The following is a 55,994-nucleotide window of genomic DNA, read 5'->3' on the forward strand; positions in this document are numbered from 1 at the left end:
GCGCTGCGCGCGACCGCCCCTCCCCTGGCGTTTCAGGCCGTCAGACCCTGCGCGAGCGACGGATCGAGACGATCGTCATGCCGACGCCGGCGAGGACCGCGAGGGCGCCGAGTCCGAGCGCCCCGAGCTGCACCGCACCACCCGTGATGGCGAGGGTGTCGCCCGTGGCCGCGGCCGTCGGGGTCGGCGTCACCGACGGGGTCGGGTCTTCGGGGTCGTCGGTCGGGTCTTCCGGCGTCAGGAGGGTCATGGCCGGGTTGGCGCACTCCGCCGTCGCCTCGGGGTAGTCGACCGTCGTGGAGTACGTCGGGTTGACATCGAAGCGCACGGTCACGTGGTCGCGCGTCCAGGCGAAGTTGCCCGCCGTTTCCACGTACTGGCCGTCGACGAGGTCCCATCCGGGCCACATCTTCGGAGTGCCGTCGGAGGCGCCCGGCCAGAGCAGCTTGCCGCTCAATGCCTGACCCGTGATGACGTAGTCGTCGCCGCCCTTCGTGTTGACGAAGGTGATGGTGACGGGCGTCTGGCTCGACGGGACGAAGCCCTCGGGCAGGTCGACATCGTAGGAGAGGAAGGGGACGTCGCCGACGCACACCGAGCGGATGTCGCCGGGCACGAGCGGGCACGTGCCGATCTCCTGCTGCGTGAGCGTGCGGGTCTGGTGCTCGGTCTTCACCTCGGGCTCGCCGGGTTCGCCGTCGACGTAGACGGTCGTCGTGACGGTGCGGGTCTGCTCGACCGACGTGTCGCCACACGCCCACGTGCCGTCGGCCCAGGGCGCGGTGATGACCTCGGTCGTCGTGGTGGGCTGCTCGGGCTCGTCGCACGTGGCCAGCTCGCCCTCGGTCAGCGCGCGGGTGCTCGGCGCGTCGACAGAGGCGGGCTCACCCGCGACCCACTTCTTGGCCGCGGCATCCCACACGTACTCGATCGTCGTGGTCGTCGTGATGATCGTCGCCTCGGACGCCTCGCAGTCGAGCGTCGTCTTGGTGGTCGTCGTCACGTCGTCCGGCGGCTGGTTGCAGCGCTCGGTGAGCTGGGCCAGGTTCGGCACGTTCGGCCACACGGTCTGCACGTCTGCGGGGAACACGGTTCCGGGGGCGGGCGTCGCCGTCCACGTCGTGGTGCCGTTCTCGCCGGCCGACGACGTCCAGGTCACGCCGGCGCCCTGCGTCAGCACGCCGGCCGCGTCGCACGACGGCAGCGTCCAGGTGAGGGCGGGCGTGACGCTCTGCGGCTGGGGCTCGTCAGGCGTCGTGCCGCTGCAGACGAAGTAGTGCGAGATGACGGCCTGCTTGCCGCCGTTGTTGAGTGGCGACGCGTACGCGACTCCCGCCTCGGGGTGCACGACCACGTTGTTCCAGAGGTTGCCGGCCTTGACGACGAGGAGCTCCCAGTGGTCACCGGGCAGCAGCGTGGAGTCGAACGGCTTGAGGGTCACGGTCAGGCCGTCGGCGCTCACCGTGGCGTAGGGCGAGCTGGTGACGCCGTCGACCTTGACGCAGTCGGCCTGGTGAGCCGAGTACAGGTTCTCCCAGTAGGACTCCTGGTTCGACTGCGGCACCCACTGGACGAGCTTGCCCACATCGCCCTTCAGCGCGGTCGCCGATGCCCCCGCTGTGACGAGCGGTGCGACGACGAGAGCTGCGGCAGCCGCCAGGCTCGCAAGGGTCGTGAATATTCGCTTGCGCACAGGCACAGCGTCCCCAAACTCGGCGCTCTGCGCCGTCTCCCAAGGGCGCGCGGAAGCGCTCCGTGCTCGTCGTCGGCGCTCTGAGGCACGCCGGGATGCACGGCGCCGCAGCCGGCACCACAGTGTGCGGGCGAACCCGCACGAAACCCCAAGACCCGCCGTTCGGATAGTCAGCGGGCTGCGGGCTTTCAGACCCGCGACCGCAACCCTAATCGCAACCGCCGGCGCAACGCCAATCGCCCCGAACCCGCGTGTCGCGGGTGCGGGGCGAGGTGGCGAGGGAGGCGGGAGAGCGGGACCCGGAAGGTCCCGCTCTCCCGACGGTCACTCGTTCAGCTGGCCGCGGCGACGGCGGATCGCCAGCAGCGTCAGCAGTCCGCCGAACACCGTCAGGATGCCGAAGAGCGCGAGTCCTGTGACCGCCGTGGCACCCGTCACCGGCAGGGTGCCGAGCGTCACCGTCGCGTCATCTTCGTCATGGCCGGGGTCATCCGGATCGCCGAACGTGTAGTAGTCCACCACGCCGAGGTTCTGGATGACGTTGCCCGTGAACGACGGGCTCACAGTGGCCGCCAGCGTCAGCGTCGGCGCACTCGACGGCGAGCTGTTCGCACCGACCGGCTGGAGCGGGCCGAACAGCGTGCAGTTCAGCGTTCCGCCGTAGCCTGCCGAGTTCTGTCCGGTCACGGCGCACGTGTCTGTCCAGTTCGGGAACACCGAGGCGTCACCCTTTCCGGGCCAGGTCACCGAGGTGATCTTGACCGAGGCCGGGATGACGTCCGTCACCACGACACCGTCGGCTGCGGAGTCGTCGCTCACGTTGGCCACTGCCAGCGTGTAGGTGAAGGACTGCCCGGGCATCGTGTTCTGGACACTGGCCGTCTTCTCGATCTGCACGTTGCTGTGCCGCGCCTGGAAGCACTCGGGCGTCGCCGGCGGGTAGGAGATGTCGAACGTGAGCTCCGGGTTCACCGAGATCGTCACGGTCGTGTTGGCAGGCTGGGTGAGGTCGCCCTGGAACCGCCAGGCGGCATCGGCCTCGCTCAGGTCGGCGATGAGGCCGTTGTAGACGAACAGCGACTGCTGCTCCGCCGTCATGGGCGTCGTCGTGCCAGGCATGAAGTACTGGACCGGGTTGGATCCAGGCACGATGTCCGACAGCTCGATCGGCCGCCATCCCGGGTAGTCGACTGCCACGCCGGCGGGCGTGAACTCGGCACCCGGCCATGGCTCGAGTCCGGTCCACACCTGCCCGACCGGCCCGAGATCCGCCTCGTTGAGCACGACGACCGAGGGGACGCTCGTCGGGCTCGGCGGGTTGGGCTGCCACGTGAGCGTGCCGCCCTCGCCCGCCAGCAGCGCCGACTTGGACACGACCCAGCCGAGCACCGCGACGTCGCTCTGGCACGTCGTGAAGACGGTCGCCGTGATGTCGCGCGTCGGGATCTCGTGGGTGGCGCAGTCGTTGTCGGGGTTGCCGTCGAAGTCGGCAGTCACACACACCGTGTTGACGATCGAGTCGAGCGGCGGCGTGGGCTCCGGCGCCTCCTGACCCGGCGGGACCTCCGCGCTGGAGTCGGCAGGTGCCGGCAGGAACTGCGCCTGCACCGTGAAGGTCGCCGACTCACCCGCGCCGAGCAGCGGGATCGTCAGGTGGATCACGTTGGCCAGAAGATCCGACTCATCGGTGAAGGCGGGCCCGCCCGGGTTGACCGTGATCGTGCCGAAGAGCGCCACGCGCGAGTAGTACGGCTCCACGCTCAGCGAGTCATCGAGCACGTCGACGTTGGTCGCCGGGCCGTCGCCGTGGTTGGTCACGGTGATCTCGTACTGGAAGATGTCGAACGGCTCGACCGAGGTCTCATCGTCCGGCAGCACGGAGGTCTTCTCCACGCCGACGTCGTCGAAGTGGACGACCTCGCACGCGTCGTCGGACGCCGTGTATGCACCCGCGGTCACGGTGCCCGTGTTGGGCACGACGATCCCGGTGTCCTCGCTGTCGAGGCACTCGGCGGGCGGCACCGGCCCCGGCGCGGTCACTCTCACGACGGCCGAGATCGTGTAGACGTGCTGCGTGACGTTGTCGTCATCGGGGTCGAACCCGGCCGTCACGATCGTCCACGTGCCGTTGCCGTCGAACGTCGCGTTGTCCGGTGCGGGCGTGTTCGCACCCGCCTCGGCCGTCCAGTCGCCCTGCAGCTCGACGTTCGCAGGCAGGGTCGGCACGTCGGTCAGTACGTAGCCCACGGTCGGCCGCGGGTCGGCACTGGTGGACGGGTACGAGACGACGATCTGGTAGCTCACCGTCCAGTCACCCGTGTCGGGGTCCTGCGCCGGAGCGGCGCCCGGAGTCTTCTCGATCGTCGGGAAGACAGGCTCGGCACAGGCCTGAACCGGTGTCTGCGTGCCGCCCGAGTTGAGCACCGCGGTGTTCAGGAAGCCGCCGGCCTGACCCGGCGTCTGCGAGCACAGGAACGTCTGACCGGCGATCGCCGCCTCGTTCACCGTGGCGTCGGCCGTCACCGTGTAGGTGTGCGTCGATCCCGCCGTGATCGTCTTGGCGAGCGCGATCGGCGTCGGGTCCGTCACCGGGTCGAAGACGCCGCTGGCACCCTCACCCGACCACGACGCCGAGTTGACGGTGATGTCTCCGCCGAACTTGAGCGTGTCGATCAGGCTGTACCGCGCGTTGAGCCCGTCCGGGTTGGCCGGGTCACCGGCCGCCGCGAGGGTGACGACGAGGTCGTACGTGATCGTCCAGTCGCCCGTAGCCGGATCCTGGTCGACTCCCGTCACGGTCTTCGTGATCGTCGGGTAGACCCGGTCGACGACGGGGATGCAGTCCGAGTCGTCGATCGGGATGGCACCCACGAGCAGCGTCGCCGTGTTGAAGAAGCCCTTGCCCGGCTGATCCGTGCAGGCCCCGTCAGCCGGAACGAAGGTGTCCGTCACCTCGACGAGCCACGAGACGCTGTACACGTGCGTCGCGGCGGCCGGGAGTGCGGCATCCGTCACGAAGTCGGTCCCCGACGTGATCGGGAGGATCGGCTGGCCGCCGATGTCGGTGCGCTGCGCCGTTCCCGAGATCACGTTGATCCCCGACGCGAACGCAGGCGTGTCCGACAGCGAGTAGAACGTGTCGAAGCCGCCCGAGGTGACCGTCACGTTGTACGTCACCGTCCACCGCGTGGGGTCGACCGCGTCCTGCGTCGCCGCCACGCCCTGCTTCGCGATTGTCGGCAGAGCCGGCTCGGAGCAGTCGTCGGCGGGGATCTGGATGCCGTTGACCGTCACCGTCGCGATGTTGAGGAAGCCTCCCGCGCCCGGCGTCTCACCGCCGATGCAGGTGAGCGTGTCACCGTCCCAGCCGGCCTGGTCGATCGTCGCGTGCGCCGTCACGGTGTACGTCTCGACCCCGGCGGGGTCGACGTGCGGCGCCAGCAGCCGATCGGTGGCGAGCGTCGCCGCACCGGCAGTGAAGGTTCCACTTCCGCTGGGCCCGGTCCACGATGCGTCGTCGACCGTGATGTCACCGCCGAACTGCAGCGTGTCGACGAGGCTGTAGACCGCGGCGAGTGTGGTCGACGAGTTCGTCACGACCACGTCGTACGTGATCTCCCACGTTCCGTCTGCGAGCTGGTTCGTGTCGGTCACGGTCTTCGCGATCGTCACGGCCGGCCGGTCGATGTCGTCACAGGCGGACGAGTCGACCGTCGTGATGCCATTGGTCACGCTCGCGGTGTTCCACACACCGCCGCCGTCGGCGGGCGACGCGCCGCACGTGAGCGCCGAGTCCGGCACGGATGCCGCGACCACGACGTTGCGCGTGATGGTGTAGACGTGTGCCGCTCCGGCGGGCAGGGTGCCCGTCGCGAGCTGACCCGTACCGGCCCACGCGGCGTTGCGGACGAACGTGCCCTGGCCACCGGTCGTCGGGTCGGACGCCGCCCACGCACCACCGGTCACGCCGGCGGGCAGCGCCGCGGCGTTGTCCGTCAACGTGTAAGCCAGCGGGATCGTGGTCGGGTTGCTGACCGTGACGCGGTAGCTGAGCGTCCACTCACCCGTGATGAGGTTCTGCACGGCGGCCTGAGCCTGCTTCACGACCGTCGGCGAGCCGGGGACGGCGCATCCGGTGTCGCTGTCTGTGCCGCCGGGGAAGGTGACCGTCGCGCTGTTGAAGAAGCCGCCGCCGTTCGTCGGCGAGCAGACGAGGGCGCTCGGGGGCACCGGCGTCGTGTTGGTCGTCGCCGTCACCTCATACGTGTAGGTGTCTGTGCCGCCGCCCTCGATCGGAACGTCGGTGACGTCGGGGTTGCCCTGCCAGCCCTGCGTGACCACCGTGAAGCTCGAGTCGAACTGCGGCGTGTCGGAGAGCGTGTAGGTCGTCGCGAGCGTCGGGCTCGTGTTCGTCACGACCACCTGGTAGGTGATGTGCCACGTGCCGTCCGCCAGCTGCTCGACCACGCCGTCGGCCTTGGCGACCGTGACGGGGATGAGGATGTCGTTGTTGTTGAGCGTGCAGGTGACGTTCTCGCCGACTGCCAGCGTCAGGGTCGGGCTTGCCGGAGTGGTGCCCGCGTGTCCCGTGCACGAGAGGGCGTCGAGCGCGTAGGCCGCGGGTCCGCCGGTCTCGGCGATCGTGTACACGACGCCTGCCTTCACCGGCTGCGACGTCACGGCCGGGGTGGCCGTGACTCCGCTGAGGTTCGGGCCGTCCGGGGTCGTCGCGGTGAGCGTCCAGTCGGTCGGCTGCGCGGTCCCGCCGTTGTCCAGCGTGACCGTCTTGACGAGCGTCAGGACGGGCGCGATGTCGTCGTTGACGAACCGGTACACCGGGTTGTCGAGCGCGGCGACGGTCACTGGGTATTGGCCGCCGACGGACGCGACGTCGACCCACGCGCCGTTCACGAACTGCTGCAGCTTGGAGAATTGGTAACCCGGAACGGTGGACTCTGTCAGCGTGTAGACGTGACCCGGGCGAACGTTGAATGTGCTCGCGGGAACCGCCGTCTCAGAGCCCGGAACGGTGGACGGCACGAGCCCGGCGACCGGCGGCGCTGCTGCCGGCGTCGCCGTGAGGGTCCAGTCGGAGGCCACGGCCGATCCGCCGTTGTCGTTCACGACGTTCTTCAGCAGGGTGAGCTGAGCGGTCTGGTTGACGAAGGTGCACGCCACCCGGTAGCCGAGCGGAACGTTCACGCCACCGTTGATGCCGTCTGAGAAGCCGCTGCCCGGCCACGGTGCGCCGTTCGCATCGACACGGATACAGGTCGCGGAGCCGGTCGACAGCGGGTTGGACTGAAGGTTCGTCCGCTGGTCGGTCTGGGCGTAGGTCGGGTCGCCACCGGTCTCGAAGAGCTGGTAGCGGGCGTTGGGGGTGACCTGGTGAGTCACTCCGCTGGCACCCGGGGCGAACCCAATCGGAGCCGGGACGTCAGTGCTCTGAGCGTTGAGCGTCCAGAGGGCCGGAGCAGCGTTTCCGCCCTGAACCTGCTTGACCAGGGTGAGGGTGCTGTTGCAGACGACTGTGTTGGTGATGGTCGCAGTGTTGCTGACCTGCGTCAGTTGCATCTGATAGCCCGCACCGAGGGGGATGTTCGAAGGAGTGCCGTTCAGATCGGTGACCACGGCCTGGTTCGTACACATCGTCGGGTCGACCAGCGTGACCTGCTCCGAGAGCGTCGTGCTGTCGCCCACGGCGTATCCCGTGCGGGTGACGCCCCAGCCCTGGTCGCTGGCGGCCGCGCCGTCAGGCCCGGTCAGCTGCAGGTTGGCGTTCAGATCGCTCGGCTGTGCACCGTTCGCGTACGTCACGCCATTGACGATCCACGTCTTGTTGACGGTGATGTCGGCTTCGGGTGCCGCAGCACGGTTGAAGACGGTGCAGTTGACCGCTTGCGTGCTCGGCACATCCACGGTGAATCCGTCGGTCGGATTCCCGGTCGGTATCACCGGCGTATTCGTATTGAGGTTTGTACAGACCGCGTTCTGACCGTTGACCGGCTGCAAGGTGAACCCAGGCTGCTGCGCCTCGACGACGGACACCGATGCGCTCGTCGTGCCGCCGGGGAACACGAGCGGATAGGTCACGGTACCGGTGCCGTCGGCGATCGTCGTGCGCACGCTGTTCGGCGTCGTGACGCCTGCCGTGTTGATCGTGCCGGTGAACTGCCAGCCGGCGCCTGCGGCAACCGAGCCGGTCGTCGTGCCGACCGGTGCCGTGTTCGGCACGATCTGCTTCGTGACGGTCAGCGTGCCCTGGCAGTTGCCGAGCGCGAGGTTGCGCAGGGTCGTGCCGACGCTCGCGTAGTCGTTGGTCTGGTAGTAGTCCGAGCCCAGCGTCGGTCCGGAGATCGCCCGCAGGTTCAGGCCGTTCGTGGCACCGGTGGCGCCGTCGCCCACGCCGAAGGCGATGATGCGGGTCGGGGCGGATCCGCCGGGGCCCGCCTTGAGTGCGTTGGCCGAGAAGATGCCGTTCTCGGTCTCACGGAAGCGGTTGTTGCTGCCGTCACCCTGCGCGGGCTGGTTGTACGACGTCGGGTTGCCGTCGGTGATGACGACGGCGATGTCGAAGTTGTTGATGGCGGTGTTGGCCGCGGCGGCGGTGGCGAAGCCCCGGTCCCAGTTGGTCGAGCCGCCGGCCGTCCACGGCGCGTAGAGGGCTTTGAACGCCGCGTTCTGCGCGGGGGTCGACACCGAGGTGAGGCTCGGGAAGTTGGCCGTCGCGCCGCTGGCCGGGCTCAGCGTCGAGAACGAGAAGAGCGCCATGCGCGAGGGCGTGCCCTGCAGCGAGCTGACGAACGTGTCCGCCGCCGTCTTGAGTGCGGCGAGCGAGCCGGACACGGATCCGGAGAGGTCGAGGATCAGCGCGATGTCGACGCCGCACGACGGGGCGACCGTCGGGTTGTTGCGCGACTGCTGCCAGATGCCGCCCGATGCGGTCGGCGCGGTGCCCGACGAGAGCATGAAGTCGTTGGCGTTCTGCGACGAGTAGGTCGTGCCCGCGCGCAGCTGGGTGCCGGTGCGGAACGTGTACTGCGTCGATGTGCCGGCGCCGGCCGAGCCGCCCGTGCGCAGGAACGGGTTGGTGTAGTAGCCGGCCGGAGCGGGCGCACCGGTCGGGGCGACCACCCAGTAGCGCTGATCGCGGTTGGTGCCGGCAGGGCCCGCCTGCGTGTTCGGCACGATGAAGGAGCAGTCGCCCTGGGCGTCAGACGTGCAGAGCGCCCAACCGGGATCGGTGCCGGTCGCGCCGTCGGGTCGGGTGCCGCTCGGAGCGGTCGCCGAACCGGTGTTCAGCACGAGGATGCGTCCGGCCAGCGGGGTCACGCCCGTGATGCCGGTGCGGTCGGAGCCCACCTTGACGGTGATCACTGCCGTCGTCGGGCCGGGATCGGGAACGAGGAGCGGACCGACGTCAGGGGCCGTGGCATCCTGCGTGTCCGGGGAGATGCTCGGCGAGTCGGTCGGAGCCAGTCCGGCGTCGGGTGCCGCAGGAGTGGCAGGGTCGGTCGGCGTCGACGTGTCAGCCGGCGGATCGGTCGGCGTCGACGAGTCGGCCGGCGGATCGGTCGGCGTCGACGAGTCGGCCGGCGGATCGGTCGGCGTCGACGAGTCGGCCGGCGGATCGGTCGGCGTCGACGAGTCGGCCGGCGGATCGGTCGGCGTCGACGAGTCGGCCGGCGGATCGGTCGGCGTCGACGAGTCGGCCGGCGGATCGGTCGGCGTCGACGAGTCGGCCGGCGGATCGGTCGGCGTCGACGAGTCGGCCGGCGGATCGGTCGGCGTCGACGAGTCGGCCGGCGGATCGGTCGGCGTCGTGTCGTCGGCAGGGGGCGTCGTCGCGGTCGTGTCCGTCGGGCTCGGTGTGGGCACGGTGTCGGCGAGCGCCGGCGTCGTCACCCCCGAGACCATGAGAGCAGCCGCGATCGCCGTCGCGATCGCTCCGGCGTACCAGCGGTGCCGCAACACCAGCCGATCCCTCCGCCGCTGTTCCCGAATGCTCTTGCGCGAGCCCCCGCGCTTCGAACCACGACCGCCGATCGACACTGACATGCGCTACACCCGTCGCTTGACCGGGGCTTCCCCGAAACGCGAAGCCCCCCACGCGAAGACGCGATAATGCCAGACCGAATAAGCCCCCCAGGGCGCCTCGGTCGCGGCACACCCCTTCCCGGCCGAACCTAGACCGGTGCGATAGTCACCGTCAACCCCCTCCTGAGCGTTTCCTGAGAGGCGGGATGCTGGACACGACGAAGGGCCCGGGGCGTACCCCGGACCCTCTGCGTGCGTGGCTAATCGTTGCCGACGGCGCCGTCGGCCTTGTCCCGCAGGTCGTCGACGGTGGCGTCGAACTGGTCCGGCGAGATCTTCTTCGCGAGGTCTGCCGCGCTGTCGAACACCTGGTCGCTGACCTGCTCGGCCTGTTCCGACTTCAGGAAGCCGTCGACCTGTTCCTTGTTGTCCTCGTAGAGCTTCTTGCCCTGGTTCACGATGTCTTCGATGCCCATGCGGACTCCCTCCGGGTGGATGCGGCGCCAGGCCGCCATCGCCATCCTTCCGGCTCGTTCCGGGTTTGGGTACCCGTCACCTCACGCGGAGGCCTCACTCACTCGGACTTCGCGGGGAACAGCGCGTCGCAGGTCGGTGAGATCGTGACCGGCGTATCGGTGACCGTCGGCGAATAGCGGACGGCCAAGGGCCCGAGCTGCCCCTCGGGAAGCGTAGAGGTGAACGCGACAGTCTTGGTCTGCCCCATCGGGATCGTGACCGTGATGCTCTTCGCGTCGCGCCCCGCCTCGTTGCCCGTACGGGTCCACTTCTTGATGTCGCCGTTCTCCGGGTCGCTCGTGATCGCGCCGCCCACGGGCGCGTACGAGATAGCGTCGAGGACCATCGTCGTCCGCGGAAGCTTCAGGCTCTTGTTCCGCCAGGCGAGCGTGTACCCGCTCAGCTTGGACGACGGCACGGCGTTGTTCATGGTGAGCGTGGTGGTGACGGTGCGCGCTGCCGCATCGCAGGTCACGTCGACACTCGTCGAGAGGTAGTACTCGAGCTTGCTGTAAGACGCGTCGTTGAGGTAGATGCCGACCTGCGTCGCCTTGGCGTTGTCGGCGATCAGGGCACCGTCGACGCCCTGCTCGACAGCCATCGCCTGCTCCTCGGGGCGGGTGAACCACGCATAGACGCGCTGCTCCCCGATGGCCTTCTCGAATGCCTTGATCATCGCCATGGGGTCCCAGCCGCCGCTCGAGACCTTGTCGAACACGCGAGCGGAGACGTCGCCGAAGTAGTCGTCGGCGGCGTCACCGTCGATCCCGAACTTCTCATACGTCTCGCTCAGCAGTACCTTCACCGCGTTCGCGGAGCTGATCCTGCTGCCGTCCTGAAGCTTCACCGGACCCGTCACGGCGAGCATGTACGAAAGGACCACGGGATCGATCGAGATGACTCCGTCGACGTCGCCGCCCATTGATTGCTGCCAAAGGGCGCGGTACATCTGCGCCGCCGTCGGGAAGTCCGCGAGTCGCGGATAGTTCATCGTGTTGTCGGTCAGATCGTCTTCATAGAGCGCTCTCGTGGAGTCGGGCAGCTGCTGATCGACGCGACCCTCGATCCCGTCTTCGGTGAACTTCGCGGACTCCTCGTCCGACAGCATCTTGAGATGGCCGTCGTCCAGCTCGATGACCGCCGAGGTCGCCCCATTGCCGCCGGTCGCCCGGATCTCGGCGTTGTTCTGGAAGACCACGATGTATCGACGAGGACCTTCGCTGCCTGCGAGATGGAGCGCGGTCGGAAGATACTTGTCGACCGCGGCGAGCGCCGGCTCCGCCTGATCCATGACGTCGAGAAGCTGTGCGATCGCGTCGCTCACGACCGGCAGCAGCTGCGCGCGATCGATGTCCGCGACATGGGACTGGGCTGCGGCGAAGGCGGTCGAGATCTGCGGAAGAACGTCGAGAGCGCCCTTCAGCGGCTCCAGGTTTATCCCGCCACCCTCGACGCTCAGCTGGTCGAGGTTCACGGTGCTCAAGAGCTGGATCGCCGGCGGCATCGCGTCGTGCGCCAGCACGTAAACGGCCTCGGTCGCGTCCTTCACCGCAGCGACGTTGTGGCCGACGATCGGAATCGCAGATGCCATGTCCCACAGCGGATTCTGAACCGTCGCGTTTGCGCGCGCGGCAAGAGCGAGCACGTGATCACTCGTCGACTCCAACGCCGCCGCATCGCCCGACTTCACGAACTTCGTCAGCCCTGAGAGCTGCGCCTTCGCGGCGAGGAGATCGTCACGGACGTCGAAGGCCTGCTTCGCGAAGACACCGGCGACGGCGGCGAGAGCGGCAAGAGCCGCGAACGTGCCGAACAAGACCCACGGCCAGCGGCGACGGGTCGCCGCCTGGGCGTGATTTCCGGCGCGCCCATGCCTATGGCGACCGTGGCGAGGTGTTCGGGGCATCAGTGGATGCTACCGGGATGGCGCTGTGTTCCCGCCGAGAGGCGCATCAGCTGCTCGTCGCGCCTGGCATCACGACCGCCCGGATGGTCCGGAAGAGGATCTGGACGTCCTGAAGGAATGACCAGTTCTCCACATAGTAGAGGTCGAGGCGGATCGCGTCCTCCCAGGGGAGCGACGAGCGGCCGCTCACCTGCCACAGGCCGCTCATCCCGGGTTTGACGAGCAGTCGCCGATGGGCGGCGTCGTCGTACAGTGCGACCTCCTCCGACCTCTGCGGACGAGGACCGACGAGGCTCATCTCACCGCGCAGCACGTTGAACAACTGGGGCAGCTCGTCTATGGAGTGCTTGCGAAGGAATCGGCCGACACCAGTGATCCGCGGGTCGTCTGTGACCTTGAAGAGGGGTCGGTCGGTCGTGCCCTGCAGGTCCAGCAGACTGGCGAGCTGATCGTCGGCGTCGGCGATCATCGATCGGAACTTGATCATCCCGAATTCTCGCCCCCCTCGCCCGACTCGCAGCTGCCGATAGAGGATCGAACCCTTGCCGTCGGCTCTGATCGCCATGACGGTGGCGATCATGAGCGGCGAGAAGAGCAGGATGAACACGATGGAGCCGACGATGTCGAACGCACGCTTGATGACCCGCTTGTAGCCCTCGAGCGTGGGGTATTCCACGTGGATCAGCGGGAGACCGGCGACCGGGGTCGAATGGATTCTGGGGCCGGCGACATCCGTGAGGGCGGGAGCGACGACCCACTGGATGTCCCGTTCGGCCAACTCCCATCCGAGTACCCGCATCGACGTCGGATCCAGGTCATCGGCACCCGCAAGGATCACGGTGTCGGCCTGAACATGACCGATGGCGTCGACCGCGTGCGCATAGTCGCCCAGGACCTTCACATTCCCCGCGATGCGCGCGTCCGTCGCGTGCTGCGTGATCGCGCCGATCACGACATAGCCGGTGCCTTCCGTGCGGCGGATGACTCGAATGATGTGGTCGACCTTGGCACGGTCGCCGATCACGACAGCCCGTTCGAGGAAGGCGCCCTTGCGCTGATTGCGCCGCAGCCATTGGCGCCAGAGCCAGCGAGTGAAGATCAGCAGGCACAGCCCCACGGGAGCAGCGGTGAGGAAGAGCAGGCGGGACAGGTCTGCGCGCAGGAAGAAGCCGAGCAGTGCGACCGCGGCGAATGCGGCCAAGGTGCCGTTCGTGACGCGGCGATATTCCGAAGCCCCGTTGCCCACGGTGTGCTCGTCGCGCGAGTCGACCACTTCGAGTGAGACGAGCCAGCCGACGGCGATCACGCCGAGGACGAGCACGTAGCTGAGCCTCGGACCGTTGGGCCAGCTGACGACGGTGGTGCCGAATGCGGCGAGAGCGAGCGTGAACACCCCGAGCGTGACCACGATCACTGCGGCATCCGTATAGAACAGTCGGCGGGCGTACCGGCGGCGCCACCGGGAATCACGGTAGGGCCGCGCGCTGCGTACCTCGGCACGCCGTGCGCTCGGGCGGTCAGCCGCCGGAGCGGGCTCCGACGCAGACGTGACCGGCTCGAGATCGGGACGACGGTCCTGTGACTCGTCGTGCTCTCTCGCGTGGCCCATAACGCTCAATAGGTTACGACTCGCCCGGGGCACGCCCTGTAACGTCTGGGGACAAGAGAAGAGGAGCCATGCCCAAAGTCGTCTACTGGAATCCGAGGGCCGGCCTCGGCAGGGGGCGGATATCGACTCGGATCCATCTCGGCCCCAGGGTGGACAATTTCGGGGATCGGCTCTCCCCCCTCATCGTGGATCGCCTGCATCAGACACTCGGTCTCGGTGAGGCATTGTCCGGTCGAGATCGTCTCCTCGCCGTGGGTTCGATCCTGCACCTCGCACGCGACGGCGACGTCGTGTGGGGCACCGGTGTCAACGGGAAGATGCTTCAGAGCGTCTACCCCCGTCTGGACGTCCGCGCCGTGCGAGGGCCGCGCACCGCCGAGAGGCTGCACCGGGCAGGAGTCGAGGTGCCGGAGGTCTACGGCGATCCCGCCCTGCTGCTCCCGGACCTCTGGACCGACGAGCAGCTCGGCATCGAGCGCCGCTCGGGCGGGACCGTGCTCGTCCCGAATCTCCATGATCGGTCGCGCTTCCCCCAGAGCGCGATCAACCCCCGGGGCGACGTCCTCACATGCGTTCGCGAGATAGCGTCGGCCCGCCTTGTGATCGCGAGCTCCTTGCACGGCGTCATCGTCGCCGATGCCTACGGCGTTCCCGCTGTGCTGGTCGCCTCCTCGACGGAGCCGAGCTTCAAATACGAGGACTACTATCTCGGCACCGGACGTCCCGCCCCGACGCCCGCGGCCACGTGGCGGGATGCGATGGATGCCGTCCCCTCGGCGCCCATCACGGCCTGGTCATCTGGACCCCTTGTCAAGGCGTTCCCCGCCGACCTCTGGAGACCGAGTTCTCACGCCCCGCTGGACAGTCGGTAAGTGTCTCTGCGCATCCTCTTCGTCAGCCATTCGAACCCGTACGGCCCGTTCCGGGTGGGAAGTCATCATCTCGCGGGCGAATTCGCCGATCGGGGACACGAGGTCGTGCACCTGTCCACGCCGCTGTCGATCGCGCACGTGCTCACCGGGCGAATCCCCGTCGAGAGGGTGCGCGCCGCGCCGGTGGACCGGATCGGGCAGGACGGTGTCCGGTATCTCGTCCCGCGCAGCCTTCTGCCCGCCGGCGTCGGGCGGTTCCGGGTGCAGCACACCACGAGACGCCTCCGGCTCCCGCGATTCGACGTCGTCCTGATCGATCAGCCGTTGCTGTGGTCGCGCTCGCTGCGACGAGTCGGCGCGCGCATCGTCTACAGGCCGACCGACGAGTACCCGGAGGGGCTGAAGGCACGACTGCAGAAGGACGTCCTGCGCCACGCTGACGGTGTGGTCGCGACCTCGGGAGAGGTGCTGCGACGATTGGGCCCACTCGACATCCCGTCCGTGATTCTGGAGAACGGCGTCGATGTCCGTCGCTTCGCACCAGAACGCGTCGCGGCGCGCGCCCAGGTGTGCGTGTACGTCGGAGCCCTGGATTCACGATTCGACTGGGATCAGCTGAACGCCTGGGCCACGGAGTTCGGCGCCTGGCGATTCCTGGTGGCGGGGCCCGCCACGGAGGCACCCACCCGTCTGCCTCGGAACGTCGAGATGCTCGGGCCCGTGCGGTACGAAGAGCTTCCCCTGCTCCTCTCCGGCGCGCGCGTCGGTCTGCTCCCCCTCTCCGCACACTCGCTCAACGCCGGGCGCAGCCCGATGAAGCTGTGGGAGTACCTTGCGAGCGGACTCGCGGTGGTCTCTCGGGAGACTCCCGTGCTCCGGCCGATTCCGGAGATGGGCGTGTTCACCTACACCGATGCGACGGCAGCTTCATCAGCGTTGCGGGCGGCGATGCGCGTCGAGATCCCGAACGACGCGGGCGCAGATCGCGCGCGCGAACATTCCTGGACCGTGAAGGGCGAAGCCCTGCTCGAGTTCATCGCCTCGCTCCCGGCGGATCAACGCCCTGCCGGTTCTCGCCGGACGCGACGCGGCTGACTCACGGCGCGCTCGTAGGCGTCGACGAGGAGGTCCCCGATCGCCGTCCACTCGCGGCGCGACAGGTCAGGCCCGTCCGGGTCTCGATCAGCCGATCGCGAGAGTCGGACCAGCTCGAGCAGGGTGGGTGCGTCCAGCGGTCCCGCGTAGGTATGGACCCAGCCGGGCCCGAACTCGTCGACGAGGAGTTCGGTCGTCGGCGACGACGGCACGACGACAGGACGGCCGAGCGACAGCGCCAGAAGAGCCGCTCCCGAGTTGTGCATGGCCAGGTACGGGAGCACGACGACCTCGGCCGAAGCGATCGCGTCGGCGAGCTCTTGGTCGCTCACGAAGCGCAGGTCCACGTGGATCCGCGAGTCGAACGCGGCGAGCTCCCCGACCCGCGCCCCGGTGGCGTCATCGTCCGGTCGACCGAGGATGTGCAGACTGAGCTCGGCGTCGTCAGCCTCGATGAACGCGTGGAGGAGCTCCGGTGTCCCCTTGTAGCCACGGATCCGACCGAAGTTCAGCAACCGGCCGGCGACGGGAACGGCCGACGCGACGGGCGTGTACCAATCCCGGTAGTGGCCATGCGGCACGAGCACGGTGCGACTCGGGTCGGGCGTCGGCGTCTTCTCGTTGAGGATGATCCAGAGCGTCGTCAGCCGCTCGAGCCGCTCCAGCAGGAGGCGCTCCACCCACGACCCGTCCTCGTGGGGCTGCACGTTGTGCACGGTGCGGACGACGGGCTTGCGCTGGAGACGGATCCTGACGAGGAAGAGCGCGAACAGGGCATTCTTGACGATGCGCTCGAACACTCGAGCGTGCCTCAGCGAGTTCTCCGGCCAGTGGACATGCAACACGTCGAAGCGTTCCGTGAAGATCCTCGCCCACCGGAAGTACGACGTGCGCACCCGATCATGGGGCAGGGAGAGCACGAGCAGCGAGCTGTAGGGATTGTCGATCGGTCGGTCGCCGTGACGTTGCGGATCGGCGAGAAGCTGGAGCACACGGATCGGCCGCGCCTGCCCGTCACTCTTCTTCGTCACGGTCGTCCAAGGCGAGTTCGACGTCGTCCGCTGCGGACTCGGCGTGGCGACGCATCGCTTCCGCGATGGCCGAATCGATCTCGTCCAGCTTCTCGGAGGAGACCTGCTCGGCGATCATCCGCTGCCGCCATCCGACGGACCGAAGATCAGGTGTCACCCTGTGGACCTGCCAGTCACCCTCCATCCCAGCTCCCAGCAGGTGATCGCGGAACTCCATGTCGACGCGCTTGGCCCGAGGTGACGCCTCGAGCGTGATGAGCGCGCACGGGATGCCGTAGCTGTGACAGATCACGGTGACCCCGACGCTGCTGGTGATCACACCGTCGTACCCCGACAGCGTGTTGATCGCGGCCACGATCTGGTCCGGCTTCGCCCCCGCGATCGGGAACTCATCCACGTCTTCGGGCAGTTGGAACGGAATCCCCGCGTCGGAGTGATTCCGTACGAACACGAGTCGACCATTCGTCGCGCCGAGTCCGATCCGGTGCACACGACCGGCCAGCAAGCGAGGATCGCCGAAGCTGTCGACGGCCGGACCGCCGCCGCGCGCCACGACCCGTGCGGTGAGGGGCCCTCTGAGCGAGACGAAGTAGGCTCCCGGATCGACCCGCGCCTCCAGCTTCGAGACGCCCGTGCCCGCCACGATGGAGGTCGGACGTGCGAAAGCGGCGAGCGAACCGCCGAGCACGAGATGCGGCGGCGGATCGGCTGATCCGGCCAACGGCACGAACTGCACGGCGCGCCGAGTCGTCGCGTGGATGAGATACGGGTTGAGCCACTCGTCGAATGAGCCCGGCATGGGCTTGGGCCACCAGAACATCGGGATCGGACCGGCATCCCGCGCGGAGGCGGACCACGGGGTCGAGTAGCTGAGGAAGGCGTCCGCCCCGCCCATGGCGTTCCGCTCACGCTCCGTGAGCTCGCCGCTCGAGAGGAGCCGGACCGCAGCATTGTGATACGCGGCGCTCTGCCCGCGCTGCGCCTCGATGAGCAGTCGGTCGACCAGGGCGCTTCGTCGTGCCGACTCCTTCTCCGATGGCTTCGGCACGTCGACGGCGCCGCCATCGGTGTCGCCGCCGACCGCATCGGTCGCGCCCGCGGCCGAATCCGCGTTCGATCTGGCAGCGTGGCGCTCGCGGTCGCGCTCGAACCTCAGCGAGTCCCGCGCGAACCGCATCAGCGTCGGTGCCAGGCCGGACACCCGTCCGAAGTAGATGCGCAATGCCATCGCCATCACGATCGCAGTGGCGATCGCAAGGCCGCCGCTGAAGGTGCGCCACGCGACCAGCGCCAGGGCGACACCGCTCGCGGCCGAGGCCGCGCTCGCCGCGAACTCGGCGGAGAACACCCTCTCCCTGATGGGCGCCTCCACGCTCTTCTCGGTGCTCTCCATCAGGTCGCGCTGCACCCGGATCTGCCGCCGATAGAGAACCGACACCTGGAGAAGGACGAGGAGGGTCAGGATCGCGCTCACGGCCCCCACAACGAGGTCGAGGAACACGAGCAGCGCGAGCACGGCCACGATCTGCACCAGGTCGGCGATCACCGTCGAGACGCCGAATGCCTGCGCCCACTGCCAGGAGGCGGCTCCGACACCGGTTCTCTCCTGCAGATCGGCGAACGCACCGCGGAAGAGCCGCACTCGCCAGAACTTCGTCACGTGATGCAGGCCGCGTGTGACCGCGAAGCCGGCGAAGAACAATGCCAGCAGTCCGACGACGACGGCAGTCTGGCCCGCCAGTTCCCCGGTGCCCTCGACGAGGAGGCTCGAGAAGATCTGGAAGACGAGGAGCTCTCCGACCGGGACGAGGGCCATCAGCACCATGAGCGCGATCAGCTGCGAACGGCTCCGCCAATGCGGGAACTGGTGCGTGAAGGCCGCGAAGACGTCCCCGAACATCTCACGCTGCGGTGTCGTGCCAGTCGGCGACGGCCGACCGCAGAGCCGAGTCGACTTCGTCGAGCTTGGCCTCCGAAACGAACTCCCGCGCAAGCCGCGAGCGGAAATCGATCGAAGACATGTCCAAAGCTACGGCCGTCGGCTCCCACATCTCCTCTGTGGAGGCTCCGAGCGAATAGTCGCGGTACTTCATCCCCGATCCGGCGACAGACTCCTCGAATCCGCGGAAGCCCACGAGCGTCACAGGGATCCCGTAGCTGTGGCAGGCGATCATCACGTGCATCGCGCTGGTGACCACCCCGTCGTATTCGTGCATCTTCGCCAGGAGTGCGGCGAGATCATCGGGGCTGGAGCGGAGCACGCTGGCCTCGTCCATGTCCTCGGGCAGGCGGACGGGAAGGCTGGCGTGTGCGAAATGCCGCACGAGGAGCATCCGACCGTTCGAGTCGGTTCGCTCGATCGGCAGGAGGCGCCGCAGCAGGACACCGGGGTCGCCGAAGCTCTCGACCGCCGGGCCGCCGCGGTCCTTGAGCAGCGATGCCGTGAGCGGACCCCGCAGCGAGTGATACCGGGCGCCCGGGTGCACTTCAGCGGTCTCGGCGGACGCTCCCGTTCCGACGACGATGGACGACTCATTGACGAACCGCGCGATCGACCCGACGGCCACGAGGTGAGGCTTGCGCGCCTCGCCGGTGGGGGGCACGTACGCGACCGGCCGGCCCGCTGTGCGGGTGATCGCGAGCGGACTGATCCAGTCGCCGAAGTTTCCCGGGAACGGCCTCGGCCACCAGGCGAGCGAGATCGGCTGCTCCTGCCGATCACCGTACGCGGCGTATCGACCGAACGATTTGGCGGCTTCGAGAGTTGCAGCTTCGGTCGTGCTGAGGATTCCGCCGAGCGCGAGGCGCTCGACGATGTCCTCCAGGACGTCGTCCTTTCCCTGCTGACCGGCCGATATCGCCTGCGCGAGCAGTCGGGAACGATTGGTCGGCGCGTTCGGCGGAGTGGTCGGCCTCACCCGGTGGACGAGCGGCTGGCGCTTCGCCCACTCGTGCACGCGTTCCGCCTGTCCAGGAGCGAGCCGGATGACGCCGCCCTCGATCCACTTGAGCGTCGCGTACGTGCGCCGCCGGACCGCCGATCGCGCGGCGAGCGACCTGCGGGTGGCTCCTCCCTGCTCGGCACCGCCCGCGCGCGAATCACTCTTCGCTCGCGGCGACGCGTGCTGCTCGACCTTGTTGCGGAAGTGGGGCACGTTTCCACTGGATCCGAACTTGAAGAACGCCGGAACGCTTGCGTCACCGCGTCCCAGCACCGCGCCGGCGGGGATCACCTGGAAGTTCATCAGGTGGGCGTTTGCTCTCCACGACTCCTCGAAGAAGTAGTCGTCGGTGGCCTTCACCGTCGATTCACGCTCGAGACGCGCAGCGTCAGCCACGAACTTGCGCGCAGCCGGCGTCGTGTTGATGCCGAGGAAGGTCGGTGCCCAGAAGCGCGTCGCAGAGCTGTATCCGATCTCCATCGGCGTCGCGAATCCGTGCTGGAACCCGATCAGGTCGGCGCTGAACGTCTTCAGATACTGCGGGAAATCGAGAATCTCGCAGTCGACATCAGACCAGAAGATCCGCTTCTCGGGATTCTCCGTGCACACCTGGTGAAGGAATGCCACCTTCTGTCTGCAGATGTCCGCCCAGTCCTGGCCGTCCTCCTTGCGCACCTCGCGCAGGACGTGAGACACACCCAGTTCGTCGAGATTGCCCCTCAGCCGGTTCGCCGACTGTCTGTAATAGTCGTCGTCCGTGTAGAACGAGCACACGACAAGATCACCGAGCGAGGAGGACAAACACAGACCCTGTCTTGCGAGCGGCGGATGGCGCCGGGAAGGCGGAAATTGGGGAGCATACCATTCTACCCCGGCCCGTGACGCGACTTATGAGAAGGAGCTGAAGCACCTAAGCGGCCTGTCTCCTGCACCTGTTCCGACCGCGATGGTCGAGGCGCAGGACGTGTCCGATCAGGGTGCGCGGAAGAGGGGCCGACCTAGGCTCGCCGCCCGAGCGAGGCGATCCGCAAGCCGGACAGGACACCCCCGCGATAGGCGTGAGTGCCCAGCGCCTCGCCACCTCTCGATAGCGTCCGCCCCAGCAGGGCCGACGTGTCAGCGGCTCCGAGACGGGTCGCGGCCCTGCCGAGAATCGAGCTCTGGGCGGCAGGATGCCGCACCAGATGTCGCGCTTCAAGATCGATCTGAAGCGCCGTCTCGGTCGAATGCGCGCTGAACTCGAGCGTCACCTCGACGCGGTCGGCACCGGCCCGACGCCATCTCACCACCTGGATCGGACCTCCGTTCGCCTGCGCCCGAAGGGTTTGCGGCTCGGGAAGCGTCCCCGGGTTCGTCGGCGCGAAGGTGAGGGTCGCTTCGAAGGCTTCCCCGGGCGTCGTGCGGACGGTCGTCGTGATGGCCGCCCTCCGTGAGGTCATCCAGATGCCGCGCTCATCGCGAACCCCGAAGCCGGCCAGCCCGAAGTACCGCGACAGGTGCTGACGATCCCAGTTCTTGAAGTCGAATCCGTGCCCCGGCGTGACCGCTCGCACGGAGAGGCGCGGAATCGAGTCGTGCGGGAAGGTCTCGAGATACGCGTCGATGTCGAATCGCGGCAGCGGCATCGGGTCGGAAGCCATCGCCTCCTCCAGGGACTCGAATCTCTTGATCTTCGTCCGCCCGGTCCCCAGGTAGTAGTCGTGGTACTTCAACTCGTCTTCGCCGCCGATGGGGGCGAGCCAGTACGCCGGGATCCCCATCGCCTCGGCGAATATGACGCCGTGCAGAGAGCTTGCGAATACGCGGTCAGCACCCTTGAGCGCGCGCATCATCCCGAGCGGCGTCGTGTCCACCGACACGAATGAGCCCAGGTGCTCATAGTGTCGGCGCCTGAGGAGGAGATCGTCGTGGTAGTGGGGAACGATCCGATCGCCCCCGCGAGGCTCGACCTTCTCCAATTCGTCGGCGAACAGCCTCGGGAAGAGGACGCCAGGGTCGAAGAGCTGCCCGACACGGTCGGTCGACACGCCCGCGCGATGGAGGTAGTCGATGGACAACGGTCCGCGAACGGCCCGGACGTCGAGGTCGATGCCGCGTGGAAGCGGTTCCGATCCCCCCTTGACGCCCGCGCCCCACACGACATCGCCGTCCTGCGCTCGCTGCAACACCGATCCGATGGCGAGCATCCGAGGCTCTCCGGGCAGAGGGGTGCGCAGCTCCACGCCGGACATCCGCCTCGCCGCCCATCGAGAGGCGATGTCTCCGAAATTGCCCGTCGCGAACCGGCGGCCGCCCACGAAGCCGTCGAACAGCTTCCCCTTCGCATCGAACCAGAAGACCGGCAGGCTCGGCTGCTCCGAGACGTCGGGGCGAGGGCTTCGTGGGAGCGGCTGGAGCGGACGATCGTCCGACCGATGCGAATAGCCGGTGCGGACCGGCGGTCCGAGGCTCTCCTCGACCTGTGTCGGGGACATCACGGCGAGCGCGCATCGCTCATCGTTCAGCCCGTATGAGACGATCCACTCACCGGCGTCGGAGCGGACGAGGCCCCGTGGGTAGACGACGTCGTGGACATCCGGGTTGAGCTTGTCGTGCGCGAAGTCCGTCCCGGCCCGGCTCGGCAGATCGAAGGGAGCCCTCGACATCCGACGCACCCGGAACGGCGGCTTGCCTTCGAACTCGATCAACGCGGCCCGATAGACCCTGCCCTCCGGGACTTTGAAACTCGAGTGCGCCATCGCGAGGAGCGAGCCGTCGACCTGGAATGGCTGCGCTCCGCCGCGCAGCACACCGAAGACCTTCTCGTAGTTCGAGGTGAAGCCGCTGGTGAAAGCCGGCGCAGCCACGACGATCGGCCCGGGGGCGTCGAGATCCACACGGAGCACGCGGTGCGGCCGATAGGAGTAGCTCGCGTAGACCTCACCGTCGGACTCGAAGAGCGTCCAGTTCTTCTCGAGGCTGCGCCGATCACGTGTGGTGATCTCACGGGCCTCGCCGACGGTGTGCCGACCATCGTCGGTCATCTCGGCGATGAACTGGTGATTCGACGGTCGCGCGGCGCCGTCGTTCCACATGAGATAGAGGCGGCCCTTGAGCCGGAGATAGATCGGGTCCGCGTGCCAGGTCCGGGCGCGCTCGTCGAGTCCGGGATCTGCGAACGAGATCTGGTCGGAAAGGGGCGTCACACTCCCGGGGACCAGCGCGAAATCGTGGTCGAGAAGAGCAGCCGCGATGCGGCGGTGGTGGGAGTCGACGTGCACGACCCGGTAGGCGATCGCATAGCCGCCCGGGACGGCGGCGATGGTGGGATTGAACGCCCGGACAAGACCGCCGGCACGCCATTCCCCGGGCGTCAAGGCCGCCGCGTCGTATTCAATGAGTCGCATCGCCTAGGTATGGTATCGGTGCGCAGGAGCGCGGCCGGACCTGTCCACAGTCATCCGGCGTCGAGCACGTCCGACACCGCGGCCCCGACACTGTGCCAGTCGTACACGCCGACCGGAGGCGGCTCCACCCGTCGTCCGGTCGAGACCGCCGTCTCGAGCGCGGTCGCCCATTCGTCCACGTCGTGGGCGCCGTCGACCGCCCAGCCCCGATCGCCCACGATCTCGGCGACCGCCTCGCATCCGCGCCAGTAGACGACGGGAACGCCGCACGAGATCGACTCGAGCGCGGGCAGGCCGAAGCCCTCGAGCGTCGACGGCATGACGGTGGCTGCGGCGCCGCGGTAGAGCGCGGCGAGACGATCGTCGTCGATGCCGTGCAGCACCGTCACGCGCGCTCCGACGCCGAGCGCTGCCGCACGCGAACGCACAGCGGGGGCTTCGGGCTCGGGAATCACCGCGGCAAGCCGCACGGCCGGCGCCGCCACGAGAGCGCGCAGCACGACGTCGAGGTTCTTGTGCCGACGCATGTTCCCGACGAACAGGAGGTGCGGGTCGACGGACGTCTCCGCCGCACCGTCCGGCCGGAACGCGTCGGAGCATCCGTTCCCCGCATTCACGACCTCGACCGCGTCATCGCGCAGCCACTCGCGGATCGCCCGTGCCGAGGTCTCCGACACGGTGAGCACGACCCCTGCCTTGCGCACGGCATGACGCACGGGTCCGGCGTAGTAGGCCGAGAACTTTGCACGCCCAGGCCACGGCAGCTGGAGCTGGATGAGGTCGTGGATCGTCAGGATCTGCCGTCGTGCGCGAGTGAGCGCGCCGTAGCCGGGCGAGTAGACGAGCTCGTCCCTGCCGAGCGCCGGAAGCGGTCGGAAGGCGTCGAGCGGCGTGTAGGGGCTGCCGCCGAGCCCGAGCGGCTGCCATGTCAGCGCCAGGCGCGGGAGGACCTCGCTCGCGTACCGTCCGATCCCATGAGCGCCTCGGTAGCGGTCGTCGACGCGGATCCGCGTCACGGTCGCTGCGCGCCAGAGGATGCTGGTGCTCGTTCGGTCCCGATCGCGGTGGTGACCCACTCCATGACGCGGTCGACGAAGACGGGCGTGTCGAACTCGAAAGCCCGCGCCTCGCACGCTTCCGGCTGGGCCGCGACCGCGCGCTCGACGGCGGAGGTGAGCTCGGAGTGCGTCCAGTCGTGCACGAGCGCGCCGGTGACGCCGTCGACGACGCTCTCCGCCGTGCCGCCGACCGCGTTGGCCACGACGGGGGTCCCCGTCGCCATCGCCTCGAGCGGCATGATGCCGAAGTCCTCGATCGCCGGGAAGACCAGCGCGAGCGCGCGGCGGTAGAGCTCCTTGAGCACGGCGAACGACGGGCTGTGCACGAACACCACGAGTTCGTGCCGATCGGCGGCGAGCGCGCGGAGGCGGGCCTCGTCCGGCCCCTGACCGGCGAGCACCACGGGCACACCCAGGGCGACACCCGCCTCTATCACCCGGTCGAGCCGCTTGTACGGCACGAACCGCGAGACGCCGAGCAGGAACTCGGAAGGAAGCGCCGCGAGCGTCTGCTGCTCGGCGGGCGTGAAGTCGTCCGATCGCGACGCGAACGCCGCCGCATCGATGGGAGGGTGGATGACCGTCGCCTCGCGATCCCACGCGTCGGCGATGCGCCGCGCGACGAACGAACTGTTCGCGGCGATCGCGACCGGCTCCGCGGCCCGCTTGCGGTCCAGCGGCTTGAGCGGCGCCGAGACGGCGCGCGCGACGAAGCTGCCCCCGCGGCCGTCCATCTCCGGAGCCCACACGTATCGCGCGGGCGTGTGGGTGTAGACGAGCTTCGGCGCGTGGCGCGCGGGTCCGCCGAACCGGGCGTGATGAGCGAAGACGTGGCTGCTGCAGAGGATCCACTCCGCGTCGCGAGCGGGCAGCCGTCTCCACGCCGCCGGCATGAACGGCAGCGCAGCCGCCTTGCTCCTGCGCAGCGGTGTGCGCGCGAGGACAGACTCCTGCACGCCGTCGAAGCGTCCCTGACTGTCGTTCCAGAGGCAGAACCGCTCCGCGTCGGGGAAGACGCGGGACAGCACTTCGAAGACGTTCTCCGAGCCGCCGTGGCGCGCGAGCCATTCGTGGATCAGGATGCCCGACACGCGCTGCACCTCCCCGCAGCGTGCGCGAAAGGGCGCCGGGAGACGGCAATCAGGTCCACACACGCTCCTTCCGCTGCGCCGTCGGGCTCGGACATCGTCGCACGTTGCTCAGGTCGAGCAGCGCGGGGACATGCAAGGGGGGCCGAGCCCGCAGGCCCGACCCCCCTCGTCGCAAGTCCGAAAGACTTACTTGATGATCTTGGTCACCGTGCCGGCGCCGACGGTGCGGCCACCCTCACGGATCGCGAAGCCGAGGCCCTCTTCCATGGCGATCGGCTGGATGAGCTCGACCGTCATGTCGGTGGTGTCGCCGGGCATGACCATCTCGGTGCCCTCGGGCAGCGTGATGACGCCGGTGACGTCGGTGGTGCGGAAGTAGAACTGCGGGCGGTAGTTCGTGAAGAACGGGTTGTGACGGCCGCCCTCCTCCTTGGACAGGATGTACGCCGTGCCCTCGAAGTTGGTGTGCGGCGTGACCGAACCGGGCTTCACGACGACCTGGCCGCGCTCGACGTCGTCACGCTTGGTGCCGCGGAGGAGCAGACCACAGTTCTCGCCGGCCCAGGCCTCGTCGAGCTGCTTGTGGAACATCTCGATACCGGTGACGATCGTCTTCTGCGTCGGGCGCAGACCCACGATCTCGACCTCGGAGTTGATGGCGAGCGTGCCACGCTCGGCGCGGCCCGTGACGACCGTGCCACGACCGGTGATCGTGAAGACGTCCTCGATGGGCATGAGGAACGGCTTGTCCTTGTCGCGCACCGGGTCGGGGATCGACTCGTCGACGGCGTCCATGAGCTCGACGATCTTCTCGGTCCACTCGGCGTCGCCCTCGAGCGCCTTGAGGCCCGAGACGCGGACGACGGGGGCGTTGTCGCCGTCGAAGTCCTGCGACGAGAGCAGCTCGCGAACCTCGAGCTCGACGAGCTCCAGGATCTCCTCGTCGTCGACCATGTCCGACTTGTTCAGCGCGACGAGCAGGTAGGGCACGCCGACCTGCTTGGCGAGCAGCACGTGCTCACGCGTCTGCGCCATCGGGCCGTCGGTGGCGGCGACCACGAGGATCGCGCCGTCCATCTGGGCAGCACCGGTGATCATGTTCTTGATGTAGTCGGCGTGACCGGGGGCGTCGACGTGGGCGTAGTGACGCTTGGGGGTCTCGTACTCGACGTGCGAGATGTTGATCGTGATGCCGCGCTGGCGCTCCTCGGGAGCGGAGTCGATCGACGCGAAGTCGCGCTGCACGTTGGTGGCCGACGGGTACTTGTCGGCGAGCACCTTCGAGATCGCGGCGGTGAGCGTGGTCTTGCCGTGGTCGACGTGACCGATCGTTCCGATGTTCACGTGCGGCTTGGTCCGCTCGAACTTGGCCTTAGCCACTGGGTCCTCCTCAGGACGGTCGTGTAGAGGTTCCGGGCACTGGTTTGCGACCGGGTCTCTACGGGGATTTCTCTAGCTTAGTAGAGGGGTATCGGTTGATTCTGTGAAGTTGTGAGGCTGGATGCCGCGGCCCGGGCCGGCGTCGGCGCGGGGCCGCGGCATCCCGGGCGGATTACTCGCCCTTGTTCTTCTGGATGATCTCGTCGGCCACGTTGCGAGGAACCTCGGCGTAGCTGTCGAACTCCATCGAGTAGACGGCGCGGCCCGAGGTCTTCGAGCGCAGGTCGCCGATGTAGCCGAACATCTCCGAGAGCGGCACGAGGGCGCGGACGACCTTGACGCCCGCCGCGTCCTCCATCGACTGGATCTGGCCACGGCGGCTGTTCAGGTCGCCGATGACGTCGCCCATGTACTCCTCGGGCGTGCGGACCTCGACGGCCATGACCGGCTCGAGCAGCACGGGGTTCGCCTTGCGGGCGGCCTCCTTGAAGCCCATCGAACCGGCGATCTTGAACGCCATCTCAGACGAGTCGACGTCGTGCGACGCGCCGTCGTTGAGGATCGCCTTCACACCGACCATGGGGTAGCCGGCGAGGATGCCGACGGCCATGGCGTCCTGGAAGCCCTGGTTGGTGGGCTCGATGTACTCGCGCGGGATGCGGCCACCGGTGACCTTGTTCTCGAACTCGTAGATCTTGTCGGCCGTGACCTCGATGGGCTCGAGCGCGAACTGGATCTTCGCGAACTGGCCCGATCCACCGGTCTGCTTCTTGTGCGTGTAGTCGTGACGCTCGACGACCTTGCGGATCGTCTCGCGGTAGGCGACCTGCGGCTTGCCGACGTTGGCCTCGACCTTGAACTCGCGCTTCATGCGGTCCACGAGGATGTCGAGGTGCAGCTCGCCCATGCCCTTGATGACGGTCTGGCCGGTCTCGGCGTTCTGCTCGACGCGGAACGTCGGGTCCTCTTCGGCGAGCTTCTGGATGGCGACACCCAGCTTCTCCTGGTCGGCCTTCGTCTTGGGCTCGATGGCGACCTCGATGACGGGCTCGGGGAAGGTCATCGACTCGAGCACGACCTGGTTGGCCGAGTCCGACAGCGTGTCGCCGGTCGTCGTGTCCTTGAGGCCGATGACCGCGTAGATGTGACCGGCGGTCACCGAGTCGACGGGGTTCTCCTTGTTGGCGTGCATCTGGAAGATCTTCCCGATGCGCTCCTTCTTGCCCTTCGTCGCGTTGACGACCTGCGAGCCCGAGTCGAGGTGACCCGAGTAGACGCGGATGTAGGTGAGGCGGCCGAAGAACGGGTGCGACACGATCTTGAACGCGAGAGCCGCGAAGGGCTCGTCACGATCGGCGTGACGCTCGATGATGATCTCCTCGTCCTTCGGGTCGTGCGCCTCGATGGCGGGCACGTCGAGGGGCGAGGGGAGGTAGTCGACGACCGCGTCGAGCATGGGCTGCACGCCGCGGTTCTTGAACGCCGAGCCGCAGAGGACCGGGTAGATCTCGCCGTTGACCGTGAGCTTGCGGATGGCGCCCTTGATCTCGGCGACCGAGAGCTCCTCGCCGCCGAAGTACTTCTCGAGCAGGTGCTCGTCGGTCTCGGCGACCGTCTCGAGCAGGTGACGGCGGTATTCCTCGGCCTTGTCGGCGAGGTCGGCCGGGATCTCCTGGATCTCGTACTTGGCACCCATCGTCACGTCGCCCTTGGCGTCGCCGGGCCACACGAGGGCGCGCATCTCGACGAGGTCGATGACGCCGACGAAGTCGTTCTCGACGCCGATGGGCAGCTGCAGCACGAGCGGCTTGGCCTTCAGGCGGTTGACGATCGTGTCGACCGTGAAGTAGAAGTCGGCGCCCAGCTTGTCCATCTTGTTGACGAAGCAGATGCGGGGGACGTCGTACTTGTCGGCCTGACGCCACACGGTCTCGGACTGGGGCTCGACGCCCTCCTTGCCGTCGAAGACGGCGACCGCGCCGTCGAGGACGCGCAGCGAGCGCTCGACCTCGACCGTGAAGTCGACGTGGCCGGGCGTGTCGATGATGTTGATCTGGTTCTTGTCCCAGAAGCAGGTGACGGCGGCCGACGTGATCGTGATGCCGCGCTCCTGCTCCTGCTCCATCCAGTCGGTGGTGGCGGCGCCGTCGTGCGTCTCGCCGATCTTGTGGTTGACGCCCGTGTAGAAGAGGATGCGCTCGGTCGTCGTCGTCTTGCCGGCATCGATGTGCGCCATGATGCCGATGTTGCGGACCTTGGTGAGGTCGGTGAGCACTTCTTGTGCCACGGGGTGTTTCCTAACTTGTCGGAATCCGGGTGGTCGTCGGGTGGACGATCAGTCGGGTGGGGCGGTCGTGCCGAGGGGATGCCCCGGCACGACCGCCGCGCTGGTTACCAGCGGTAGTGCGCGAAGGCGCGGTTCGACTCGGCCATCTTGTGGGTGTCCTCGCGGCGCTTCACCGCGGCACCCAGGCCGTTCGAGGCATCCAGGATCTCGTTCTGGAGGCGCTCGGTCATGGTCTTCTCACGACGGCCCTTGGCGTAGCTGACGAGCCAGCGGAGGGCGAGCGTGTTGGCGCGGTGAGGCTTGACCTCGACCGGCACCTGGTAGGTCGAGCCGCCGACGCGGCGCGACTTGACCTCGAGGGTCGGGCGCACGTTGTCGAGGGCCTTCTTGAGCGTGGCGACGGCGTCCTGGCCGTTCTTGGCCTCGACACCCTTGAGGGCGTTGTAGACGATCGACTCGGCGAGCGACTTCTTGCCGTCGACGAGGATCTTGTTCACCAGCTGGCTGACGATCGGAGCGCCGTAGACCGGGTCGTTGACGACGGGGCGCTTCGGGGCGGGTCCCTTACGAGGCATGTTCCTTAGCCCTTCTTCGCGCCGTAGCGGCTGCGGGCCTGCTTACGGTTCTTGACTGCCTGGGTGTCGAGCGCACCGCGGACGATCTTGTAGCGGACACCGGGGAGGTCCTTCACACGACCGCCACGGACGAGCACGAGCGAGTGCTCCTGGAGGTTGTGGCCCTCACCGGGGATGTAGGCCGTGACCTCGGTGCCGTTGCGGAGCTTGACACGGGCGACCTTGCGCATCGCCGAGTTCGGCTTCTTGGGCGTGGTCGTGTACACGCGGGTGCAGACACCCGCCTGCTGCGGGTTCGCCTTGAGCGCCGGCGCCTTGGTCTTCGAGACCTTGGGCGAGCGACCCTTGCGAACCAACTGCTGAATGGTTGGCACGTTCTCTCCTTGTTGCTGCTGCACGGTGACAGCGTTCGTGTCTCCCCCGGGCGATCCGGATCTTTCGATCTGTTGCGCGCCGGGCTCACGTGGATCCACCGGCGCGGCATGATGGTGCCGAGCTGTTGTGTGGTGGATATGCCGTGGGGGTGACCTGTTCGCAGGCCGTTCCCTGAGATGCGGCGCTCCCAGGCCGACTTCCGCGCCGAGGCACGGCGGACGGCGCGCGAGAGCGCACACCCTCCTATGATACGCGGGATGCCTGGGGGCGGTCAAACCCGCGCGCGCCGCGGTGAGACGGCTCAGCCCGTCGTCGTGAACAGGGCCACGAGCACGGCGACGGCGGCGACGAGCACGAGCGAGGCCAGCACGACCGTGATCGCCGTGCGGCGGCGGGCGCGTCGGCGGGCCACCGCCTCCCCGGCCGCCGTGTCGGCGAGCGGCTGAGGATCACGCGTCGCCGGAGGGCGGCGCGTGATGCTCGCAGACTGCGGGGGGCGCGGCGCATAGCTGGCCCGGACGGTGTCGGGGGCCTGCGCGATGCGGCCGTTGGCGGGAAGGTCGGCGGCGCTCGTCGCCGCGATGCGGTCGGGGGATGCTTTGGCCTCGACCCCGCGGGCTGCGCGACGCCGCGACTCCTGGCGCGCCACGACGGTCGAGCCGTCTTCGGGCTCGGGCTCGCCGGGAGCGGACTCGTCGACGGGGTTCGCAGTGCGGCGCGGGCCCGGTGCGTCGGAGGCCTCGGGAGGCGTCGCCGGGGCGACCTCGTCGAGGGCCCTTCTCCGCGTCCGCCGCGAGACGTCGGTGTCGTCGTCGACGTCGTCGCGAGGGATGCGGACCGTGCTGTCGTCGACCTCGGGCTCGTCGTCGCGAGGATCGCTCACGCGTCACTCCGGTTGAGCGACACCTCCGCGTCGCCGAGCAGGAAGCGCTCGCCCGCCTCGGTCGCCTCCCCCGGCTCCGCGGCGACCTCGGTGCCCATGAGGGTCGTGAAGAGCACGCCGTTGGTCGAGCCGAGGTCGGTGATGAACCACCGGTCCTCGCGCAGCTCAAGGCGCGCGTGCGTCTTGGACACGGTGCGCGTGTCGTCGTCGAGCGACACGAGCTGGGCACCGGGGAACTCGGGATCGACCGACGGGCGGCGGCCGAGGATCACGGTGTCGGCCGTCAGCGGCACACGGGCCCCCGACGGGGTCGTGAGGGTCCACGCCGTCCGCTTGCGCCGCGCGACGATCGTCTCCTCGAGCTCGTCCTCCTCGGGGATGTGCGGCGACGTGTGCAGCGCCGACACCGACGATCGCGCCGAGCGAGGCATGCCGGCATCCGGAGCGCCCGCGATCGCCGAGACCGGGCCCGAGCTCTCGGCGAACGCGTCACCCTCGCCGGGCATGGGCGAGGGAGCGGGTGCCCACGGCTCGCGCGAGACGGCCGGCGTGGGCGCGGCGGGAACCTGCGTCACGGGCGGCATCGCGGAGGGCGCCTCGTCGGGCAGCCCGGGCGCGTCGGCGGGAACGGATCGGCGGGGAGCTGCCGAGACGGGCGCGGGGGCGCCCGACACGGCGTCGGTCACCTCGCTCGTCGCCGAGGCGGCGCCGAAGTCGAAGTCCCACGACGGCTCCGAGTCCTCGTCGGGGAGCTCCCATGCGGGGGCGTCGAGCGGCGCAGCAGAGCGGCGCGCGATGGGCGGGAAGGCGGGGGCCGATGCCGAGTCCACGGGCGTCTCACCGGTGTCGTCGCGATCGGTCGCCGCCCAGGAGGGCACCGCCGACGTGGGGACCCCCGATGCCGGAGCCGGCGCGGCGGGGGCCGGCGCGGCGGGAGCCGGGAAAGCCGCGGCCGGGGCCGGCGCGGCTGGAGCCGGGAAAGCCGCGGCCGGGGCCGGGGGCGGAACGGGGGGCACAGCCGGCGCCGGGCCGGCCGACGGGGCGGCGGTCGGCGCGGTGGGTGCCGCCGCGAGGGGAGAGGCGGGCGCGGGCGGTGCCGGTGCTGCGGCGACCGAGGACGCGGGCGTCGGCGGCAGGGGCGGCGGCGTCCATCCCGCCGCGGGGGCGGGCCGTCCGTACGCGGGCGGCGGCGCTGTCGGCGTGTACGCGGGCGCCGCGGGGCTGCCGGGAAGCGGGGGCGGCGGGGCGATGTCGGGCAGCCCGGTGCGCACAGGCCCGCGGGCGGCCTCCTCGCGGCCGAGCCAGCGATCGGGGCCGAAGCCGAGCACGGTCGCCCAGATCGGGAACAGCAGCGCGGCGAGGACCGTCATCCCTCCGCCGTGGCCGAACGCGACATTGACGCGGTACGACGCGACGACGAGCAGGACGAAGCCGACCACGGGCACGAGGAACAGCAGCACGAGCCACGCCGAGAGGCCTGCCACCTGGAGGAAGACCACGAGGTTGAGGACCGGCACCCACGCCTTCCAGGCGGACTCGCCGCTCTTGCGGAAGACCGCGCCCAGGGCGATCGCCGTCCACGCGTAGAAGAGCACGAACGACACGAGCGACAGCGTCGCGAGCGTGACGGTGTTCCACATTTCGAGGTTGGTCATGGCGAAGTGCGCTCACGCCGTGCGGCGCGGCGCTGCCCCCTTTCGGCGGTGCGCTCCCTGAACCCCGCCGTCGGAGCCAGGTGTCGTATGAACGATCTCAACGATACGGCGGCCCGCACGCGACGCCAGAACCCGCTCTCGGCGGACAGACCGCGTCGTTCGGCGTCGACGATGCGCCAGAACTCCTCGGCCTCGTCGGCCGTCGCGACACCGCCCGAGAAGACGGCACGGTCGGCGCCCTCGGCCAGCGCGGCCCCCGACGTCGTGGCGAACCCTGCGGCGAGCTCCCCTCGCGTCGAGGCCTTCGGCGCCCCGCGCCCCGCGTCGATCGCCGCGTCGACGTACTCGTCCCATCCGCCGGCGATGCGCGCGACGGGCGCGCCCTGCGTGCGGCGGCCGCGCCGGCGGAAGCCCTTCGCGGCGACGATCGCGAGGAACGGCCCGAGCGCGAGCACGAGGATCGCCGCGACGACGCCCGTCGCACGCAGCGTGGGCCAGAGCCACGCGAGGTCGAGGCCGGCATCCTTCGGCGAGGTGTCGTCGGCGCCCGAGTCCTCCTGTACGGGGTCGGGCGGCACGACCTCTTCGACGGAGTCCGGCCGCACCTCTGTGACGTTCTCCGGGTCGCGCTGCTCCGTCACGTCGAGGCTCGGCGAGCTGGCGTGCTGCGGCGTCACGTCGATCGGCACCCACAGCCCCGAGGCATCCTGAACCTCCGTCCAGGCCGAGAGGTCCGCCGCGCGGCAGGCGCCCGCATCGCACGTCGAGAGGTCGGGGTCCGACGACGACAGGCGCGCGCCCACGACGACCCGGGCCGGGAAGTCCAGCTCCCGGGCGATGAGGGCGACCGCGACGGCGAACTGCTCGTCGTCGCCGACGGCCGCGACGTAGTTGCCGGATGCCTCGGCACGCGGATCGGTCTCGCGCTCGAGCAGTCGCGTGAAGAGGGTGTCGATGCGCGCGAGCGAGTGCCCGGACGCGCTCGGCTGGAAGGTGTACCCCGTGAGCTCGCTCATCCACGCGGGTGTCTGATCGCCCACCGCGAGCGCGTGGCTCAGGTAGCCGCGCTCGCGCAGGAGCCGCACGAGCCCGTCGAGCGCCGCCCCGCCGGACCCTGTGGCGTGCCGCTGCACCCACTCCGTGAGGCTCTTCGGCGCCACCACCGACGAGTCGACGCCGCCTGGTGCGTCCAGCGACGCGAGATCGGGCAGCACGGGTTCGACGGCCTGCAGCCGGTACGCGTCGCCCGTTTCGAGGCCGTCGCCCGCCGTCTCGACGCCGGCCTCGGCGGAGGCGCTGTAGTAGAAGCTGTCGGCCAGGCTCGACGCGCGGTCGCCGTCGAACGTGATCGCCGCCAGACGGCCGGTCGTCGGCATCCAGATCCCCGTGAGCGAGTCGATCGCGACGGTCATGCTCACGTCCTGCCCCGCCCCTGCATCGAGCGTCGAGGGCACGCGCACGAACCGGCCCTGGTCGACGGCGCCGCCGCCCCCCGCGCGGAACACCTCGCCGTCGTAGTTGTCGAGCGTCGCGAGGCGGACGCGCGACGGCGAGCCGTGCTGGACCGCGACGCGGAACAGCACGTTGTCGGCCCGGGCGTCGTCGAACTCGGAGCGATAGGTCGTGAGCGGGCTGACCTCGGCAGCGAGGTCGAGCTCGGGCCCGACCGCCGAGCGCAGGACGTCGCGCTCCGCGCCGCGCGCCGCCCACGGCACGACCACGGCGCCGATGACGACCGCGATGGCGAGCATGCCGACGCCGAGCGCCGTGCGGCGGCGGTCGGCGGTCGACGGACGGCGCGACACGCGCACCCCGCTCGACTCGGCGGCGCGCCGCAGCGCGCGGATGCGCTCGTCGCGGTTGCGCCACGCGAGCCACAGGACGCTCGCGACGAGCACGGCCACGCCGATCGCGGTCTCGAGCGGGGCGAAGATCGTGATCGGGCCGATCGAGACAGGAGCGCTCGTGACGGCCCGGCCGAAGAACAGGCCGAACGACGTCATCGCGACGCCGACGGGCGCGGCCGCATAGGCGGCGCGGTCGTCACGCCACGAGAGCACGAGCGTCGCGCAGGTGCCGACGAGGAAGACGACCAGGGCCGGCACGAGCAGATTGCGGTAGGTGCCGACGGGGAGGTCGACGGTGACGAGGTCCTTCCACGCGAACACGGTGCCCATCAGGAGGTCGCCGAGCCCGCGAAGCGCCTCGAGCGGCGCGCCGAGGCGCGAGGGCACCGCGAGGGGCACGCCGAAGACGAGGAACGCAGCGGTGACAGCGATCGCCGTCATCCAGCCGTCCCAGCGGCGCAGGCGCGAGACGACGGCGATGCCGGTCGCCAGGACGACGGAGGCGCCGACGAGCAGGAGGTACCAGCCGGAGCGGTACACGGGCCAGGCGGCGACGGCGGCGATGACGACGACGGCGCCCGTGTAGAGGGCGCCGGCGACCAGCCGCGGGACAGCCGGCGACGGCGCGCGGTGCGGCGTGGTCAGCGCGGTGGCGGTCACGACGTCGCCCCCCGCAGGAGCAGGCCCGAAAGGTCGTCGAGCGTGCCGACCGTCAGGACGCTGAGTCCCGCGAGCGACTGCATGCGAGGGTGCGCGCGCTCGTCGCAGATGACCGCGACGACGGCCGTGTCGGAGGGGAAGCCGAGCGCGGCCTGCTGCAGGCGTGTCAGCGAGACGCGCGAGCCCGTCACCAGGACAGCTATCGACAGCCGCTCGTTGGCTTCCGCCGTCAGCCGGCAGACGTCTTCGATCGGCATCGTGTTCTCGAGCAGGTCGATGCCGCTGAACCCGTCGAGCATCGTGCGGGGGGATGCCGCGGCGAGGTGCTGCACGGCGCGCAGGCGCCCGCGCACGACACGCGGCACCTCGGAGCCGACGACGATGTCGACGTCGCGCGCGTCGCGGACGGCCCGCAGCCCGAGCGAGGCGGCCGAGCTCACGGCGAGCTCGAACTCGTCGGCATCCGCGTACTCCGCCTCGGCGATGGCGAGGACGATCGCCATGCGCGATCGCCGCGACTCCTCGTACTGACGCACCATGAGCTGGCCGGTCTTCGCCGTCGACTTCCAGTGCACCTGGCGCCAGGAGTCGCCCGGCGCGTACTCGCGGATCGCGTGGAACGACATGTCGGCGTCGACGAGCCGGCGGGTCGGCGCCCCCTCGAGGTCGCGGATGAGCCCGGCGCTCGTCGACGGCACCACGATCGTCCGGGGGTGCACGTAGAGCTCGTGCACGTCTTCGAACGCGTGCTCGCGGCGCAGCAGGCCGAGCGGATCGCTGCGCACGGTCGTCGCCGGCCCGACCGTCACGATGCCGCGGCGCAGCTCGGGGATGTCGAGCGGCTGGCCGATGGTGTGGCCGGGGCGCAGCAGCGGCACGCCGAACTCGACGAGGCCGTCGCCGACGGGGATGTCGATGCGTCCGGGCAGCGCCGTGCGCTTGCCGTCGTTGCGCACGACGATCTCGCCGACGACGCCCTGACCCGCGACGACCCGCTCGTGCGCCAGCGAGAGATCGACGTCGTACGACCGCGCGCCGAAGAGGAACGGCACGGCCATCGCGAGCAGCAGCAGCGAGATGGCGCCCGCGACCATCCACTCGACCCAGCCGAACGCGATGGCGAGGCCGAGTCCCACCGTGGCCGCGGCGAAGACCAGCACGCCGGCGGGACGCACGGTGCGGGCCGCCCACGTCGCCGCCTCGCCCACCGCCGAGCCGAATGCGCGCGACGCCTGCGTCGCCCACATGACGGCCCCGACGAGCGCGCGGCCGCGCCGCAGCGGGGCGACGGTGCGCGTCGTCGCCCCGACACCCGTGGCCGAGCCGGTGGATGTCGTGGTGCGCGTGATGCGGGATTCGGTGAGGCTCATACGGCCTCGCGGCGGGAGGGTGGTGCGATGTCGAGCAGCACCTGGCCGACGACGGCCTCCTGCGTGACGCCGTCGAACTCGGCTTCGGGATGCAGGATGAGCCGGTGCGAGAGCACGGGGACCGCGAGAGACTTGACGTCGTCGGGTGTGGCGTAGGTGCGGCCCTGCGAGGCGGCCCGCGTGCGCGCCGCGTGCGTGAGGGCCAGGGCGCCGCGGATGCTGACGCCCAGCCGCACCTCGTCGGCCGAGCGCGTGGCATCCACGAGTCTCGCGATGTAGTCGAGCACGAGGGCGTCGACGTAGACGTCGTTCGCCAGGTCAGCCATGCCGACGAGCGCCTGCGGCGTGATGATGGGGCTCAGCTCCTCGGTCGCGACGGCCGCGCCGTCGAGGATGCGCACGGTCGAGGCGTGGTCGGGGTAGCCCAGCGACGCGCGCATCATGAAGCGGTCGAGCTGCGCCTCGGGCAGACGGTAGGTGCCTGCCTGCTCGACGGGGTTCTGCGTCGCGAGCACGAGGAACGGCACGCCGACGGGGCGGGTGACGCCGTCGATCGTGACCCGGCCCTCCTCCATGACCTCGAGGAGCGCCGACTGCGTCTTCGGGCTCGCACGGTTGATCTCGTCGGCGAGCACGATGTTGGCGAACACGGGACCGGCATGGAACTCGAACTGGCCGGCCTTCTGGTCGTAAACGGTGATGCCGGTGATGTCGCCGGGCAGCAGGTCGGGGGTGAACTGGATGCGCGTGTTCGTGCCCTGCACCGACTGCGCCATCGCCCGCGCCAGCGACGTCTTGCCCGTGCCGGGGACGTCCTCGAGCAGCACGTGCCCGTCGCTGAGCATCGCCGTCAGCACCAGCTCGACGACGTGGCGCTTGCCCAGGATGGCGCGCTCGACGTTGTCGGAGATCTGGGCGAACGTCCGGGCGAACCAGGTCGCCTGCTCCTGCGTCAGGGTCATGGGGGATGTCCTTCAGGGGGTGAGGCGCTCAGGGGGTGGGCGTCGGGGTCGGGGTCGGGGTGGGCGTGGGGGTCGGATCGGGCGGGTTGTTCGGCTCGCAGTCGGCGCTCATCGTGCGCGTCGCGTCGTTCAGGCCCCAGCCCTGCGCGCTCCAGCTGACGGTGACGCGGATGCCCTCGACGCGCACGGCGCCCCTCGGAACGTCCCAGGTGCCGGCCGGGGACGGGAGCACCTTGCCGTTCTTGTCGTAGTACGTGAGGTTCCCGTTCCCGAACGCGATGACGGCCTTGCCGTCGGTCGACCGGCCGCTCGCCGACAGCGTGCCGCCGCCCTTGCAGGAGTCCACGCCCCACGTCGCCTGCAGCTGGTACGGCGCGCTGCCGGCGGCGGGCACGACCGTCGACCACGGGGTCGCCGTGCCCCAGATGTCGTGCACGTACCTCACCTGGATGGCGGGGTCGCGGTCGAAGACGCCCGTCGGCCATCCGGTGATCTCGGGGTGGTTGCGGTTGGGCAGGCGCTCGGTCGTCGTCGGCTGCGCGCGGATGACCCACTCGGCCCGGCCGTCGGACACGTTCGGAGTGCCGTCGACGACGAACGTCCAGCCCTTCGGCGCCTTTCCGCTCTGCACGGCCCGCACGCTCTGCGACGCCGTCGCGCGGCCGTACGAGGTGCCGTCGTACCACGAGTCGACGCACAGCGTGAAGCGGTACTCGTCGCCGTCGGGCAGCCCCGTGAAGACGGCCGTCGAGCCGTCGGCCGTCGTGTCGCACTGGTCGCCCTCGCGCACGATGCCGTAGCGCAGGCTCGAGCCGTCGCCGTTGAGCGCGGCCGCGCCCCTCGCCGTGACGGTCGACGTGCCGTCGCCGTTCGACTGCGCGCTCAGGGTGAGCACGGGGTCGCGCGGCGCTCCGATGCCGTTCGACCACACCGTGACGGTCGAGCCGTTCTGCGTGCCTGCGAGCCCCGGCGGCAGATCGAAGCGCGAGTACGGGGTGATCGTGATGGGCGACGACGAGTTCGAGCCGACGCGGTACGAGGGCAGGTCGACGCGATCCTGATTCGGGTGCACGGGGATGCGGGCGGTCTCGCCCGCCGGGCTCGTGATCTCCAGGCCGCCGGTCTGCGCCGTGTCGATGCCGGAGACGCTCAGCGAGACGACCCCCCCGTCGCCCGAGGTGACCGCGGGCTGCGCCGTCACCGAGCTCGGCGCGCCCGGCGGGTTGTAGGCCCACGCGACCGTGCGCACGCTGCCGCGCGACTCGCCGACGGCGTTGAGCGCGACCGCCTCGTAGGTGCGCTGCTCGCCGTTGGGCGCCGAGATCGGCGGACAGGCGCCATCGGCGGTGCAGCGGGCGACCTCCTGGCCGTTCGAGCGCACGATGAACTCCGTCAGTGCGGGGTACGCGAGCCGGGACTCGCCGGGATCGACGCGCAGCGTCGCGGTGCCGTCGCCGTACGCGGTCTGGCTGATGCTGGCGGGGGTCTTCGGGAAGCCCTGCAGATCGAGCAGCAGTCGGCCGTCGCGTTCGGCGTTGGTGCGGCGGCCCTGGGCATCCTGCACGGAGAAGGTCGCGGTGCACGTCGCACCCGGGGCATCCTGTGTCCACGTGGCGACCACGGCCGACGCCGAGGCGACCTGGAAGGTCACGCCGACGCAGGCTCCCGTGGGTCGCACGTCGACCACCTCGAGCGGCGTGTGCGGGAGCGGGTTGACCTCGCCGGCCGCGCCGACGACCGTGATCGCACACGACGTGCCGGCGGCCTCCGAGCACTGCTGCACGGCCGACCCGCCCTGCGGGAGGGTCGAGGGGGCGGCTCCGACGCGGAGGATGAGCCGCGCCGGTGCGACGGCCTTGTGGCTCGTGACCGAGACGACGGCGGCCTCCTCGGTGCCCGGCACGGCGCGGTCGCGGCCCGTGATCGTCACGATGCTCCCCGACTGCGACACGTCGAACGCGGACCCCGCGTAGTCGAGGGCGTAGACGATGCCCTCCCAGTCCTCGCGCAGCTGCCACGTCGTCATCTGCTTGAGGTCGAACGTCGCGGTCTCGCCCGGTCCGACGGTGAGCGAGGCGGGACGCAGCACGGGCTGCGGCTCGAGCGCGCGCACGACGATGGGCACCGAGAGGTAGGTCCAGTCCTCCTGGCCCGCGATCCGCACGGGCACCTGGCACGCGTCGGCCCACGGCGCCCCCGCTCCCGCGTCGTATCGCACCGACGTGCCCGAGTCGAGGGAGCAGGATGCCGCGCCCCGCGCTCCCGACGCGCGCACGTCGTCGCCCACTTCGAGCCGGCTGCCGGCGGGGCGTGCGACGAGCGAGGCCATGTCGAACGTGACTGACGAGAGCTCGTCGACCTCGGGGGTCTGGGCACCGCTGCGCAGGACGAGCGAGAGGTCGTCGTCGCCCGGCACGCGCAGGAACGCGTAGGTCGTGACGGGCCCCGACGGGCCCTCACCCGTCACGGCGAACGGGATGATGCGCGTCGTGGCGGGAAGGCTGCCGCTGATCTTGCGGCCCTTGACGGCGACCCCCGCGGGATCGCCCCACAGACTCACGGTCAGATCGGCGACTTCTCCGCCCGACCACATCGCCTTGCCCGTGAGCACGTCGACGCCGCGCTCGAAGTCGTCGCGATTCTCGACCGTGAGGACCGTGTCGGTGACGACCGGGTAGTCGGGCACGCTCTCGCGCACCACTTTGACGACGATGAGGCCGCGCCCCGTGTTGCCCGAGGTGGAGGCGACGTCGTAGAGGAACGACATCGTCGAGGGCTGCGTCCCCGCTTCGATGACCACCGAGGTCTTCGACTGAGATCGGATGAGACCGTCGAGCCGCTTGTACTCGGGGTTGGGCGTACCGTCCGCGAGGGTCTCGGTGACATCGGGCCGCACGTCGGTGAGCTCGAGCCCGCCCATCGTGGGGTCGATGTCGTTGGAGAGCGGGCTCACGCGGATCGTGCTGTCGGCGCCGGCCTGCACCTGCACGTAGTCGGTGAACGTGATGGGGCTCGGATTGGACTGGCCGTCGAGCACACCGACCCGCACGGTGCCCTCGCCCGTCGCCCCGAACGCGTCGACGACGCGATAGCGGAACGACACCTGCCCGCGGTAGCCGGGGACGCTCGTGTACTGGATCGACGTGCCGTCCGCCGAGATCGTCGCGGCACCGCTCTGCGGCTGGCTCACGATGCGGTCGAGCGTCACGACGTCGCCGTCGGGGTCCATGCCGAAGCCGTCGAACTCGATCACGGTCGACTGGCCGCTCAGCACGCGGCCCTCGAGCGTCTCGGGCAGCGGCGCACGGTTCGCGTCGTCGGGCAGCACCTGGATGCGGACGTCGGCCGTGTCGGCGAGCGACGGCGCCCCCGTCGTGTAGACGGAGTACTCGACCCGGTAGTCGCCGGGCTCGGTCGGCGCGAGGTAGCGCAGCGTGTCGCCCGACGCGAAGGCGAGCGCCTCGTCGCTCGACGAGACGACCGACGCCGGGTTGAGGGTCGGCCGGCCGCCGGCAGGCGCGATGTCGTTGTCGAGCACCGGGATGTCGACCTGCGAGCCCGCCCGCACGACGACAGTGTCGTCGATCGCGATCGGCGCGAGCTCGGGAGCCGGCGGCAGGAGGTACACCGTGGCCTCGCCCTGCACGCTCGCGCCGCGGTCCTGCGTGCCGTCGCTGATCGTGTAGCTCACGGTGCCCAGCCGCCCCGCGGCGCCGGACGCCGTCGTGCCCGAGACGCGGAGGAAGTTCTGGCCCACGGCGTCGACCGAGAGCGAGGCGCCCTCGTCGGCGTGGGCCACGACGTCGCTGAGGAGCAGCACGCGGCGCGTGGGGTTCGAGACGGCCGCGAACACGTCGAGCGTGGCATCCTCCTGCGGATGCACGAAGGCGACGACGGGCGCGGTCGCGAGCTCGGGGGGCGCATCGGCGGGAAGGATCGTGATGCGCGCCGTGCCGTCGGCGTCGCTGAGCCCGTCGGTGACGGTGAAGCCGACCCGGAAGGTGCCCGGGCTGCGCGCCGTGAAGTCGAAGTCGGTCGTGCCGCCCACGACGGTCGCCGTCGCGGCTGCGCCGTCGAGCACGCGCACCGACTCGAGCGCGAGCGCGCCCGCCGTCCCGGTGACGTGCGGCGCCACGTCGACGGTGAGTCCGGCATCGATCGTGTCGACGACGGCGAAGGACTGCACCGCGAGCTTCGGCTCGGCCGAGACCCGCACGACCAGCGACTTGGTCGCGGTCTGTCCCCGCGTATCGGAGACCGTGACGGCGAGCTCGATGAGCTGCTCGCCGCTCTGGCCGTCGTCGGCGTGCTGGTAGACGACGTCGCCCGCGGGCGTCGCGGCGACGCTGCCGATGCCCGAGCGGTTCTCCACCGAGAGGAGGAGGAGGGGGTCGCCCTCCGGGTCTACCCAGCCGGGAAGCACGGGCACCGTCACGGTGCCGCCGCGGGCCACCTCGGGCTCGGGCCAGGGGGTGAGGCATCCCTCCACCCCGCACCAGGCGGGTGCGGACTCGATGCCGTCGCCCTTGACCTCGATCGTGACGGTCGCAGGGTCGGAGCGCAGCCCGCCCTCGCTGGTGCCGTCGGTCACGGCGTAGGAGAAGGTCGCCGTTCCGGTCGCGCCCGGCGCGACCCGCACCGCGAGCCGCTCGCCGTCGTCAGTGATCGAGACGGTGCCGAATCCGGGATCGAGACCCGTGACCGAGGTCGGATCGATCGACAGCACGTCCTCATTGGGGTCGTGGTCGTTCAGGAGCACCGGGAGCGTGACGAGGCTGCCCGCGCGCACGCCGAAGCTGTCGGGCTCCGCGACCGGCGGCTTCGGGTCGATCATGATCGTCAGCTGCTCGTCGCTGGGTTGCGCCTCGGGATTGGTGCGGTCGTCGAGCGTCCAGTCCTGACTGGACGCGACGAGCTTGCCGTCGGGCACGGTCCACACCCAGCCGCTGCGCGTCTCGTTGAGGATGACCGCCTCGGGGGTCGCGACGAACATCGGCCGTCGCTCGTCGCCGAGCGTGCCGGCGGCGTAGTCGAGCGGCTTCTGTCCCGTCCGCGAGCTCCACAGCACCCCGCCGCCGTCGCCCTGCGGGAGCCACGCGGCGAACTCCTCGCCGTCGTGGGCGATGGGGCGGGCAGGGTCGCCGAGCACCGTCGACCCCGTGGGCAGCTCCTGCGTGACGCCTGAGCCGTCGACGGCGATGCGCACGAGCCCGGTCTCGTCGGCGAGGTAGACGGCGGACCCTTCCGGGTCGGGTTCGCTCAGTACGACGGTGCCCGTCGTGCCGGCCGAGACCGCGGCGTCCGCGCGGCGCAGCCAGACGGCTCCGTCGTCGACGTCGACGACGGTCCAGTCGTCGCCCGCCGCAGTGATCGCGGGCGTCGTGAGCCCGTCGACGCTGAGCGGATCCCGCCCGCTCACGGTCGACGACGCGATGTCGTAGCGCAGCACCGAGGCGTCGGCACGCGAATAGCTGAACAGCATGCCGCGCGCGTCGACGGCGATCGCGTCGGCGGTGTACTGCGGGGCGTCCTCCGCGTCGGAGGGGAACGGATCGAGCTGCGTCGACTCCCCCGACGACAGGCGACCGACGAACACGGCGCCCGAGTCGGTGCGGTACGCGACGAAGTCGCCCGCCGTCGCGACGTCGGTCGTGCCGGCGGGAGTCGATGGCGAGGCGCGCAGAGACTCCTCGTCGAGGTCGACGGGCATCGCGGGGTCGATCTTGGTCAGCTTGCTGTAGCTGTCCGAGAAGAGGAAGGCGCCTTCGGAGGTCTCGGCGACCTCGCTCGGGTTGCTGATGCTGCGGACGGTGTCGAGCTCGCCGACGCTCGTGTTGACGCGTGCATACCGGCGTCCGGTCTCGGTCTGGAGGGCCCAGACCGAGGTGTCGACGTCAGGCGTCTCCTGCGCGTCGAGGCCGGGCCACACGACGCTCGCGACGACGACGAGGGCGCCCGCCGCGACCGCCGCGACCACGCCGGCGATCGTCCGGCGTCTCATGTCAGAGCACCCCCGTGATCACGAGGGCGACGCCGACGGCGCCCATCGCGACGATCAGGGCGACGCCGGCGACGATCCAGGGCAGCGCGCGACGCCGCGGAGGAAGCGATGCCGAGATCTCGGTGTCCTCGTCGCGCGCGAGCGCCGCGACGCCGATGCCCGGGCGCGTCTTGCGGCGCTCGTCGTGCTGGACGTGACTGCGCGCCGCCCCGCGCATCGTGGAGTCGGCGAAGTCGACGGGGGCGGATGCCGTGGCCCACTCGTCGACGGGCACCTCGAGCGCCGTCGGGAGGATGCCGAGCTCTGACTGCACGCCCCGCAGCGCCTCGGCGAACTCGCGCGCCGATGCGTGGCGCCGTGCCGGGTCGCGGCTCATGGACTGCGCGAGCACGTCCTGCAGCGCCTGCGGGACGTCGGTGCGCGCGATCGGGGTGTAGCTCGCGCGGGCGATGCGCCGGCGCAGCTGCTCCTTCGTGTTCTGGCCGCGCTCGCGGCGCTCGAACGGGCTGTGCCCGGCGAGCAGCGAGTACACGGTCGCCCCGAGGCTCCACACCTCGCTCGCGACGGTGCCCGCCGTCTGCTCGGCGACGACCTCGGGCGCGCTCCACGGGATCGACATCGCGAGCACCTCGTCGGCGGTCGCCCGGGTGAGCGACGACGAGATGCCGAAGTCGGCGAGCACGGGGGCGCCGAAAGTCGTCACGAGGATGTTGCTCGGCTTCACGTCGCGGTGCACGAGCCCGGCGCGGTGCGCGGATTCGAGGGCGCTCGACATGCGCACGCCGATCTCGAGGACCTCTGCGACCGGCAGTCGCTCGATGCGGTACCGCTGCGCGAGCGAGCCCGGGCAGTACTCCATGACGATGTAGGGGCGCCCGTCGGCCGAGATCCCGGCCTGGTAGACGGTGACGATCGATGGGTGCGCCGAGAGGTGCGCGAGCACGTCGGCCTCGGCGTTGAACATGCGCCGCAGCTCGGGATCGCGCACGTCGCTCGGGAGCACCTTGACCGCGACGTCGCGGCGGGGCATGTCCTGCTCATAGAGGAAGACGTCGGCGAATCCGCCCGAGCCGAGCGGCCTGATGTAGGTGAGTCCCGGGAGAATCGGGGGCGCGGAAGGGAGGCGTGTGGCCATCCTGACCTCCCCAGATTCCAGGACCGCCGTGGAGGCGGGCGAGCGCACGCTCTGCAAACTTCGTCATGCTAACAAACGCGCCTGAAACGACCCTCTGAGATCGGCCCGGTAGACGCCTCAGCCCGCTGTCGGGTCGTTCGGGTCGAACGGCGCGTCGAGCGATCGCGTGAGCTCCTGCAGCATGGCCTCGATCTGCGGCTCGACGTACCGGCCGATCGCCGCCTGGATGCGGAGGCGGTGGTGCAGCAGGATCGTGCACACTTCGCGACCGACCATGTTGGCGTAGTCGTCGGCGAGTCCGACCTCCTGCCGCAGCGCGGCCTTCGCCTCGTCGCTGAGCGGCGGAAGCGCCGGGATGTGGGCATCCGCCTCTTCGGCCAGCCCCGAGATCGTGAACAGGAACGGAGCCCCGGGCACCGGATCGGGATCTAGCGGGAGCCCTTCGTATTCGGGCTCGAGGCCCTCCGAGGGCCGGTAGGTGCGGGCGCGGTTGCGGGCGGCCTGCTGGTCGAGCTCGGCCTGCAGCATCGGCAGGTTGCGCGCCGTGTACTCGGCGACGGCGTGGTCGACGATCGCCTTGATGCGCGTCGACAGCCCGTGCTGAACCCCGTGCGGCACGTCGGAGCCCAGCCCCGCAGCCGACAGCACGGGCGAGCCGAAGCAGCGGCGGCACGGGGCGACGCGGCCTCGATGCGTGGAGGGCTCCCAGCGGGGAAGCCACTTCAGCCAGGCGTCCACCGCCTGGCTCACCTGGGTCTCGAGCGACCGCTCCACGGTGTCAAACGTATCCGGTGCGGGCCTGATCCGCCCGGTTTTCCGCCTTACTCGTCGTCCGGGTTCTCCCACGGCCATCGCGGGCGCCGCGCCGAGGTGCGCACGAGCGCGACCGCGCTCCACGAGCAGATGAGGGCGGATGCCGCGACCACGAGCCCGAACCACGACGTGAGCACCCCGCCCGCGGCCTTCGTGGCGGCGGCGACGTCGGCGCCTGAGGTCACGGCGCCGAACCACACGCCGAGCGGGTACGCGAGCGCGACCACGAGCGTCGTGACGGCCGCCAGCCAGTAGGAAGGGTGTGGATGCCGCGTCCCGACGCCGACGCACAGGGCGAAGCCGCCCGTCGCGAAGATGGTTCCCGTGATCCCGGGCGCCTGCCCGAGCCCCGGCACGGCCAGCACGTCCTCGTCGAGGTAGAGGCTCGTCATCCCGAGACCGAAGATCAGGAGCGCGACGAAGCCTGCGGTCGTCAATCCGAGGGCGACCGCCGGACGCACGTGCCCGTGCTCTGGCGGACGATCAACCGTCACGTCTCGACGATACGTCGGCGCGAAAGCGCGCGACGAGATGCTCAGGCGCCTGCCAGCCCGCTGTCACTGACGGTAGAGCTGCGGGCCCGCCTCGAGCGTGCGCTCGTACTCGCGCATCGCCTCGGTGTTGAGCTCGGTGACGCGCTTGCCGCGCGCCGCCGCCCACGCGCCGAACCAGATCGTGAGCTCCCGGCCGATGATGAACGCGATGACGGCGAGGGGCGAGAAGAGGTTCGCCGTCAGCAGCTCGATGCCCTCGCTCGGCGTGAGCCGCCAGAACGGCGCCTGGAAGTACTCGCCGAGGATGTAGCCGGCCCAGCTGAGCAGGCCCACGAAGAGGCCGAAGACGACCCAGTGTCCCCAGCGTCCGCGGTTGATGATGGCGCCGAGCAGCCAGAACGAGAAGAAGAAGACCACGACCGGGGTCCAGAAGATCCATGACGTCAGGGCCTTCGTGATGGCGTCGACGACGGCGTCGCCCGCGATGTCGCCGTCGAGCAGCCCGACGCCGAGCCACGCGCCCAGATACAGCACGCCGAACGCGATCGCGGCGAGGATTCCGATGGCACCGGCCGCGGCGCGGTTGCCGCGAGGACGCGGTGCTTCGGGCGCCTGCACGAAGATCGGCTGCGGCGCCACGGCGGCGGCGCCGACGGCCGGCTCGGCGGCCACGGGCTCGCTCGGGGCGACGACCGGAGCGACCGCCACGGTCTCGGCGGAGGAGTCGTAGGCGGCCTGGGCGACGCTGCTCTCCGGCGCGTGGGCAGCCGCGGGCTGCTCGTCACCGGCCGAGGCGGCGTTGTAGGCGGCCATGTAGGAGGCGGCGTCGGTGATCTCTTCGTCGCTCGTCTCGGGGGCGGCAGCCTCGGCGACGGGAGTGGCGGGCTCTGCGGACTCCGGTGCCGACTCAGCAGGACCGTCCGCCTCGGACGTGGCGCCGCGGCCTGCGGCCTCGGCATCCGCGAGGCCCTCGTTGACGCTGCCGACGACATCGTCGTCGGCGGGCCGGGGCTCCGCGACGGGCTCGCCGTAGGACGACTGGGGCTCACTCATCGCATGCACTTCCTCACACGGGACCGGTCCCCGCACAGTGAGGGTAGCGTGATGCCCGGTCATGCCCGCGGAGGCATGCCGCGGCGATTCGCCGCGGATCGGCGCGAGTCGCACGGCTAGGGTGAGCGCCATGTCCCACCTCGCAGCGGCCCGCACCCCGCTCCTGGTCGCCGCCGCCGCGGCATCCCTCGCCCTTGCAGCACTCCTCTCGGCCTGCGCTCCCGAGGCGGCCGGCCCGACGGCCGGTGGTCCGTCGCCGACCTCGATCGCCACGTCGAGCCCGTCCGGCACCGCGACGGCCACCCCGAGCCCGACCGCCACGGCGAAGGCGGAGATCCCCGACGACTGCCAGGAGATGCTCACCGACGACGTGCTCGCCCAGCTCGCTGGCGTCCCGCTCAACGACCCCGCGTTCGGGCCGTCGGGACCCCAGCCCGACGGCAGCCTCATCTGCATCTGGGCCGACCCCGCCGCCGACACGACGGGACTGCACACGTCGATCACCTCCATGTCGCGCGGTCCCGCGCTCGACATGCTCAACGACCTCGCCGACACCGCGGGCTTCACCTGCTACACGCCCGACGGCGGCACGCGGTGCGAGAAGACCTGGCCCAACGGGACCTACCCCGTCACCGACGGGCGCACGCTGTTCTGGCGCGACGACATCCTCATCGACACGAAGTACTCGAACCTCGCGCCGACCGGGTACACGTCGGCGATCATCGATCACATCTGGGGCTGAGTCAGCTCCAGACGAACGCCGCGAGGCGCGCGCCGTAGTCCTCCGGCATCCAGGTCGTCTCGACGCTCGCGAGCCACAGGCCGTCGCGCACCGTGTGCTCCTCCCGCACGCCGGCCGAGGTGCGCCGGCACGTCGTGCCCGACCCGTAGGCCTCGCACGAGAACCCCTGCCCTCGCAGCGCCGGATCGGCGACGGTCGCCGCATCCGGGCCGACGCGCGACAGCGACGACACGACGGTGCCCTGCGGCCCCTTCCACACGCAGGTGACCCGCACGTCGGGCTGCAGGGCGTCCACGAGGGCGGTCACGGCGGTCGGGGGCAGCGATCGATTCTGCGTCAGCAGCACGTTCGGCGACCAGGCGAGCTCCGACCACAGCGACCCGGGATAGAGGTCGCGGCAGTCGATCTCGGCCGTACCGCCGAGTGCGACCTCCTGAACGGGTTCGCTCGCCGCCGCGACCGGCGTCGAGGTCGCCGCGCGCAGCGTGTCGCCCACGAACTGCACCGTGCCGGGAACGGCCGGCACGGCGAGGTAGACGAGCGCGGCGACGACACCCGCGCACACGAGCCCCGCAGGCCACGCGAGCCACAGGTTGCGACCGCCGATCCGCGCCATCCGCCCCTCCGATCCCACGGTAAGCGGCGCTGCCGGGTCGGCCCGCACGGCGCGCGGCCGGATGGGCACGACGAAGGCCCCGGCGCGAGCCGGGGCCTTCGTGACGAGGGGATTCCGGGATGCCTCATGCCGAGGCATCCCGGATCACTCAGTTGTAGTTGCCGCTGAAGTCGTCCGTCGAGAAGCTGTCGAAGTCGACGTAGCTCAGGTCGGAGTCGCTGTACGCGCCGTCCGAGGCGAAGATGCGGTTGGGGTACCGCTCGCTCTTGGCCTCCTCCGTCGCCTCGACCGTGACGTTGCGGTACTTCGCAAGGCCGGTTCCGGCGGGGATGAGCTTTCCGATGATGACGTTCTCCTTGAGGCCGAGGAGCGGGTCGCTCTTGCCCTCCATGGCCGCCTGCGTCAGGACGCGGGTGGTCTCCTGGAACGACGCGGCCGACAGCCACGACTCCGTCGCGAGCGACGCCTTCGTGATACCCATCAGCTCGGGACGACCCGACGCCGGGCGCTTGCCCTCGCCGACCGCCTCGCGGTTGATGCTCTGGTAGCGCTTGAAGTCCACCAGCTCGCCCGGCAGCAGCGTCGTGTCGCCGTGGTCGACCACGGTGACCTTCCGCAGCATCTGGCGCACGATGACCTCGATGTGCTTGTCGTGGATCGGCACACCCTGCGAGCGGTACACGCCCTGGACGCCGTTGACGAGGTACTTCTGCACCTCGCGGGCACCCTGCACGCGCATGACCTCCTTGGGGTCGAGCGTGCCGACCTGCAGCGGCTGGCCGACCGTGACGTGCTGGCCGTCCTCGACGAGGAGCGTCGCACGCTTCAGGACCGGGTAGACGTGCGGCTCGTCGCCGTTGTCGGGGGTCAGGATGACCTTCTTCGAGCGCTCGGTCTCGTCGATCGTGATGCGACCGTCCGACTCGGCGATCGGCGACGCGCCCTTGGGGGTGCGGGCCTCGAAGAGCTCCTGCACGCGGGGAAGACCCTGCGTGATGTCGTCGGCCGAGGCCGAACCACCCGTGTGGAACGTACGCATCGTCAGCTGGGTGCCGGGCTCGCCGATCGACTGGGCGGCGATGATGCCGACCGCCTCGCCGATGTCCACGAGCTTGCCGGTCGCGAGCGAACGGCCGTAGCACTTCTGGCAGACGCCGACGGCCGAGTCGCACGTGAGCACCGAGCGGACCTTGATGGTCTCGACGCCGGCCTCGACGAGCTTGTCGATGAGCACGTCGCCCACGTCGTCGCCGGCCTCGGCCAGCACGGTGCCCTGGGCGTCGACGACCTCCGACGCGAGCGTGCGGGCGAATACCGAGTTCTCGACGTTCGGGTCCTTCACGAGCGCGCCGCCGAAGCCCTGCGAGGCGATCGGGAGCTCGAGGCCCTTCGTCGTGCCGCAGTCCTCCTCGCGGATGATGACATCCTGCGAGACGTCGACGAGACGACGCGTGAGGTAGCCCGAGTCGGCCGTACGGAGGGCCGTGTCGGCCAGACCCTTGCGGGCACCGTGCGTCGCGATGAAGTACTCCGCCACCGACAGACCCTCGCGGTACGAGGAGATGATCGGGCGGGGGATGATCTCACCCTTCGGGTTGTTCACCAGGCCTCGCATACCCGCGATGTTGCGGATCTGCAGCCAGTTGCCACGGGCGCCGGACGACACCATGCGGTTGATCGTGTTGTCCTCGGGGAAGTTGTCGCGCATCGCCTTCTGCACGGCATCCGTCGCCTCGGTCCAGATCTTGATGAGCTCCTGGCGACGCTCGGCGTCGGTGGTGAGACCCTTCTCGAACTGGCCCTGGACCTTCGCGGCCTGCTGCTCGTAGCCCGCGACGATCTCCGCCTTGTTCGGCGGGGTCAGGATGTCGGACAGCGCGACCGTGACGCCCGAACGCGTGGCCCAGTAGAAGCCGGCGTCCTTGATCCGGTCGAGCGATGCCGCGACCTCGACCTTCGGGTACTCCTCGGCGAGCTTGTTGACGATCTGCGACAGCTTGCCCTTGTCGGCCTGCTCGCGCACGAACGGGTAGCCCTTGGGGAGCGTGTCGTTGAAGATCGCCTGGCCGAGCGAAGCGTCGACGAGACCGTGGCGCTCGTAGCCCTCGGGGGCGTCGCCCTCGAGGAACGTGAGGCCGGGGACGCGGATGCGCACCTTGGCCTGCAGGTCGAGCGTGCCCTCGTCCTTCGCGAGGATCGCCTCGCCGACGGAGCCGAACACGCGACCCTCACCCGTGGCGCCCTCCTTGACCGTGGTCAGGTGGTGCAGGCCGATGATCATGTCCTGCGAGGGCAGGGTCACCGGACGGCCGTCCGACGGCTTCAGGATGTTGTTCGAGGCGAGCATCAGGATGCGGGCCTCGGCCTGGGCCTCGACCGACAGCGGCAGGTGCACGGCCATCTGGTCGCCGTCGAAGTCCGCGTTGAAGGCGGCGCAGACGAGCGGGTGCAGCTGGATGGCCTTGCCCTCGACGAGCTGGGGCTCGAAGGCCTGGATGCCGAGGCGGTGGAGCGTAGGCGCACGGTTGAGGAGCACGGGGCGCTCGCGGATAATCTCCTCGAGCACGTCCCACACCTCGGGGCGCGTGCGCTCGACGGCGCGCTTGGCGGCCTTGATGTTCTGCGAGTGACCGAGGTCGATCAGGCGCTTGATCACGAACGGCTTGAACAGCTCGAGCGCCATCTGCTTGGGCAGACCGCACTGGTGCAGCTTGAGCTGCGGACCCACGATGATGACCGAACGGCCCGAGTAGTCCACGCGCTTGCCGAGCAGGTTCTGGCGGAAGCGACCCTGCTTTCCCTTGAGCATGTCGCTCAGGGACTTCAGGGCGCGGTTGCCGGTCCCCGTGACGGGGCGGCCGCGGCGGCCGTTGTCGAACAGCGCGTCGACGGCCTCCTGCAGCATCCGCTTCTCGTTGTTCACGATGATCTCGGGGGCGCCGAGGTCGATGAGGCGACGGAGACGGTTGTTGCGGTTGATGACGCGACGGTAGAGGTCGTTCAGGTCGGAGGTCGCGAAGCGGCCACCGTCGAGCTGGACCATGGGGCGAAGCTCCGGCGGGATGACCGGGACGACGTCGAGGACCATGGATGCCGGGCTCATGCCCGTCGACAGGAACGAGTTGACGACCTTGAGGCGCTTGATCGCACGGATCTTGCGCTGGCCCTTGCCCTCCGAGATCTGCAGGTGCAGGTTCTCGGCCTCGGCGGCCAGGTCGAACGCCTGCAGGCGACGCTGGATCGACTCCGCGCCCATGTAGGCCTCGAAGTACTGGCCGAAGCGGTCCTGCAGCTCGTGGAAGATCTCGTCCTCGCCCTTCAGCGAGCCGACCTCGAGGTTGCGGAATTCCTCCCAGACGCGCTCGAGCTTGGCGATGGACTCGTCGGCGTTCTTGCGGATCGCCGCCATGTCCTTCTCGGCCGAGTCCTTGACCTTCTTCTTCTGGTCGGCCTTGGCGCCCTCCTCCTCGAGCGCCGCGAGCTCCTCCTCCAGCTTGGCGAGGCGCGTCGCGATGCGCGAGTCACGGCGGTCGGCGAGCGTCTTCAGCTCGAGACGCAGGTTGTTCTCGTGCGTCGGGAGGTCGCGGTGGCGGGCGTCCTGGTCGACCGAGATGACCATGTAGGCGGCGAAGTAGATGACCTTCTCGAGGTCCTTCGGAGCCATGTCGAGCAGGTACCCGAGGCGCGACGGGACGCCCTTGAAGTACCAGATGTGGGTGACGGGCGCGGCGAGCTCGATGTGGCCCATCCGCTCGCGGCGGACGGAGGACTTGGTGACCTCCACGCCGCAGCGCTCGCAGACGATGCCCTTGAAGCGGACGCGCTTGTACTTGCCGCAGGCGCACTCCCAGTCGCGGGAGGGGCCGAAGATCTGCTCGCCGAAGAGGCCGTCCTTCTCGGGCTTGAGCGTGCGGTAGTTGATGGTCTCGGGCTTCTTGACCTCGCCGTAGGACCAGCGACGGATGTCGTCGGCGGTCGCGAGGCCGATGCGAAGCTCATCGAAAGTTGTTGCGTCGAGCACTAGTTCTCCTGTGTCGAAAATTCAGTCAGAGTCGGGATGCCGGGAACGGATCAGATCTCGTCGATCGACGACGACTCGAACCGGGTGGAGATGTTGATGCCGAGCTCCTCCGCTGCGCGGAAGGCGTCGTCATCCGTGTCGCGGAGGTTGACCGCCGTGCCGTCGGCCGAGAGCACCTCGACGTTCAGGCAGAGCGACTGCATCTCCTTCATGAGCACCTTGAACGACTCGGGGATGCCGGGCTCCTGGATGTTCTCGCCCTTGACGATCGCCTCGTAGACCTTGACGCGGCCGAGGATGTCGTCGGACTTGATCGTGAGGAGCTCCTGGAGGGCGTACGCGGCGCCGTAGGCCTCGAGGGCCCACACCTCCATCTCACCGAAGCGCTGACCGCCGAACTGCGCCTTACCACCGAGCGGCTGCTGGGTGATCATCGAGTACGGGCCCGTCGAGCGTGCGTGGATCTTGTCGTCGACGAGGTGGTGCAGCTTCAGGATGTACATGTAGCCGACCGAGATGGGCGCCGGGAACGGCTCGCCGGAGCGGCCGTCGAACAGCAGCGTCTTGCCGGTCGAGTCGATCAGGCGATCGCCGTCGCGGTTCTTGGTCGTCGAGTCGAGAAGACCCGCGATCTCGTCCTCGAAAGCGCCGTCGAACACCGGGGTCGCGACCTTGGTGCCGGCGGGAGCCTGGAACGCCTGCTCAGGGAGCTTCGCGGCCCACTCGGGCGTGCCCTCGACCTTCCAGCCCTGCTTTGCGATCCACCCGAGGTGAAGCTCGAGCACCTGGCCGAAGTTCATGCGGCCGGGGATGCCGAGCGGGTTGAGGATGACGTCGACCGGCGTGCCGTCGGCGAGGAAGGGCATGTCCTCGACGGGGAGGATCTTCGCGATGACGCCCTTGTTGCCGTGGCGGCCGGCGAGCTTGTCGCCCTCGGTGATCTTGCGCTTCTGGGCGATGTAGACCACGACGCGGCGGTTGACGCCCGAGCCGAGCTCGTCGTCGCCGTCCTCGGCGTTGAACTCCTTGACCGCGATGATCGTGCCCTGCTCACCGTGGGGGACCTTGAGCGACGTGTCGCGCACCTCGCGGCTCTTCTCGTTGAAGATCGCGCGCAGCAGGCGCTCCTCGGCCGACAGCTCGGTCTCGCCCTTGGGCGTGACCTTGCCGACGAGGATGTCGCCGGGGCGCACCTCGGCGCCGATGCGGATGATGCCGCGCTCGTCGAGGTCCTTCAGCAGGTCGGGGCTCACGTTCGGCAGGTCGCGCGTGATCTCCTCCTTGCCGAGCTTCGTGTCGCGGGCGTCGACCTCGTACTCCTCGATGTGGATCGAGGAGAGGGTGTCGTCCTTCACGAGGTTCTGGCTGAGGATGATCGCGTCCTCGAAGTTGTGACCCTCCCACGTCATGAACGCGACGAGGAGGTTCTTGCCGAGCGCGAGCTCGCCGTTCTCCGTCGCCGGGCCGTCGGCGATGACCTCGCCGGCCTCGATGCGGTCGCCCGCCGAGACGATGACGCGCTGGTTGTACGACGTGCCCTGGTTGGAGCGGTCGAACTTGCGCAGGAAGTAGTCCTGCGTGCCGCCCTCGTCGAGCTGCACGGTCACGACGTCGGCGGAGACCTCGACCACGACGCCCGAGCGCTCGGCCGTCACGACGTCACCGGCGTCGATGGCCGCGAAGCCCTCCATACCGGTGCCCACGACGGGCGACTCGGAGCGCAGGAGCGGAACGGCCTGGCGCTGCATGTTCGCACCCATGAGGGCGCGGTTGGCGTCGTCGTGCTCGAGGAACGGGATGAGCGACGTCGCGACCGACACCATCTGGCGCGGCGAGACGTCCATGTAGCCGATCTCCTCGGCGTGGAACAGGTCGACCTCGCCACCCTGGCCGCGACGGGCGAGGACGCGGTCCTCGGCGAACGTGCCGTCGGCCTTCAGCTTGGCGCCGGCCTGCGCGACGATGTAGTCGCTCTCCTCCGAAGCCGTGAGGTAGTCGATCTGCTCGGTGACCTTGCCGTCGACGACGCGACGGTACGGCGTCTCGATGAAGCCGAACGCGTTGATCCGCGCGAACGACGCGAGCGAGCCGATCAGACCGATGTTCGGGCCTTCCGGCGTCTCGATCGGGCACATGCGGCCGTAGTGCGACGGGTGGACGTCACGCACCTCGACACCTGCGCGCTCACGCGACAGACCGCCGGGGCCGAGCGCCGAGAGGCGACGCTTGTGGGTCAGACCCGCGAGCGGGTTGTTCTGGTCCATGAACTGCGACAGCTGCGACGTTCCGAAGAACTCCTTGATCGCCGCCACGACGGGACGCACGTTGATCAGGGTCTGCGGCGTGATCGCCTCGATGTCCTGTGTGGTCATGCGCTCGCGGACGACGCGCTCCATGCGGGACAGACCCGTGCGGACCTGGTTCTGGATGAGCTCGCCGACGGCGCGGATGCGGCGGTTGCCGAAGTTGTCGATGTCGTCGACGTCGAGGCGGATCTCCGCCTCCTGGCCGTTGCGGATGCCGTCGAAGACGACGTCGCCGCGGTGCAGGCGCACGAGGTACTTGATGGTCGCGACGATGTCGCCGACCGTCAGCACCGACTCGCCGAGCGCGGCGTCGAGGCCGAGCTTCTGGTTGATCTTGTACCGGCCGACCTTGGCGAGGTCGTAGCGCTTCGGGTTGAAGTAGAAGTTGTCCAGCAGCGCGCGAGCGGCCTCGGCGGCCACCTGCTCGCCCGGACGCAGCTTGCGGTAGATGTCGCGAAGGGCGTCCTCCTTGGTGAGGATCGTGTCCTTCGAGAGCGTCTCCTCGATCGACTCGTAGCCGGCGAACTCATTGAGGATGTCCTCGCTGGTCAGGCCGAGGGCCTTGAGGAAGACGGTGACCGACTGCTTGCGCTTGCGGTCGATGCGCACGCCGACCTGGTCGCGCTTGTCGATCTCGAACTCGAGCCACGCGCCGCGGCTCGGGATGATGCGGGCCGAGACGATGTCCTTGTCGGAGGTCTTGTCGGGCGTGCGGTCGAAGTAGACGCCGGGCGAACGGACGAGCTGCGACACGACGACGCGCTCGGTGCCGTTGATGATGAACGTGCCCTTGTCGGTCTGGAGCGGGAAGTCGCCCATGAAGACCGTCTGGGTCTTGATCTCACCGGTCTGGTGGTTCATGAACTCGGCCTCGACGTAGAGCGGGGCCGCGTAGGTCTTGCCGCGCTCCTTGCACTCCTCGATGGAGTACTTCTCGGGCTCGAGGTAGGGGTTGGTGAACGAGAGCTGCATCGTCTCGCTCAGGTCTTCGATGGGCGAGATCTCCTCGAAGATCTCCTCGAGGCCGGAGACCTCGGGCACGTCGGTACGTCCGACGGCCTGCGCGTCGGCGACGCGCGCCTTCCACGCCTCGTTGCCGACGAGCCAGTCGAAGGACTCGGTCTGCAGTGCCAGAAGGTCGGGGACCGTCAGCGTGTCGGAGATCTTGGCGAACGAGAGGCGGGAAGCTCCGCGGCCGTTCTTGGGGGTGGTGGATGCGTTGGGCGCAGCAGCCAAGGGAATTCCTCCATGAGCCCGCAGGCTCGTTTCCTTGTCGTCAGGTGGAGTGCTCGTCAGTCCCCGTAGCCTGCATGTCGCACACCGCGATGAAGCGGGGGCACGCAGGCGCAGCCGACCACCATATGAGGGCAGGGGGAATCCAAGAGCGCAACTACCTACTATACGTCTTGCGACGCGCCATGTCCAGCACCATTCTTGACGAGGGCCGGATGCTGCGGTATAACCGCGGCATGACCGGGGCGTATCGGCCCGTGATCCGCACGCCCGACCAGCGGATCCGGGTCTTCGTCAGCTCGACCCTGCGCGAGCTCGCCGACGAGCGCCGCGCCGCCCGCGCCGCCATC

General features: G+C 69.6%; 31 protein-coding genes. 3 read left to right on the top strand and 28 right to left on the bottom strand.

Features of this window, described 5'->3' with window-relative positions:
• Positions 1-40 precede the first annotated feature (40 nt).
• The 5 genes from ACH3VR_RS17430 to ACH3VR_RS17450 all read right to left on the bottom strand — a co-directional run bounded on the left by ACH3VR_RS17430 (position 41) and on the right by ACH3VR_RS17450 (position 13,566).
• Positions 41-1,693 carry a hypothetical protein gene (locus ACH3VR_RS17430; protein ID WP_397557584.1) on the bottom strand — a complete coding sequence of 551 codons (1,653 nt, stop codon included), beginning with the start codon at positions 1,691-1,693 and terminating at the stop codon, positions 41-43.
• A gap of 324 nt (positions 1,694-2,017) precedes the next feature.
• Positions 2,018-9,667, bottom strand: coding sequence for a hypothetical protein (locus tag ACH3VR_RS17435; RefSeq protein ID WP_397557585.1), 7,650 nt, complete (start codon positions 9,665-9,667; stop codon positions 2,018-2,020).
• A gap of 323 nt (positions 9,668-9,990) precedes the next feature.
• The gene (locus ACH3VR_RS17440; RefSeq protein WP_397557586.1) at positions 9,991-10,245 is read right to left on the bottom strand and encodes a hypothetical protein; all 255 of its coding nucleotides are present in this window, start codon (positions 10,243-10,245) and stop codon (positions 9,991-9,993) included.
• 59 nt (positions 10,246-10,304) lie between these two features.
• Entirely contained in the window at positions 10,305-12,152 is a 1,848-nt protein-coding gene (locus ACH3VR_RS17445; protein WP_397557587.1) for a DUF4012 domain-containing protein, read from the bottom strand.
• 46 nt (positions 12,153-12,198) lie between these two features.
• Positions 12,199-13,566: a sugar transferase gene (locus ACH3VR_RS17450; RefSeq protein ID WP_397557588.1), complete on the bottom strand. Its 1,368-nt coding sequence runs from the start codon at positions 13,564-13,566 to the stop codon at positions 12,199-12,201.
• A gap of 446 nt (positions 13,567-14,012) precedes the next feature.
• On the opposite strand from ACH3VR_RS17450, the gene ACH3VR_RS17455 reads away from it, so the two are divergent.
• Positions 14,013-14,633 carry a polysaccharide pyruvyl transferase family protein gene (locus ACH3VR_RS17455; protein ID WP_397557589.1) on the top strand — a complete coding sequence of 207 codons (621 nt, stop codon included), beginning with the start codon at positions 14,013-14,015 and terminating at the stop codon, positions 14,631-14,633.
• Positions 14,634-15,728, top strand: a complete 1,095-nt coding sequence (locus ACH3VR_RS17460; RefSeq protein ID WP_397557590.1) for a glycosyltransferase — start codon at positions 14,634-14,636, stop codon at positions 15,726-15,728.
• Here the strand turns inward: ACH3VR_RS17460 and ACH3VR_RS17465 are convergent.
• The 20 genes from ACH3VR_RS17465 to ACH3VR_RS17560 all read right to left on the bottom strand — a co-directional run bounded on the left by ACH3VR_RS17465 (position 15,689) and on the right by ACH3VR_RS17560 (position 46,726).
• On the bottom strand, positions 15,689-16,759 hold the full coding sequence (locus tag ACH3VR_RS17465; protein WP_397557591.1) for a glycosyltransferase: 1,071 nt from the start codon (positions 16,757-16,759) through the stop codon (positions 15,689-15,691). The genes ACH3VR_RS17460 and ACH3VR_RS17465 overlap by 40 nt on opposite strands.
• The gene (locus ACH3VR_RS17470; protein ID WP_397557592.1) at positions 16,743-18,659 is read right to left on the bottom strand and encodes an ABC transporter ATP-binding protein; all 1,917 of its coding nucleotides are present in this window, start codon (positions 18,657-18,659) and stop codon (positions 16,743-16,745) included. The genes ACH3VR_RS17465 and ACH3VR_RS17470 overlap by 17 nt, the downstream gene beginning before the upstream one ends.
• 1 nt (position 18,660) lies before the next feature.
• Entirely contained in the window at positions 18,661-20,502 is a 1,842-nt protein-coding gene (locus ACH3VR_RS17475; RefSeq protein ID WP_397557593.1) for a polysaccharide pyruvyl transferase family protein, read from the bottom strand.
• Between the two features lie 197 nt (positions 20,503-20,699).
• Positions 20,700-23,087 (bottom strand): polysaccharide pyruvyl transferase family protein, encoded by a 2,388-nt coding sequence (locus ACH3VR_RS17480; RefSeq protein WP_397557594.1) that lies wholly within the window; start codon positions 23,085-23,087, stop codon positions 20,700-20,702.
• 50 nt (positions 23,088-23,137) lie between these two features.
• Positions 23,138-24,103 (bottom strand): glycosyltransferase family 4 protein, encoded by a 966-nt coding sequence (locus tag ACH3VR_RS17485; RefSeq protein ID WP_397557595.1) that lies wholly within the window; start codon positions 24,101-24,103, stop codon positions 23,138-23,140.
• Positions 24,100-25,236: a glycosyltransferase gene (locus ACH3VR_RS17490; RefSeq protein ID WP_397557596.1), complete on the bottom strand. Its 1,137-nt coding sequence runs from the start codon at positions 25,234-25,236 to the stop codon at positions 24,100-24,102. Before ACH3VR_RS17490 ends, ACH3VR_RS17485 begins: the two co-directional genes overlap by 4 nt.
• A gap of 186 nt (positions 25,237-25,422) precedes the next feature.
• Positions 25,423-26,616 carry an elongation factor Tu gene (gene tuf / locus ACH3VR_RS17495; RefSeq protein WP_345801522.1) on the bottom strand — a complete coding sequence of 398 codons (1,194 nt, stop codon included), beginning with the start codon at positions 26,614-26,616 and terminating at the stop codon, positions 25,423-25,425.
• A 172-nt stretch (positions 26,617-26,788) separates the two neighbouring features.
• The gene (fusA, locus tag ACH3VR_RS17500) at positions 26,789-28,903 is read right to left on the bottom strand and encodes an elongation factor G (RefSeq protein WP_397557597.1); all 2,115 of its coding nucleotides are present in this window, start codon (positions 28,901-28,903) and stop codon (positions 26,789-26,791) included.
• Positions 28,904-29,007: 104 nt separating this feature from the next.
• A complete protein-coding gene (gene rpsG, locus ACH3VR_RS17505; RefSeq protein WP_042538706.1) occupies positions 29,008-29,478 on the bottom strand; it encodes a 30S ribosomal protein S7 in 471 nt (156 codons plus the stop codon).
• 5 nt (positions 29,479-29,483) lie between these two features.
• Positions 29,484-29,852, bottom strand: a complete 369-nt coding sequence (gene rpsL / locus ACH3VR_RS17510) for a 30S ribosomal protein S12 (RefSeq protein ID WP_018171438.1) — start codon at positions 29,850-29,852, stop codon at positions 29,484-29,486.
• A 302-nt stretch (positions 29,853-30,154) separates the two neighbouring features.
• Positions 30,155-30,736, bottom strand: a complete 582-nt coding sequence (locus ACH3VR_RS17515; RefSeq protein ID WP_397557598.1) for a hypothetical protein — start codon at positions 30,734-30,736, stop codon at positions 30,155-30,157.
• Positions 30,733-32,391: a DUF5684 domain-containing protein gene (locus tag ACH3VR_RS17520; protein ID WP_397557599.1), complete on the bottom strand. Its 1,659-nt coding sequence runs from the start codon at positions 32,389-32,391 to the stop codon at positions 30,733-30,735. The genes ACH3VR_RS17515 and ACH3VR_RS17520 overlap by 4 nt, the downstream gene beginning before the upstream one ends.
• Positions 32,388-34,898, bottom strand: a complete 2,511-nt coding sequence (locus ACH3VR_RS17525) for a transglutaminaseTgpA domain-containing protein (RefSeq protein ID WP_397557600.1) — start codon at positions 34,896-34,898, stop codon at positions 32,388-32,390. The genes ACH3VR_RS17520 and ACH3VR_RS17525 overlap by 4 nt, the downstream gene beginning before the upstream one ends.
• The gene (locus tag ACH3VR_RS17530; protein WP_397557601.1) at positions 34,895-36,268 is read right to left on the bottom strand and encodes a DUF58 domain-containing protein; all 1,374 of its coding nucleotides are present in this window, start codon (positions 36,266-36,268) and stop codon (positions 34,895-34,897) included. Before ACH3VR_RS17530 ends, ACH3VR_RS17525 begins: the two co-directional genes overlap by 4 nt.
• Positions 36,265-37,230: an AAA family ATPase gene (locus ACH3VR_RS17535; RefSeq protein WP_397557602.1), complete on the bottom strand. Its 966-nt coding sequence runs from the start codon at positions 37,228-37,230 to the stop codon at positions 36,265-36,267. Before ACH3VR_RS17535 ends, ACH3VR_RS17530 begins: the two co-directional genes overlap by 4 nt.
• Before the next feature lie 28 nt (positions 37,231-37,258).
• Positions 37,259-43,231 (bottom strand): Ig-like domain-containing protein, encoded by a 5,973-nt coding sequence (locus ACH3VR_RS17540; RefSeq protein ID WP_397557603.1) that lies wholly within the window; start codon positions 43,229-43,231, stop codon positions 37,259-37,261.
• 1 nt (position 43,232) lies between these two features.
• Complete coding sequence (locus ACH3VR_RS17545) at positions 43,233-44,366, bottom strand: serine/threonine-protein kinase (protein WP_397557604.1); 1,134 nt, start codon at positions 44,364-44,366, stop codon at positions 43,233-43,235.
• 117 nt (positions 44,367-44,483) lie between these two features.
• Positions 44,484-45,140, bottom strand: coding sequence for a spermidine/putrescine ABC transporter substrate-binding protein (locus ACH3VR_RS17550; RefSeq protein ID WP_397557605.1), 657 nt, complete (start codon positions 45,138-45,140; stop codon positions 44,484-44,486).
• A gap of 47 nt (positions 45,141-45,187) precedes the next feature.
• On the bottom strand, positions 45,188-45,673 hold the full coding sequence (locus tag ACH3VR_RS17555) for a hypothetical protein (RefSeq protein WP_397557606.1): 486 nt from the start codon (positions 45,671-45,673) through the stop codon (positions 45,188-45,190).
• Positions 45,674-45,736: 63 nt separating this feature from the next.
• A complete protein-coding gene (locus tag ACH3VR_RS17560; protein ID WP_397557607.1) occupies positions 45,737-46,726 on the bottom strand; it encodes an ABC transporter in 990 nt (329 codons plus the stop codon).
• A gap of 130 nt (positions 46,727-46,856) precedes the next feature.
• Here ACH3VR_RS17560 and ACH3VR_RS17565 point away from each other — a divergent pair, with 130 nt between their 5' ends.
• Positions 46,857-47,468, top strand: a complete 612-nt coding sequence (locus ACH3VR_RS17565; protein ID WP_397557608.1) for a hypothetical protein — start codon at positions 46,857-46,859, stop codon at positions 47,466-47,468.
• 1 nt (position 47,469) lies between these two features.
• On the opposite strand, the gene ACH3VR_RS17570 is transcribed toward ACH3VR_RS17565, so the two are convergent.
• From ACH3VR_RS17570 to rpoB, 3 genes are read right to left on the bottom strand one after another with little or no spacing between them, the layout of a single operon-like run.
• Positions 47,470-48,222, bottom strand: a complete 753-nt coding sequence (locus tag ACH3VR_RS17570; RefSeq protein WP_397557609.1) for a hypothetical protein — start codon at positions 48,220-48,222, stop codon at positions 47,470-47,472.
• A 10-nt stretch (positions 48,223-48,232) separates the two neighbouring features.
• On the bottom strand, positions 48,233-52,105 hold the full coding sequence (locus ACH3VR_RS17575) for a DNA-directed RNA polymerase subunit beta' (protein WP_397557610.1): 3,873 nt from the start codon (positions 52,103-52,105) through the stop codon (positions 48,233-48,235).
• Positions 52,106-52,155: 50 nt separating this feature from the next.
• A complete protein-coding gene (gene rpoB, locus ACH3VR_RS17580) occupies positions 52,156-55,647 on the bottom strand; it encodes a DNA-directed RNA polymerase subunit beta (RefSeq protein WP_397557611.1) in 3,492 nt (1,163 codons plus the stop codon).
• Positions 55,648-55,994: the final 347 nt, after the last annotated feature.

This window comes from Microbacterium alkaliflavum (genome assembly GCF_044325405.1).
GTDB classification, from domain to species: Bacteria; Actinomycetota; Actinomycetes; order Actinomycetales; family Microbacteriaceae; genus Microbacterium; species Microbacterium alkaliflavum.

Excerpts from the sequence above, each read along its gene's own strand:
- ACH3VR_RS17440 (WP_397557586.1), bottom strand. The coding sequence starts at position 10,245 with ATGGCGGCCTGGCGCCGCATCCACCCGGAGGGAGTCCGCATGGGCATC.
- ACH3VR_RS17445 (WP_397557587.1), bottom strand. The coding sequence starts at position 12,152 with ATGCCCCGAACACCTCGCCACGGTCGCCATAGGCATGGGCGCGCCGGA.
- ACH3VR_RS17470 (WP_397557592.1), bottom strand. The coding sequence starts at position 18,659 with ATGTTCGGGGACGTCTTCGCGGCCTTCACGCACCAGTTCCCGCATTGG.
- ACH3VR_RS17480 (WP_397557594.1), bottom strand. The coding sequence starts at position 23,087 with ATGCGACTCATTGAATACGACGCGGCGGCCTTGACGCCCGGGGAATGG.
- rpsG (WP_042538706.1), bottom strand. The coding sequence starts at position 29,478 with ATGCCTCGTAAGGGACCCGCCCCGAAGCGCCCCGTCGTCAACGACCCG.
- ACH3VR_RS17520 (WP_397557599.1), bottom strand. The coding sequence starts at position 32,391 with ATGACCAACCTCGAAATGTGGAACACCGTCACGCTCGCGACGCTGTCG.
- ACH3VR_RS17530 (WP_397557601.1), bottom strand. The coding sequence starts at position 36,268 with ATGAGCCTCACCGAATCCCGCATCACGCGCACCACGACATCCACCGGC.
- ACH3VR_RS17535 (WP_397557602.1), bottom strand. The coding sequence starts at position 37,230 with ATGACCCTGACGCAGGAGCAGGCGACCTGGTTCGCCCGGACGTTCGCC.
- ACH3VR_RS17540 (WP_397557603.1), bottom strand. The coding sequence starts at position 43,231 with ATGAGACGCCGGACGATCGCCGGCGTGGTCGCGGCGGTCGCGGCGGGC.
- ACH3VR_RS17545 (WP_397557604.1), bottom strand. The coding sequence starts at position 44,366 with ATGGCCACACGCCTCCCTTCCGCGCCCCCGATTCTCCCGGGACTCACC.
- ACH3VR_RS17560 (WP_397557607.1), bottom strand. The coding sequence starts at position 46,726 with ATGAGTGAGCCCCAGTCGTCCTACGGCGAGCCCGTCGCGGAGCCCCGG.
- ACH3VR_RS17565 (WP_397557608.1), top strand. The coding sequence starts at position 46,857 with ATGTCCCACCTCGCAGCGGCCCGCACCCCGCTCCTGGTCGCCGCCGCC.
- ACH3VR_RS17570 (WP_397557609.1), bottom strand. The coding sequence starts at position 48,222 with ATGCCTCGGCATGAGGCATCCCGGAATCCCCTCGTCACGAAGGCCCCG.